We start from the raw sequence: 57,671 nt of genomic DNA, 5'->3' as shown, positions 1-57,671 counted from the left end.
TGCTTTGGATCTTCGTAGCCTGCACGGTGCGTTCGCTGTACAGGGATGTGGAAACGCTCAGCCCGCGCAAGTCGCGGGCTCATCGCCGTAAGGAGCGTCGCGCACGCAAGGCCGTCGAAGCGCCAGCGCCCGTGGCCGCCCTCGCGCCGGTGGTCAGCGCCACGTCAAGCGCCAAACCTACCTTGCTGGTCATCATCGATGGCCCTCTTGCCGGCAGTTCCGTCCCCCTGACCGGCAACACCATCACGCTTGGCCGTTCCGCATCGAACACCGTGGTCTTGGATGACGAATTCGTCTCGTCCCACCATGCGCGCGTCTACACGGATCCCGCCACCGGCAAATGGGCCGTCGAAGATCTGGGTTCCACCAACGGCACTGTGGTCAACCAGCAGCGTCTGAACGCGCCGATGATCCTCGGAACGCGCATTCCCGTACGCATTGGCGCAACCACCTTCGAATTGAGGTGACCCGTTTGCCGACTTCCCCCGCTTCACAACCGCTGTTCATGTATTCCACCGTCGTTTCCGACGTGGGTACCGTACGTTCCAACAACCAAGATTCCGCGTTCGCGGGCGAGCATCTGATCGCCATCTGCGACGGCATGGGAGGCCATGCGGGAGGCGACACCGCCTCCACCATCGCCATCCGTTCGCTGGCTCACATCGAGCAAGACAATGTGCAGGGCGATGTCCAGGTTATTGCCCACATGCTGAAAACCTCGGTGATGGCCGCGCATGACGCGATCGTCGGCAAGGCGAAGCGTGAACGTCGTCTCGCAGGCATGGGCACCACCGTCACTTCCGTCGCGCTGGTTGCGGGATATTGGGTTGTGGCGCATATCGGCGATTCCCGCGCGTATCTACTGCATGACGGCCGTTTGATCCGCATGACGTCCGACCACAGCTATGTGCAGCATTTGATTGATACCGGCCGCATCAGCGAGTCCGAGGCGCGCAATCATCCGCAGCGCAATGTCGTGATGCGGGTTTTGGGCGATTTCGATATCGACTCGCGCCCGGACATCGCCGTACGCAAGGCGCATCCGTCTGATCGTTGGCTGCTATGCTCTGACGGCTTGTGCGGCGTGCTTGAGGACTCCACGTTGCAGGAGATGCTATCCACCTGCTCCGATCAGGAAGAATGCGCTCAACAGCTGGTTTCGATGGCGCTTCGTGCCGGCAGCACCGACAATGTCACTGCGGTCATCGCCGACGCGACGCTCGCCCTCGACGCAGACGCGTTCGATCTGCCACATCAGACGCCGCTGGTCGGCGGCGCGGCCAGCGCAAGCCTCGAACCGATCGCCGACATCATCAACGAGCCGGTCGCATCCGCACCCGCACTGCGCGAAGGCAAGAAATCGCCAGCGGCCCGCGCGGCGGCATTGCGCAACGGCAAGAATCCCGACGACAACGACAATCCTCCGGAACAGCGCGTGGCACAACCATCCACGGTACGCGAGGAAAACGGTGACCGCACCAATCCCGATACCGGAGAAATCCCCGTCGTACAAAAGGATGACGGCCGTATTTCCGCCGATCCAAACGATCCGGAAGTCGCCAAGGCCATCCGCAACGAGCATATCGAGCAACGCAAGACGAAGCGATCACGCACCCGACGCAACCGCGTGATCGCCATCATCGTCACCATCGTGATATTGCTGGGACTGGCAGGCGGCGCTTTCGCAACCTACCGCTGGAGCCAAACCAAGTACTATATCGGCGACAATAACGGCGAAGTGTCGATTTTCCAAGGCGTGCCGACCAGTCTGTTCGGCTTCCAGCTATCACATGCCATCACCGACACCAATATGAAGACGAGCGAACTGCCGCCAAGTTGGCAGGAGCAGCTCGCGCAGGGCATTTCCTTCGACACGTACGGCGAGGCGAAAACGCATACGCGCCTGATCAAAAAGCAGCTGAAACAGCAGCAGGACGCCGAAGCGCAGAAGGGGCAGAACAAGACAAACAGCGGATCCGACAGCAAGTCGTCAAGCAAATCCTCTGATACGACTTCCAACAAATCGTCAAGCAAATCAGGTGATTCGGGCAACGCTTCGGCAGACAAGTCAGGCGGTGACCAGTCATGATGGCAACCCGTCTGAAGCAATTCGGCCTACTCTTGTTCAGCATGCTGATTTGCGGCGTCTCATTCTTCCAGATGTTCGAACGTACCACCGGCGGTTTCCCGCATAATTACCTGTGGATGCTCGCATTCGTCGGTGCATTGTTCCTGACTTCCTGGGGATTGCTGCTGCGGTTCCAGCCGTACGCCAACCAGGCGATCATGTGCTGCGTGATGGTGCTGACGGGCACCGGCATCATGATGATCGCCCGCATCGATCAGGATTCGAACACGTCCGTCGCGTTCAAACAGTTGCTTTGGCTGTCGATCGCGCTGGTTGTGGTGAATCTGCTGGTGATTTTCATGAAGGATTACCGTGTGTTGCGGCGGTTCTCGTACGTCAGCATGGTAATCGGTTTGGTGTTACTGCTGTCGCCGATGCTTCCGGTGGTCGGTTCCGAACAGTATGGCGCCCGTATTTGGGTGAGAATTCCCGGTTTAGGATCGTTCCAGCCAAGCGAATTCGCGAAGCTGTTCCTTGCGTTCTTCTTCGCCTCCTACCTATATGACCACCGCGACCAGCTCGCGGTCGGTGGCAAGAAGGTGTTGGGTCTGCAGTTGCCGCGCATCAAGGATCTGGGGCCGATCATCGTGGTGTGGATCGTATCGATGGGCGTGCTGGTCATGCAGCACGATTTGGGCACGTCGCTCATGTTCTTCGCCATGTTCGTGTCCATGCTGTATGTGGCCACAGGGCGTACCAGTTGGATTGTGATTGGTTTCATCGCGTTCGCCGTGGGCGCGTTTGCGGCGGCCAACATTTTCAGCCATGTCGGCGCCCGTGTTGACGCCTGGCTGCATCCGTTCGACTCGACGCAATACAGCAAGGAGTATGGCGGCTCATACCAGCTTGTCACGGGTATTTTCGGCCTGGCATCAGGCGGCTTGATGGGCACTGGCCTTGGGCAAGGTCACCCGTCGCTCACTCCGATCGCCAACTCCGACTACATCTACGCGGCACTTGGCGAAGAGCTGGGCCTCACCGGCCTGATGGCCATTCTGATGCTCTATTTGCTCATCATCGCCGCCGGGATGATCACTGCAATGAAAATCAAGGATGGGTTCGGCAAGCTTCTCGCATCGGGCCTCGTGTTCACCATGGCCTTCCAAGTGTTCACCGTGGTGGGAGGCATCACGTTAGTCATACCGCTTACGGGTTTGACTCTTCCGTACATGGCCGCCGGCGGATCTTCACTCATAGCGAATTACATGTTGGCAGCACTCTTAATGGTGATTTCCAACTCGGCAAACAAACCCGAATCCGATATCGACAGCGACACGTTCCAATACGAGGCGATGCAGGCGCTGAGCGCCCGCAAGCAGAGCCGCGCCCGCAGAAGCGTCTCCTCCGAGCAATCCTCTACGCAATCGCAAGCTGTTTCACCGGCAGCCACGCAAGCCGTTCCGCAAGTCGCCATACCGGCCGCCATGCAGCAATCGCAAGCAACGGAAATCATCTCCACGGCAACGCCGGTCGCAGGCACGCCAATCGTACCCCCTGCTCCCCCATCGAATGGGTTCGGCACATCTGACATGCCGAGCACGCCGAACCCATCGGGCAACACGTCAGAGGGGAGCCAAGCATGAATAAATCACTTCGCCAACTGTTCACCATCGTGGTGGCGCTGTTCGTCATTCTGGGCATGTCCACCACGATCATCACGGCGATCCGCGCGAACCAGCTCAACAGCGACCCGCGCAACACCCGCGCCCTCTACCACGAGTATGGTGCTCCGCGTGGCGCGATTCTCGCGTCGGATGGCTCCGTCATCGCCAAATCCGACCCGTCGAACGACGCTTTCTCCTATCAGCGCTCCTATGCGGCCGGCGCGCTGTATGCGCCGGTCACCGGCTTCTTCTCCATCAGCCAGCGCGGTTGGAGCGGTATCGAAGCCTCGCGCAGCTCGCTGCTGTCGGGCCAATCCGACCAACTGGTGTGGCAGCGGTTCAAATCGCTGTTCACCGGCCAAGAGAACAAGGGCGCGACCATCGAAACGTCCATCGATCCGAAGATCCAGCAGGCCGCCTACAACGGCCTCGCCAACAATGACGGCGCGGCCGTGGCCATCGAGGTGAAGACTGGCCGTATTCTCGCCATGGCGAGCACGCCAAGCTACGATCCGAACCAGCTGGCAAGCCACGACACGTCCGAAGCGAACGGCAACTATTCCGCGCTCTCGCAAAACGAATCGAACCCGATGCTCAACCGCGTCACCTCGCAGCTGTATCCTCCGGGATCCCCGTTCAAGACGGTGGTGGCGGCCGCCGCGTTGGAAACGGGCGAATACCAGACCGACACCGAGATTCCGGCCGGATCGAGCTATACGCTTCCAGGTACGGCCACGCAGTTGACGAACGCAGTGTCGCAGGCCGACGGTTCGGATGGCAAGATCACGTTGGAAGACGCGATGGCGTATTCGTCGAACACCGCATTCGCCCAGCTGGGCGTGGCTTTGGGTGACGAAAAGATCTCATCCATGGCCGAAAAGCTTGGTTTCGACAGTCCAATCGCCGTCGACGGTTCCGAATCCACGGGCACGCCGTGGGTGAGCGTGGCGTCGAATTTCCCAACCGATGCGGCCGACGACAAGCTCGCCTTGGCGTCCATCGGCCAGGGAGACACCGTGGTGACCCCGCTACAGAACGCGCTGGTGGCCGCTGCAGTGGCGAACGGCGGCAAGGTCATGCGGCCGACGTTAGTGGATCGCGTGCGTTCCTCCGATCTGTCGGTCATCTCGCAGACCAAGCCGCAGGTAATGAGCCGCGCGTTCAGTTCGGACACCGCAGGCAAGCTCACGCAGATGATGGAAGCCGTGGTCACCAAGGAAAACCAGAATCTGGCCATTGACGGCGTGCAAGTAGCAGCGAAAACCGGCACCGCGCAGATCGGCAACGGCAACACGTCCATCGACGGCTGGGTGATAGGATTCGCCCCTGCGGACGATCCGAAGATCGCCGTTGCCGTGGTGGTGCACAATGTGGACTTGTATGGCTCATTCGCCGCAGGACCGATTATGAAAGCGATGATGCAGGAGGCGCTGGCAGAGTGAAACTGATTGAAGGACAGCTCATCCACCGACGCTACAGGTTGGATGCCCGTCTGGCCCAAGGTGGCATGGGCGAAGTGTGGAAAGGCTACGACATCCAGCTGGGCCGCCCGGTGGCCATCAAGGCGTTGCGTGGCGATTTAGGGGTCACGCAGGAGGCCAAACTGCTTCGTTTGCGTGCGGAAGCGCATAATTCCGCCAATCTTGCACACCCGAACATCGCCGCTTTGTTCGAATATTACGAGCATGACGGCATAGGCTTCCTCGTTATGGAGTATGTGCCCAGCAAGTCGTTGGCCGACCTGTTCCACGAGCAGAACGGTCCGATGGAGCCGACCCGCTTGCTGCCGATTCTCATCCAGACCGCACGTGGCCTGTTCGTCGCTCATTCACATGGCGTAATCCACCGCGATGTGAAGCCGGCGAATATCATGGTGTCCGATTCCGGCGAGGTGAAGATCACCGATTTCGGCGTCTCCTACTCCACTAATCAGGAGCAGATCACGCAGGACGGCATGGTGGTGGGCACCGCGCAGTACATTTCCCCGGAGCAGGCGCAGGGCCAGCATGCCACGCCTCAATCCGATATCTATTCGCTTGGCGTCGTCGCCTACGAGGGCCTGTGCGGGCATCGTCCGTTCACGGGCGCCACGCCGGTTGACATCGCCGCAGCCCATGTCAACAATCCGGTTCCGCCGCTGCCCGACTCCGTCGATGTGCAGCTGCGTGAATTCGTCATGTCAATGCTGGCCAAGGATCCCCTTGACCGTCCAAAGGACGCGTTGACGGTGTCGCGCACATTGTCCCGCATCGAACGCCGTCTGCTCGACCAGCAGACACAATTGGCTGACACGATGGTGGTGCCTACAGGTGGAAGGCTTCCGCGCCGCGTAGTCAGCAGACCTCATATCTCCTTGATCACTGATGGGAAGGAACAGGGATGAACATCAACATGCCTACCTCTTTGGCTGGTGAACGTTACCAGCTCGGCCAACTGGTCGGCCGTGGCGGCATGGCCGAAGTGCACGTGGCGCTCGATACGCGTCTTGGGCGTACCGTCGCGGTCAAGATCATGCGCGCCGACTTCGCCAACGACAAGATCTTCCTTGAGCGTTTCCGTCGCGAAGCCCATTCCGTGGCACAAATGAACAATCCCAACATCGTGAACATCTACGATTCGGGCGAGGAAGTCGTCACCACCGAAACCGGCCAGACCGAGCATCTGCCGTATCTGGTGATGGAGTATGTCAAGGGCCAGACCCTGCGCGACATTCTCAAAGTGAACGGCGCTTTGAGCCAGCGCGACGCCGAACAGGTGATGATGGGCGTGCTCAACGCGCTCGAGTATTCGCACCGCATGGGCATCATCCACCGCGACATCAAGCCCGGCAACATCATGATTTCCGAGCAGGGCGTGGTCAAGGTCATGGACTTCGGCATCGCCCGCGCGCTCGACGATTCCGCCGCCACGATGACGCAGTCGCAGGGCGTGGTCGGCACCGCGCAGTATCTGTCTCCCGAACAGGCGCGCGGCGAAAGCGTCGACATGCGTTCCGACCTGTATTCCGCAGGTTGTGTGCTGTATGAAATGCTTACTGGAAGGCCGCCGTTTACCGGCGATTCCGCAGTGGCGATCGCCTACCAGCATGTTTCAGAGGTCGCCACTCCCCCAAGTTCGGTTGTTCCAGGATTGCCGAAGATGTGGGATTCGATTTGTGCGAAAGCGATGGCGAAGGATCGTCAGAACCGTTACGCCACGGCTTCCGAATTCAAGAACGATCTGCTGACGTTCATGAACGGCGGTGTGCCGATGGCTGCCGCGTTCAATCCGTTGACCGATCTGACCAATATGAAGGCCCGCAAGCAGGCCGAAATGACCGCGAATACCGTGGCCATGACCCCTACCGGTGAAACGGCCGCAACGCAGGCGTTCAATCCCGTCACAGGCCAGTTTGAGGCCGTGCCGAACCCGCAGAACGGCGTTGCCACGAAAACCCGTGCGGAACAGCGTGCGGAGGCCGCGAAGGCACGCAAGAAGAAGCAGATCATTATCGGCTCTGTCGTGGGCGGTCTGGTGGCTTTGCTGGTCATTCTGGGCGTGTTCTTCATGCTGAACAAGAGCGACTCCGCAGCTGACATGGTGGAAGTGCCTGATTTCACCGCCACGGCGAATATTTCCGAGGCGCGCGTCGAAGAGCAGCTCGCAGCCAAAGGCCTGAAGCTCGACGCCCGCGAGGATTCCGATTCGAGCAAGCCGAAGGGCACAATCACCAAGCAGAATCCAAAGGGCGGCAAGAAGGTCGCCAAGGGCTCCACGGTTTCCGTATGGTTCTCCACCGGCCCGCAGTCGGTCGCGGTGCCGGATGTGTCGAACAAGAGCCAGGACGATGCGAAGTCCATTCTTGAGGCCGCCGGCTTCAAAGTGGGCAACGTGCGCACGGTAGACAACGTATCCATCGAAAAAGACAAGGTGGTAAGCACCGATCCTGCCGCCAATTCGAAGCAAACCGAGGGCACGATCATCACGCTGTACATTTCGTCCGGCATGACCAAGATTCCCGACAATCTGATAGGACAGCCGAAGGATTCGGCCATTGAGCAGCTCAAGCAGGCCGGTCTGACACAAATCACCATCGAAAGCGAGTATTCCGATTCCATCGCTTCCGGCGCTGTGACCCGCGTCGATCCAGGTGTCGGAAGCACGGTCGAGGCTGGTACCACGGTCACGATTTGGGTGTCCACCGGCAAGCAGCAGATCAGCGTGCCCAGCGTGATCGGCATGAGCTATGCGAATGCCAAGAGCCTGCTGGAAAGCTACGGCTTCCAGGTCACGGTTTCCGGTCCGGAGGATGGCACCGTCACGGGCATGTCTCCAACCGCCGGTACCCAGTCCGATAGCGGAGCCACGATCACGTTGACCACCAAATCCTCCAGCACCGATAATGCAGGCAACGGCGGAGGCAACAACAGCAATAGCGGCAATAACAACAACGGCAACAACGGCGGCAACAACACCACTCCCGGCGAAGGCAACTGATCGATCGTCACAACCGCGATAGCCGCCATAATTCACAATGAAGGCCCGACTGGAAATCCCCAGCCGGGCCTTCATGCTTACGATTGCGTTTTACGAAACTCACGTTTTCCTGAGATTCGTTCCCGAAATTTTCGCGCGATTCACGTATTCCGTGATTCCCTGCAGTCCTTACGTTTCGCGTGTTTCCGCATTTTCACGTGTTTTCGTGCCTTCAGGCCGCGACCTTCGGCTGCAATCCGGCGGAACGCTCCACCGCGTTCTCCTGCCCGCACACCTTCAGCCAGTTCGCAAGCAATCGGTAGCCGTCCTGAGTCATCACGGATTCGGGGTGGAACTGCACCGCGTACATCGGCTTGCTGCGGTGCTTAATGCCCTGCACGATGTGGTCGCTCTGCGTCCACGCGGTCACCACCAGCTCTTCCGGCACGGAATCAGGCTCCACGGCCAACGAATGGTAGCGAGTGGCGGTCATAGGATTGGCCACTCCTTCGAAGATCTCGTCGTCGATGTGCTCCACCAAACTGGTTTTGCCATGCATGATGGTAGGCGCATGGCTTACGGTGGCGCCGAACACTTCGGCCAGTGCCTGCATGCCCAAGCAAACGCCGAACATGGGCTTGGACTGCTCCGCGCATAGGCGGATCATATCTTCGCTGGCGCCGGATTCCGCCGGAGCGCCAGGCCCTGGGGAGATCAGCACGCCGTCATATTCGTCGATCACACCGTCCTCGCTCGGGTCGATCGCATCGTTGCGCACCACCGTCACCGTGGCACCCAACGTCTTCAAATATCCGACGATCGTGTACACGAACGAATCGTAATTATCCACGACCAGAATGCGTGCGGAATCGGTCATCATGCTCCTATCGACGTTGGAATGCCGGCATCCGAATATTTCGAATCGTTCGAATGCCTCAAATCCTTCGAATATTCCGAATGCTTGCGTTGTGCGAATACTTGCGTTTGAACAGCAGTCTACGTGCGCAACATGTCATGACATGACGCGCGTCTCACGCAGCAACCGCAGCAACCGCAAAAAGCGCCTTATACGGCCGTGTAATTCGACATTTCCTGCAATGCCGGAATATTCGTCGCAGCCCACGGGAACAGCCACTCAAAGCACGATGCGGCCGCCGCGAAAATCAACAACGCCATCAGCACGAGTCGAATCGGAAGTACGCCCGGCTGTAATCGCATCAATCCTCCGTACAAGCTGAATTCCGGCTTTTCGCAACGTCCCGCGCGCACGTCGGCGAGGTACGGCCAACGCCATGCCACGAGCGCGGAAAGGAAGATGATCACGTATGCGGCAAGCGCGCCGAAAATCCACGGTTCAAGCGAGCTGACGGATGCGACGATCGACGATTTTTCGTTGTTGACGAATTTGACTTTACCGTTGGAGTCGGTGGATGCGAGCTCCTGGGGGATGCCGTCGGACACTTTCGCCCAGTATGAGAATTCCGCGTAGCTGATCCAGCGGTGTGTCGGCGTGGAATATTTCGGTTCGCACGTAGTCATGGTCAGCATGCGTTTGGTCGGCGTAGCGCCGGGATTTTCGGGGTTGGCGGCGACCACTTCGATGTCGGTCGGCAGCACGATTTTGTGGCTCGTGTAGTGATACACATACCAGTAATCCTGCGTGCGGATGATAATCGGGTCGCCTTCCTGCAGTTTGTCGACATCGCCAAGTGGCTGTCCGTAGCCGTTGCGGTGGCCTGCGAAAGCGAAGTTGCCGACTTGGCCGGGCATTTGCGAGTCTTTGTAGTGGCCGAGGCCATGTTTGTTGAGTTCGTTGAGGGAAGTTCCCTCAACGAGGTTGCGTTGCCATTGGCTGCCGAATCGCGGAACGTAGACTTGGGCGATCAGCTCGCCTTCCTGCGCGCTTTGCGGTTGCGTTGGCGGGTCGCCTTCCTGCACCTGCGCGATGGTGACGTTGTCAGATTGGCCCGGGTCGGACCATGATACGGATTGGCGCGTTTCGATTTGGTTGTGTTCGGCTTGCACGCCCGTCCACCACATTTGCCATGCGATGTAAAGCGCGCAGATGGCCGCTGCGGTCAGCATGAGTTCGGCGAGTATGCCAAGTATCGTCCATACCACGCTTTTGCGGCGTTGTTTATGTGCCACGTGCTTCATCGTTTACTTCCCCTCTTGCGATTCCTGCACATCTTGTAATTGCTGCGTTTCGTCCGTTTACTGCGTTTCTCCTGTTCCGTCGCTCATCGCCTGCGCGTATTGCAGCGGCTGCTGCAGAGCGTCGGTCGCCTCGAAATGCAGTTTCTCTTTTTCTTCGACCTGCCAGCCTAAGCCGAACGCACTGACGTACTGCCGGTATATGGTCACGTCCTGTGAATCGTCGAGCGCTTTTTTCATATTGTCGACCGGCCCGATCGCGGAAATAGTGAATGGCGGCGAATACTTTTTGCCCTGCAGGAGCAACACGTTGCCGGAGCAGCGCACCGCGGAGTTGAAAAGCACGCGCTGGTCCATGATCATCATGGATTCCGCGCCGCCCGCCCACAGCGCGTTCACCACGGCTTCGACGTCTTGCTGGTGCACCACGTAGTCGTTGATGTTGGATGTCGATCCGCTGGAGTCGATCATGTTTTCCCAGAGTGGCGAATCGTCGAGCGTCACCACGAGTCCGGGACCTTCCACCGCAGGCAGCATGGTACCGTTGCCTGCGCTTTCGCTGTCTTGCGGGTCGGTGTCGCCTTGGCTGCTCAGTGTTTTGCTCAAATCGTTCACGCGGGAGCTGAGCGCGTCGACTTCCGCCTGCAGGGAGTTGACTTTTTTCACGCGTTGTTCCACAAGTTCGGCGGTATCGTTGGTCACCACGACGGAACGGTTCACGCGCAGGTTTGTGGCAAGCAGGAATCCGGAGAACATGAGCACGAGGACTGCCGCCGCTCCGGCCGCTTTCGACCGTTTCGCGGTGTGCTTTCCGGTGTGCTTCGCCATGCGGACCTTCCTGATTCCTATTAAGCATTTGCTCTGATCGAGAACAGTTTTTGCGCTGTGAGTTCGCCGCTTTCGAGTCTACCCACTATTATGACTTTTAGCCTATTAAAGGAGACTATGCTGATGGCTGACGAAGAGCTGCACGAAACCACCGCGGACAATCAGAACGATCTGCAGTCCACGGACGACACCGCTGCCGTTGAAGAGGGCAACGAAACCGTTCAGAATGCCGCTGAGGAGACCACCGTCGAATCCGCTTCCGCTGATTCCGATGACGATGACGATCTCGACATTCCGATGGACCGCGTCGAAGCGGTACTGAATGCCACTGTCGATAAGGATTCCCTGAGCCCGCAGATGCAGCGCATGATGAACCGTCAGGCGGAAAACACCCGTCGCGTGGAGGAGACTATCAAGGGCACCAAGTCCAATCCACGCTGGTTCGTGCCTCTGTTCTGCGCGCTGATGATCATCGGCCTGGTTTGGGCCGTGGTCTACTACCTGACCTCCAACTACCCGATTCCGAACATCGGCGCATGGAATCTGGCCATCGCGTTCGCGATCATCATGGTCGGATTCATCATGACCATGTGGTGGCGCTGACCCACCGTTTCACGTTTATCGTTTAGGCAGCTTCGGTAGCACGTTTGAAGTAGGGGCGTCTGTACTCTTCGCACGGTCAGACGCCCTTTTCGCATACCCTTTTATGATTCTTTCGCAATCGTCTTGCTATTCCTGCGACTCGCCTATCACTTGTCTCGTGCTTTTCTTAATTTCCGGTTCGCTTGTTCAGATTTTCGACGTACGCAGCAGCACATGATCGCCGCCTTGCATGGTGGTACCAAACAGGTAGACCGTCCCACCGTCGGCAAGCTTCAATTTCTTGCGTAACTGCGGTGCCGTAAGCGGGAAATTACGTACCGCGATATTCGCTTGTTTCACACCGTTCAGCAATCGTTTTGTATCTTTTTTGTTCATGCTTCCGACTGCTTCAATCGCAAATCCTCGTCCCGGAAAATCGGCGATTTGCTGTTCCGACACGAACAGATGGCTGCTCGGGCCGATCTGCGTCACACCGAATCGTTCCTCGACCAGATCGAAACAGCCGGCCTTCATAATCGACGCATTCGGCTCATACAAGTAGTTTTTCACCTCCGGCAGCGGTTTGCCGCCAATGCGCAGGCCTTGCGTATATGCGGCAGAATCATAGTCGATCCGCTGATCGTCGTTCACGCAGAACATGTGCGGCGCGGCATACCGGCCATCATGCGATGCGGCTGCGGTACGTTCGGCTTTCGATTCACCGTCAAACGAGTCCACCGTGCCTGCCGAATCCATGCCGCCATTCATCTGCTCCACGCGCGTGCGTGCCAACGGCGTCTTGTCGTTGTCCGTCCGTCTCGTCCACATATCCATCTGCCCCATGCGTGCGCGCGCCGCAGGACGCCGGTGCGAACCCGCGCCATCCACGCCGTCGCGCGCATCCGCCTGCGCCGGCCGTCCCAGTACCAGCAGCAGTTCCTTGCATTCGTTGCCGGTGGCCACAATATGCACTTCGCGTACGGCCCCGTCGAAATCGGCGACCGCCTTGCGCCAGTCCAGCATGGGAGACAGTTTGACCAGCGTGCACTGCGATTTGGCAAGCAACAGGTCACGCAATTCGAGTACGTTCGGCGTGCAATCCTCGATCGCGTAGGTGCGCGCGCCATGCTCGTCGCGGCGGGCCGGATCAAGGTAGATAAAGTCCACCGGATCCATCTGCCTGAGGTATTCCACACCGTCGCCACACACGATACGCGCTTGGTCGAGCCCCAGTGCGGCCATGTTGTGCTCGGCCAGATCGCACAGGTGCCGCCGTCGTTCCACATAAGTGGCTTGGCTGAATCCGCGCGCCAGATATGAGAAGTCCACACCGAACCCGCCCGTCAGATCCACCATCGCCCTTTTCGCCACCAATGTGTCCGATTCTGCAGAATCGGACACTCTGGCGCGCACGGTTGCGGCCGACGCAAGCAGGGTTTGTGCGATTTCGGACTTGTATTGGGCTGTGAACTGCGAAGAGCACTGTTCCATGGAAATGTGCGGAGGGTATACGATTCCCTCGCAGGAGGCCCATTGAGGCAGTTTCTTGCTTGCAATCTGCCATCCGGCGATCTGGTCGAGCGCCAACGGCAGGTCGAGTCCGTCCACACGCCTGGCTTTCAACGCCAGTTCGCGCACGTCCTCGTCGCGATGCATCGCCACGAATTCGCGCGTCTCATCATTCATGATTGTCATTAGTGACGTACCTGATTTCGTTTTGTTGATCCGTCGTCATTCTGGGGATTTTCTAGTTTCACACGATGTGGATAAGTCGTGGATTATTGTGGACGGATGTGGATAGCATCTATATCTTGTGGACAGTTTTACGACCGCCCACAAGATATAGGGCGGTATTTTCCCCATTTTTTCGCTATGCACAGGCGAGTTATCCACATTTTCCACCGTTGAAAAGCCGGGGAATTCGCCGTTTTGTGAATATCCTTGTGGATAATGCACCAAGTTATCCCCGACTTACCCACAGCTTGCCTCCAACTTATCCACAAACTTATCCACAAATGTGGATAAGTGCATATTCGCAATTCCCCAAACCTTCTTTTTCTCCTACCTACCACCTAAAAGAACAAGCCAAGAAGGGGGTTTACACGAAGTGGATTGCTCATATTACACGCGACGACAATCGCAATAATCACGCCCAACATAATTACGCCGTAAATCAGTGTGCGCTGCTGCAGGCTTTTGCCGCGCAACGCATGCAGGCCGGAAACTAGCAGCCAGGCGAACACTCCTCCGACGATGAATCCGCCGACATGCGCCTGCCATGCGATGTTCGGCGTGATGATCGGCATCAGGAAGTTGATGAGCATCCAGATCAGCATGGATCGAATGTCTATGCCAATACGCTGGTATACCACCAGAATTGCCGCGAACAGGCCGAATAACGCGCCGGAAGCGCCGTATGCGGATGTCAGCCAACCGTTTTGCGAGAACAGTGCCCAGACCATCATGCCGGCGCTTCCGCCAAGTCCTGACAGCACGTATAACGCGAGGTATGGCAGATGCCCCATCATGCGTTCCAATACAGGCCCGACGCACCACAAGGTCATCATGTTGAAGAGAATATGCCAAAGGGAGGCCGGCTGGTGCAGGAACATTGACGTAATGAAGGTCCATGGGCGGTGGGTCGCCAGCGCGGGCATGAATACGCCTGTGCCGACGAACGCGTTGCAGCCGGCCGGCCAGGCGATTTTCAATAGTGTTTCGACAATCCAGACCGCGACGCATATCACCATGATCGCGACGGTGATCACGGGATCGCCGTTACGCCAGCGGTATCGCATGGAACGTGCAGAGCAGAGGTCTTTGAATGACGGGGAATCGGGAAACAGACTGAAACGTTGATAAGCCATGTTTCAACCCTACTGGAACGTGCGAATCCGCGAATCTGCAAAATCATTGCAAATGATTGCATTCTTGTGAATCCTCGGCGCGTAAATCCACCCAATCAACACATTCAAGGAATTAAGATAGTGAACAGAGTTGGCTTGAACGAGCAGGTCAGCCAATGTTCGCCGATATTTGGGAAAGGAGCCGTCATGGAGAACAAGTCTTCTAACGGTTGGAAGTTCTTCGCACTGCTCTTCGGAGCTTTGCTTGCCGGTGTCGTCGGTCTGTATGTGTACAAGCAGCAGAATCCGGATTACGATCCGTGGGAGGAGCCGTGGGAGAACAGCTCGTCTCCTGTCGATCTTGGTCTGACCAAGGATGCCGAAGAAGCCAAGGAAGCCGACACTGAGGCCGCCGCCGCTCCCGAAGCCGCCTGATTCCTACTTCTTTTCAAAGCCCTGCCGTCCTTTCGCGCAGGGCTTTTTGTTATCTAGACATAAAAAGGGACGATTCCAAAGAATCGTCCCTTCGTCATCACTCTTTATCTAGCGCTATCAGGCGAGCGGAGCGAGTGGACTGACGCGTGCGGTATCAAGGCGTGGAAGGCGAAGGCGTACGAAGGTACGTCGAGCCTTCCACAACGCAGATAACGCTCCGTCAGTCTGCGAGCGGACCCGTCTTCCAGATGCGCTCGAGGTAATCCTCCATCGAACGATCGGAGCTGAAGTAGCCCGAGTTCGCCACGTTGATGAGGGCCTTGCGGTTCCATTCGAGCGGCTGGGCGTAGAGAGCCTCGATTTCCGACTGGATGGCGGTGTAGGCGCCGAAGTCGGCGAGGGTCATGAACCAGTCCTTGGTGAGCCAATCGTGGACGAGGTCTTCATACACGGTCTTGTCGCCGTTGGAGAAGGTGCCGTCTGCGACCATGTCGATGGCGGCCTTGAGGCGCGGATCGGCCTCGTAGTACTTCTTCGGCTCGTAGCCTTCGGCGTAGAGAGCGTCCACCTCGTCGACGGTCATGCCGAAGAGGAAGAAGTTCTCAGCGCCGACGCGCTCACGGATTTCGACGTTGGCACCGTCGAGGGTGCCGACGGTCATGGCACCGTTGAGAGCGAACTTCATATTGCCGGTACCGGAGGCTTCCTTGCCGGCCTGGGAGATCTGCTCGTCAAGGTCGGTGGCCGGGATGAGGTGCTGTGCGAGGCGAATGTTGTAGTTCCACGGGAAGTAGACGTTCAGCTTGCCCTTGACGTCCGGATCATTGTTGATGACACGGGCGACGTTGTTGATCAGCTGGATGGTCTGCTTGGCCAGGTAGTAGCCCGGAGCGGCCTTGGCGCCGAATACGATGGTGCGCGGCATGACGTCGTCGGCGGAGATCTTGCCGGACTTGATGTCGGCGTAGCGTGCGATCACGGCGAGGATCTTCAGTGCCTGACGCTTGTATTCGTGCAGACGCTTGACCATGGTGTTGATCATGGTGTTCGGGTCGATGTCGAAGCCGTATTCGCGCTTGGCGTAGTTGGCGAAGTCAACCTTGTTGGCCTGCTTGACGGCAGCGAACTTCTTGACGAATTCGTCGTCCGCGGCAAGCGGTTCGAGGCCTTTGAGCAGTTCGAGGTCGCTCACCCACTTGTCGGTGCCGAGGCCTTCGGTGATGAGGTCGGACAGGCGCGGGTTGGCGAGCTTGACGAAGCGGCGAGGGGTCACGCCGTTGGTCACGTTGGTGAACTTGTCGGGATACACGTCAGAGAAGTTCTTCAGGGTGACGTCCTTGAGCAGCTGGGAGTGCAGCTCGGCAACGCCGTTGACGTGGGAGCCGCCGTAGGTGGCCAAGTAGGCCATGCGCACGGAGTCACCGGTGTAAATGGCCATGTCCTTGATAGTGGCTTCGTCGACGCCCTTGGTCTTGAGCTCAGCTGCGAACTGGTCCTGGATCTTCTCGATGATTTCGAGGTGACGCGGCAGAAGTTCACCGATGAGCTTGGATGGCCACACTTCCAGGGCTTCCGGAAGCAGGGTGTGGCAGGTGTAGTTGAAGGTCTTGTTGGTGACGGTCCAGGCGGTGTCCCAATCGTAGCCGTACTCGTCCATGAGGACGCGCATGAGCTCCGGGATGCCGATGACCGGGTGGGTGTCGTTAAGCTGGAAGGTGATCTTGTCTGCGAAGGTGGTCAGATCCGGCTTGTCCTGGCCCGGGTAGAAGACGCGGATGGCGTCATGGATGGAGGCGGACACGAAGAAGTACTGCTGCTCGAGGCGCAACGCCTTGCCCTGCGGGGTAGAATCCTCCGGATACAGGATCTTGGAGATGTTTTCCGCTTCGACCTGCGGCTTGACGGCGTCAAGGTACTCGGACTTGTTGAAGGTGAGCAGGTCGAACTCGTCGTAGCTCTTGGCGGTCCACAGGCGAAGGGTGTTCACACGGCCGGAAGCATAGCCTGGAACCATGTAGTCGACCGGGACTGCACGCACGGACCAAGCCGGCTTCCAAACCTTCTTGCCGTTCTCTTCGACGACTTCGCCGCCGAAGGAGACCTTCTGGTCGCGGTTGTAGTCGATGTGGCCCCACGGCTCTTCGTTGGTCAGCCAGTAGTCCGGGGTTTCGATCTGCTTGCCGTTTTCGTCAAACTTCTGCTCGAAGATGCCGTACTTGTACTGGATGCCATAACCGAATGCCGGCACTCCCAGCGAAGCGAGCGAATCGATGAAGCAGGCGGCCAGACGGCCGAGACCACCGTTGCCGAGGCCCGGCTCGTGCTCGGCGTTGACGACGTCCTGCACGGAGAAGCCGAGTTCCTTGACCGCGGCATTGAACTGCTCGGTTAGACCGGCGTTGAGCAGAGCGTTGCGCAGCTGCTTGCCCATGAGGAATTCTGCGGACAGGTAGCCGACTGCCTTGGTGTTGCCATTGACCATGTCAGCCTGGGTCTTGAACCAGGAATCCATGAGGTGGCGGCGCACCGCGGCGGACGCGGCGACATACACGTCGGCCGGCTTGGCCTGTTCGACGGTGACGCCCTGGGTGTACTTCAGCTGCTCGCGGATCTCGTCTGCGAACTGCTCCGCGGTGACCGCGGACTTCGGTGCGGTAATTTCAGTCATTAATCGACTCCCTTTGACGGATTACTCTCCAGAAACATTATGCCTTGCTCCAGCGTCCTCGCATTAGCGGCTACATGAACACTAAGTAACATCATGCATACGTTCTCATACACAGCATACTACATAATCAGAAAAAAGACGAAATTTCAAGCGATTACAAGTCAGCATTCGTTTGCAAAAATAATGCAAGTCGACTGCCGAAACGTTGTGAACAACATGCAAACGACATGCAATAAAACTGCGAACGCTGTCAGCAATCGCAAATAATTTTCTTCTCTTCACACCCCTATTCAGTTGTGACTACGCTGTCTGCAACACCCCATCATAGTCGCTTGCAAGCGACAAAATAACACGTATGACTGTTATTAGAGAACAAGATCTGCATAAGGGACATGACGCATTTGCGCAATGGCTGCAAACGTCTCATCGCATGATCGCCGACAGTATTCCCACGAATACCGACGCGGCACGCGATTTCCGTCTGGAATTCTCTCCACGATTGCCACGCCAGCTGTGGGCGATGGCGGTGCGCTACTCGCTGCATCTGCTGGAGAAAAAAGCGCCCGGAGAGGGCGTGGAAGTGCGTGTCGCACCGTGGGGCGCCATCAAGATTCTCGACGGACCGGCATCCGATCCGCATAATCTCACACCGCCGGACGTGATCGAACTGGAGCCGGACGTGTGGATGCGGCTCGCCACCGGCATCACCAGCTGGCAGGAGGAAAAAGATGCCGGCCGCATCACCGCCGTCGGCGAACGTGACGATTTGAGCGATCTACTGCCGTTGGTGTGACAGGCTGCGAGAAGACCGTCACAGGCACAAAGACGCATAGCAAAACCGCGATGCGGATACACCTAGCAGGCATATCCGCATCGCGGTTTCACAAAGTACCTGATATGCCGATCAGTCCTGCTTCTTCGGCTTCAGCACGCTGGGCATCGGCATCGGGATGGGCTTGTGTGGCTTCGGTGCGGCGGACTTGGCTGCCGGGAACTCTCCGCTCGTGGCCTTCGCCGCCGCCTCCGCGGCCCACTTCGCGTACTCGTCGAGGTCATCCTCGGCGTCGCCCTGCGTGGACTCCTGAACATCTTCCGGAATCTCATCTTCAGCGTCCGCATCGTGAGAATATTTTGCTTCGATATCGGCGAAAGGATCAAAAGAACCCGAACCAGGCTCCTGGGCACCGAGCTCCTTGGCGAGCTCATCGTAATCGGTGTCGGTGGTCAGGTACTTGAGCTTTCGGGCTATTTTCTGCTGTTTGGCTTTCTGACGTCCGCGGCCCATCTGACCCCCTGAGGATTACTGTGCTATCAATTCATCAAACAAGAGAGTACCACTTGTTGTGCCATATTTCGTTGTCGGCTCAGACTTTTACGATAAAATCGCTGATTTTCTTAAGAAAAGGACACGTATGACGGACGAAACCCAGGAGCAGCAGATCACCGCTGTCGGCAATGAAATGAGCGCGAGCTTCCTCGCCGCGAAGAAGCGTTCCGACGCAACGCTCGCCGCAATCGAACAGAATCCGGGCAAGTTCACCATGCTTACCGGCGACCGTCCGACCGGACGCCTGCATCTCGGCCATTATTTTGGTTCGATTCGTGAGCGCGTCGCCATGCAGAATCGCGGCGTGAATTCGAATATCATCATCGCCGATTATCAGGTGATCACCGATCGTGACACAACCGAGCATATCGAAGACAATGTGCTCAATTTGGTACTTGATTACATGGCTGCCGGCATCGATCCGGAAAAGACCATGATTTTTACGCATTCCGCCGTTCCTGCGGAGAACCAGCTGATGCTGCCGTTCCTGTCGTTGGTGACTGAGGCCGAGCTGCATCGCAATCCTACGGTGAAGTCGGAAATGGAAGCTTCCGGCCATGCATTGACCGGTCTGCTGCTGACTTATCCGGTGCATCAGGCATGCGACATTCTGTTCTGCAAGGCTAATGTGGTGCCGATCGGCAAGGATAATCTGCCGCATGTCGAGATCACGCGTACCATCGCGCGTCGTTTCAACGAACGTTACGCCAAGAAGCATCCGGTGTTCCCCGAGCCGGCCGCGATTCTGTCTGAAGCGCCGGAGATTCCAGGCTTGGATGGCCGCAAGATGAGCAAGTCGTACGGCAATTCCATCATGTTGGGCGCCACCGCGCAGGAGACCGCTAAGCTTATCAAGAAGAGTCCGACCGATTCCGAACGTCGCATCACGTTCGATCCGATCGCACGTCCGCAGGTTTCCGCACTGCTGACGACCGCCGGTTTGGTCACCGGTCGTGATCCGAAGGAAATCGCCGAGGAGATCGGCGATTCCGGTGCGGGCGCGCTGAAGGCGTATGTGATCGAATCGGTGAACAGCTTCCTTGAGCCGCATCGTGCCCGCCGCGAGGAACTCGCCAAGGATATGGATTACGTGCGCGACGTGCTCGCCGAAGGCAACAAGAAGGCCAACGCCATCGCCAACGAAACCTTGGAGCAAGTCCGCGAAGCCATGGGCATGCGCTACTAAAGCTCCAGAAACGCCATAATCATGCTTTAAACAGCGTTTCAGCATCAACAAAGGTCGGATTGCGTATTGTGCAATCCGGCCTTTTAAAAACTTATCAAGCAAGATCAGGAGCGTACGCGATAAACAAGTCGGCAAGCTGCTGCTTTGTACCGAGAAGCCACAATGGCTTAGCAACAGTACGGTTAACCCGCGATGCAGGCAAAAAACGACTCATCTCATGAACGAATTTATCCGAATCGAATGCATTCGCGATCTTCTCCTGCACAAGCGGATAACGTTCCATGTATTTGCTTATCTCGCCATAGTCCGAAGCCTTCTGTTTTCTGAGGTCCTGAACTTTGTTCTGCTGAACACCCGGCTGCTTGGACAGCCACGCGAGATCCCATAAATCTCGGTATCTCACATGATCCGAGCAGACGAAAGATTCGATCTTATCCGCAAGAATCTCCTCTTTGCTTTCCACGGCCAGCATGATGTCGGAATAGTCACCCAGCCCCTCATAATTCACCTTCAAAGGACGGATGACCGGATCGTGCGCCTCGATCGACGCTACCTCGATTTTGATACGCTGCCGCGGAACGTCCTTGTACTTGGGAGTCGTGTCCACAATGACGGTCCACGCACTGACCAGAGATTTCACCTGACGAGGTTCCTTCACACTGATGGAGACGTGATAGCGATCACCCACCGCATGCTCAACGCAATCCTTAAGCGTGTCTAATCCTTTTCTGTCAAAGTCACGACCGCCAGAAAAATCGAGATCCTCGCTATAGCGTTCTGCGCCATAGCACAGACGGAGGCTCGTGCCGCCCTGAAATACGAGACGGTCAAGCAATCCACCTTCGTCCATCGCATTGAGGATTTCGTAATGCAGAAGCTCCTTTTCAATGGTCATGATCATGCCGGAACTATTCTGTTCCTGCGCGAGGCGAATCGCGTACTGGTGCAACTCGTCAATGTCACTCATAGGTTTCCTCCATTAGCTCATAATCCACGAGATCAAGATTGCGATGGGTGGCTTTGAGATCGCGGAGCGCGAGCTGCTTCGACGCCAGCGGAACGCCACGCCCTTCAGGGTGCAACAGTTCGGGAATGGTCTGCGTAATTGGCCGCGCCGTATGCGTAAATTCGATTGCACCGTACGGAGTCTGATATTCGCCAGAACGACCTGTGGTCATGTAAGTACGTCGATCCACTGGAATTTGACTGATCACACCATAAGCGCTGAGCATACTTTCCAAAGACTCGTAAGTAGCGTATCCGCGTCGAAGATTGCGCGCAATCAGATCGACAGTGGCATCACTGAAATTGCGGGTCAGCCCGTACACATACACGCCGCGCGCCGCCCGTACGAGGATTTCCGACTTGACCAGTCGAGACAACGAATCATCGAACGTTTCCTTGGGCTCGTCGCGGAACAGTTTACGCAAATCTCGTTTGAGATACACATATCTGCCATGCAGATCCCACTGGTTCAATACTTTGATTGCCTCACTTTGCTTCATACTTTATAAGTATACGTGAATAGTGTGTAAAGTCACTATTCACGTACAGTAAGGTCTTGCAATGACACTGAGAATTCAGCATCAGCAAAGGCCGGATTGCATAATACGCAATCCGGCCTTTGCTGATGGCTGAATGGCATGTGCCACATTATGTTTGATTAGATTTGCGCGCGCTTTTCGCCGGAAGCGATTTCCGCTGCGACCAAATCGTCATCCACCTTGCGGTCATCGGGATCATCAAGATAATGATCGAACTCGTGCAGCACTTCAGCATCGGGAGCCGGAGTCAGCAGCGACACCACCACAATGAACAGCAGTGAGATAATGAACGCCGGAAGCAGCTCGTAAATAGCGAAGACACCACCAAGCGGCTTGATGAGATTATGCCAGATCAGCACGGTCGCAGTACCGGAAAGCATGCCCGCAATCGCACCGAATTTGTTGGTGCGGCGCCAATACAGCGAGCAGAGCATCAGCGGACCGAACGAAGCGCCCAAACCAGCCCATGCATACGACACAACCTGGAAAATCGACGAATTCTGATCGAACGCAACCACAATGCCGAAAATGAACATAACCAGCAATGTGATGCGCGCAACCATCATCACCTGACGATCAGTGGCCTTGCGATAGAGCAATCCGCGGAAAATATTCTCACCGACCGCGGAAGCGCCGATAATCAGGTACGACGACGAGGAGCTCATGGACGCGGCGAAAATGCCCGACACCACGATGCCACACATGAAGCTCGGCAGCAGCACCTGCGAAACCACAATGAAAATATTCTCCGCAGCGGACTGCGTGACGAACTGCGTCGGCATCATCGCACGGCCAACCAAGCCAATGCACACGCCGCACGCAAGCGACACCACACACCATGTGGTGGCGATGATACGGGACTTTTTGATCTCTTCGGAACTGCGGATCGACAGGAATCGCACGAGCACCTGCGGCATACCGAAATAGCCAAGGCCCCACGCAAGCATGGAAATCATGGTGATCACGCCGTATTCGGTAGGAGCGCCGAACATGGCCTGACCAGCCTTGATAATCTGCTCACCGGCATCGTTCAAAATCGGCGTGGCCATTTGCGTGCCGTCGAGGAAGCCTGGAATGCCTTTGAGGAAGGCGACGGTGTTGTCTATGCCGCCGACGGATGCGATGGAACCGATGAACACCACGGCCAGCGCGAAAAACATGAGCAAGCCTTGGATGAAGTCGGTCACGACCACGGAAAGATAGCCTCCGATCAGGGTGTAGGCGAACACGATGGCAGCGCCGATCACCATGGTCAGATGGTAGTCCCAGCCAAACAGGGTCGAGAAAAGTTTGCCGACCGTCACGAAACAGCTACCGACATACACACAGAAAAATACGAGGATGATCAGCGCCGCGATGGTGGAGACGATGTTGCGTTTGTCATGGAATCGTTTGGAGAAGAAGTCCGGAATGGTGATCGCGTCACCTGCCACCACGGAGTAGCGGCGCAAACGACGTGCGACGAGCTTCCAGTTGAGGTAGGTGCCGAGAGCAAGGCCAAGGGCCGTCCACAGCGGGTCGGCGGCACCGGTGAAGTAGGCGACGCCCGGCAGGCCCATGAGCAGCCAGCCGCTCATATCGGAGGCTTCGGCGCTTAAAGCCGTCAGCCACGGACCAACGCCTCGACCACCCGCGAAATACTGGCGAGTGGAGGAATTGGATCGCTTGGAGTAGATGAAGCCGATGGTGAGCATGGCCACAAAATAGATGACCATCGCCAGCAGCACCCAAAAATCTTTGGTAACCATGAATTCTCTCTTCTTAGATTTCTAGCCGAATTTCTTTCGAATCTCTTTCTTCAAATCCCTGTCGAAACGAATTTCTTTCGAATCTCTTCTGAAAAAATGCGATTGTCCCAATGTACCGGTCGAACATTGCGACAATCGCATTTATCTCATTTACGTGCCCAAATCCCGAAACTCTGCGAGTTGTTATGTACCGTTCGGAATCCTAGGGGAACATTTGGCAATGTGTGCGGTGTCAAGGCATACCAAAGGAAGGCGTACGAAGGTACACCGACTGAGGATCAACGCAGATAACGCTCCATTGCCAAACTTTTAGATGTCGTATCTCCAAGACTTATCGGTGATAACGCGGGCCATGGCTAGACCGATCGGCAGGCAGATAATCACCATGAAGGCGCGGAAAGCCCAGTCGAGGGCGTTCAAGGTATCGAATTGGCCGAGGTGGAACATGGCTTGATACATGTACAAACCGGGAACCATGATCACGATGGACGGCACGGTCAGGCAGATGCGCGGGTAGCCGAGATGCGGGGCGAGCCAGCTGCGATGAACCGCAGAACGCCATGCGGAGGCGAGCAGGCCTGCGAGCAGTGCGCCAATGAATGCGCCGGCTTCGGCGGGAACGCCCATGTCAACGATTTCCAAACGCAAGGTGTCAGTAATGGCGCCAATGGTGGCGGCCACAAGGCACATGCGCTGCGGGGAATTGAACATAGTGGAGAAGCCCCAGACACCAATGAATGCGAACACGAAACGCAACAGGCAATTGACAACCGGATTGAGTCCCAACGGCTCGAATCCTTCCGGATTCAAATGCACGATTGAAGCGACCATCCACCCTGCGAGCGTCGCCATCAAAATAATGCACAATACGTACGCAACGCGCTGAATGCCTGACGGAAAATCAATTTTCGCCATATCAAGTCCGCCTGTAATCAGCGGGAATCCAGGAATCACAAACAGCATGGCACCGATGTAAGCCGTGTCATGCTGCAATGCGACGGGCTCGAAAATACCAATCAATCGCAGGGTGCCCGTGCAGGCGAGCGCCGCGACGGCCACGCATACGAACGTCACGAAGAACTGGTTGAGATGGTGGGCGAACAGGCGGCGACGCAGCCAGTGGCCAAGTCCTGCGCCAATGAACGCGCCGATCATGTCGAAGGGGCCGCCGCCAAGCAGGAACACGAAGGATGCGCAGGCGCAGGCCGAGGCGAATCCCGCGAATGCCGGCGAATACAGGGGCTTGCGCCGTTCGATCATGTTGAGTCGTTCGTGCGCTTGACGAACGGTGATGCCTTGCGTTTGGTTCTTTTCTTTGCCGACATGGTCGAAATGTTCGGCGTATTGGCCTTTTGGCGGCTTGTGATTGCGATTTTTGCGCGTTTTTTTCGTGGTCGGTTCGCTTGCCACAACGTTGGCCGTACCGGCAGTTTCACGCTTGGTTTCACATTCGGCTTCACGTTCACTGCGATTATGCTGCTCGCTTGCCGCTTCGATGTCGCGCAAGTGCAACGGCTGAGCGGTGGTATCGGTCGCTTCAGCGCGTTCCGTCACCATTTCAAGCGCGTCGAGCACGGGATCGTCAGATCCCTCCTGATTCTGTTCGGCTTTCTGACGTTCGCGAAGACGCTTCGACAGGTCAGCCGACACCTGCGACGCATCACGCTTGTCGAGATGCTGCATAAGCCCTTCGGACACGTCGGATTGGCTGTGGTACATCGATCCTTTGCCGAGGTTCACGTTGAACCAGTCAGCGAAGTGTTCGAGCAGCCAAATGCGTTCCGTATTGACGCCGGTGGTTGGCAGGTCGATGACTTCGGTGATGCGGTCTTTGCCGTCGGTGCAGGAGGCTTCGATGTCGGTGAGGTTCACGTCAGCGCGTACGTGCACGCCAAGCGGATAGGCGATGCGGTGCATCATTTCGCGGACGCGGAAGCTTCCGGTGCCCGCGCCGAGATCGAGCATGCCGACGCGTACGATCACGCTAGCTTTCGCTGCGATTCCCGCTTCAGCGACCGGCTTGTCCCAATCCCGTTCGATATCTTCCATATCGAGCGGAATGGAGTGTGTATGGAATTTGCTGACGGCCGAAGCGCTTTTTTCCGCGCTATCGAAATTCGTCTCATGTTCATGTTCGTATTGTGCGCTCACAAGTTCAGGTCTAACGTGTGGGCTGGTCGGAGGATTTTCGGAATTTCCGTCGATTTCACTTTGTGGACACCGTCGGACCACGATGCGGACATTTCCGGTATTTCCGTAACCAAACTGTCGATTTGCCGAGCATACAATGGGTACGCATTTACCCACCAGACTTAGGGCTGTGGGCTCGCAACAGACGGCCAAAACAATCGCGGAGGTGCCGCGAAGGACCGACAGACCGGGCAACCCGATGGTTTGGAGAAGGAGGTCTGATGACAGTAGAAAACGAACAGATCACGCCTGCCGACGCAGCTATCGTCTCGTCCGGCACCGGCACCAAAGGCCCCGAGGAGCGTGATCTTCCCGCTTCCCTCAAAGAGGAAATGGATCTGTGTTTGCAGATTCTTCGCGAGGTGCTCGGCGAATTCGATGAAAAGCTGCTGGCCAAATTCGATGAAGTGCGCGAACACGCACTGAACGCTAGCGACGAACGTTTCTCCGGCATTCTGACGGATACGAATCCAGATCAGGATGACCTGCAGAAGGTCGTCGACATCATCGATAAAACGGATGTGCGTGAGGCACAACTGCTGGCCCGCGCCTTCACCACCTACTTCCATCTGGCCAACCTTTGCGAGGAGAACTACCGCGTCTCCGTGCTACACAGCCGTGAGGCCGCCGTAGATGAAACCCAAGCCGTCGACCCCGTGAACGAAATGACCTGCGCCTACCACCAGCTCATTAACGAAATGGGTCCGGCCAAAGCCAAGGAACTGCTCGACCAGCTCGAGTTCCATCCGGTGTTCACCGCGCATCCGACTGAAGCCCGCCGCAAGGCCGTGGAAGGCAAAATCCGCCGCATCTCCCAGCTGCTCGCAACGCACAAGCTGCTTGGCGGTTCAGACAAGAAAGAAAACTCCCGTCGACTCTTCAACGAGATCGACGCGCTGTTCCGCACCTCTCCAATCGCACTGAAGAAGCCGACTCCGGTTGAGGAAGCGGACACCATCCTCGATATTTTCGACAATACGTTGTTCTATACCATTCCACAGGTGTACCGTCGTTTCGACGATTGGGTCCTCGGAGACAAGGCTGGCCTCGTGCCGCCGGTATGCCCGTCGTTCTTTCACCCGGGAAGCTGGATCGGCTCCGACCGTGACGGCAACCCGAATGTCACCGCCAAGGTGAGCCGTCAGGTGGCCCGCAAGTTCAGCGACCACGTGCTGGGCGCGTTGCAAATCGAGACCCGCCGCGTTGGCAAGAACCTGACGATGGAAGCTGAGACCACCCCGCCGAGTGCCGAGCTCAAGAGCCTGTGGAACCACCAGAAGGAAATGAGCGAGCGCCTGACCGACAAGGCCGCGCTGATCTCCACCAAGGAGTTGCACCGTGCCGTCATGCTGGTCATGGCCGATCGTCTGAAGGCCACCATCGACCGCGATGCTGATCTCATGTACCACTCCTGCGGGGATTACATCGCCGACCTGAAGGTCGTGCAGCGCTCCCTCGCCGAAGCCAACGCCAAGCGTTCCGCCTACGGCCCGTTGCAGGACCTCATCTGGCAGGCAGAGACCTTTGGCTTCCATATGGTCGAGATGGAGTTCCGCCAGCACTCCGTCGTGCATTCCCGAGCGCTGGAGGATATCCGCGAACATGGTCTGCACGGTGAGCGTGGCGAACTGCAGCCGATGACCCACGAGGTGCTTGACACCTTCCGCGCCCTCGGTTCCATCCAGAAGCGCAACGGTATCAAGGCCGCCCGTCGTTACATCATCTCCTTCACCAAGAGCGCCCAAAACATCAAGGACGTGTACGAGCTGAACCGTCTGGCGTTCTCCCATCCCGAGGATGTTCCAACCATCGACGTGATCCCGCTGTTCGAACAGCTTGAGGATCTGCAGAACTCGGTGGACGTACTCGAGGAAATGATCAAGATTCCGGAGGTCCAGGCTCGTCTGAAAGCCACCGGCGGCAAGATGGAAGTCATGCTCGGCTACTCCGACTCCTCGAAGGACGCCGGCCCGACCTCCGCAACCCTGGCCCTGCATTCCGCACAGGAACGCATCGCCAAGTGGGCGGAATCGCATGACATCGATCTGACCCTGTTCCATGGCCGCGGCGGCGCCGTCGGCCGCGGCGGCGGCCCGGCTAACCGTGCCGTGCTCGCACAGCCGGTCGGCTCCGTGAAGTGCCGCTTCAAGCTCACCGAGCAGGGCGAGGTCATCTTCGCACGCTACGGCAACCCGGCACTGGCCATCCGCCACGTCGAGTCCGTTGCGGCTGCAACGCTGCTGCAGTCCGCTCCGAGCGTGGAGAAGCGCAATACGGACATGACCGCCAAGTACGCCGACATGGCCAGCAAGCTCGACGAGGCCGCGCATAACCGCTTCCTCGACCTGTTGAACACCGACGGCTTCGCACCGTGGTTCTCCACCGTCACGCCGCTGACCGAAATCGGCCTGCTGCCGATCGGCTCCCGTCCGGCCAAACGTGGCCTTGGAGCCAAGTCCCTCGACGATCTGCGTACCATTCCGTGGATCTTCTCCTGGGCGCAGGCACGCATCAATCTGGCCGCATGGTACGGCCTGGGCACCGCGTGCGAGCAGTTCGGCGATTTGGACACCTTGCGTCAAGCATATGAGGAATGGCCTCTGTTCTCCACGTTCATCGACAACATCGAAATGTCGCTGGCCAAGACTGACGAGCGCATCGCCAAGATGTACCTTGCTCTCGGAGACCGTGAGGACCTCAACAAGAAGGTCCTCGACGAGATGGAGCTCACCCGCAAGTGGGTGCTCGAGATCGTAGGCGACAAGTGGCCGCTGCAGCACCGCCACGTGCTCGGCCAGGCCATCCGCATCCGCTCGCCGTACGTGGATGCGCTGTCCGCCACCCAGGTGCTCGCCCTCGGCTCGCTACGCAAGCGCGTGGACAAGGAAGAGCTCACGCACGGACAGAAGGCGAACTACACCTACCTGATCCTGTGCACCGTGTCCGGTGTCGCAGCAGGCCTGCAGAACACGGGCTGATTGTTCGGCTGACCGCCTGACAAAAGCGAGCGGGGAGGTTCCGTGCCGATAAATGGCGCGGGCCTCCCCGCTCGCATTATCCGGCCCTAGATTGGTCGGCGGTCCCCCGTGCGCGCGAAACGGATTCCATATCGCAACGTTGCGTAAAATGCAAAACCAAAGTAGCGTAAAATGTAAGATGCAATCAGCGTAAAATGTAAGATGGTGACCGGATATCGGCAGTAAATAGCGGAAGGAACGACTTGCAACCACATGGCTATATTCCAAGACTCATTGATGAGCAAATTGAGACGTTACTGCAAATATTCGGTGCCGTGCAAATCGACGGACCGAAATGGTGTGGAAAAACGTGGTCCGGCCAGGCGCATGCCAACAGCATGACTAGCTTGGATGACCAGAATGTACTCCCTTTGGCCGAAGCAGATCCGACTATCGCGCTTATCGGCGAACAGCCACACCTTATTGACGAATGGCAAACCGCACCCAAAGTACGTGACGCCGTCCGGCATGACATCGACAGCCATTCCAACCGACCAGGACAATACATTCTCACCGGTTCCAGCGCACCACCAACCGAAGCTTACGAGCATAGCGGTGCCGGCCGTATCGCGCACCTGCGTATGTGGCCCATGAGTCTTGTTGAACTTGGAAAATCTTCCGGGGTTGTTTCCCTTCAAGGTCTTTTTGCCAGCAACTGCCCACAGGCCGCCTCATCCTCTTCGCTGACTGACATTGCGGAATGGGTTTGCCGTGGCGGCTGGCCCGCATCGAAGGATCGTTCCCTGCAGGCAGCGTTATACATTCCACGGCAATACCTGGACGCCGTCATAGAAGACAACGCGCCCAGAATGGGCAAAAACCCTGCCATGACGCGCCGTACCATCATGTCGCTCGCCCGCAATAATGCCACAGCAGCAACGATGAAGACCTTGATCCGCGACCTCTACGCGGACGACCAGGCGCAAGATGAGGAACCCGCGCGGTCGACCGTCTCCAGTTACATCCAAATGCTGCAGCGTGAATATCTTATTGAGGAGCTGCCCTGCTGGGATGCACCCATCAAAGCGAAAAACCGGATGCGGGTCAAACCGAAGCGGTATTTCACCGACCCCTCGCTGGCCGCGGCCGCACTGGGTCTGACTCCGACACGTTTGCTCACCGAAGGCCAGATTCTCGGCGACCTGTTCGAGAATCTGGCAATTCGAGATCTGCGCATCTACGCTTCGGCATGGAACGGCCCGGACAAGCCATCGCTATCGTTCTATCGAGACGAAAAAGGTCTGGAAGCGGACATCATCCTTGAATTGCCTGATGGACGGTGGGCTGCCATTGAAATCAAGCTTGGCGAAAACAAAGTACCAGAAGCGGTAGAGTCCTTACTACAGGTAAAGAAAAAGGTCACAGCGAACCCTTATGCGCGTCAAAGAGACCCCTCGTTCCTCATGGTACTGGTAGGTAACGGCGCATATTCCTACACCACTGCCGAGGGCATCCGTGTGGTGCCGCTATCCCTGCTCGGAGCCTAAACGGAACAATCCCTTCCCACCACTGGATGTCGCTATTAGACCATGGTGAGAAGGCTACACCTGTCTCATCCTGTGCACCGTCTTCAGTGTCGCCGCAGGCCTGCAGAAGCACGGCTGATTGTTCGGCTGACCGCCTGACAAAAGCGAGCGGGGAGGTTCCGTGCCGGTAAATGGCACGGGCCTCCCCGCTCGCGTTCCCGGATTCAACTTGTAAGCGCAACGCCTTCTTAAATTAGAAACTGAACACTTCCAAACCTAGACAAGGCGTTGCACGTCTATTTAGAACCCGGGGCAGTCGCTCGGTTGGATGAGTCCGGCACGATACCGTCAGAGCCAAGGAATAGCTACGTGATTATCTACAAAAAACGTCCGCAGACCCTGCCTTAGATGGCGATTCAATCGAAACAACTTCAGAAACACCGTTTATGATGAACCATAGCCTGTGATGAAATGACAAAGAGGTGGAATCAATGACGGACGAAACATTTGTGAACCAGAACGACGTGGAAGGCACCGCAAGCGGCGTGTGGAGCCGTATGCTGGCCGGTAACCGTAGGTTCGCGGAAGGCAAGCTGGAGCATCCTAACCGCAGTGTGGAAGCGCGCGAGGCGGTTATCGACACGCATGAGCCGGATGCGGCGATATTGAGCTGCTCTGATGCGCGTGTCAGCCCCGATATTATTTTCGACGCAGGCATCGGCGATCTGTTCACCGTGCGCACGGCAGGGCAGGTCATAGACGATGCTGTGATCGCCTCTTTGGAATACGCGGTGGATGTGCTCGGCGTGCGCCTTTTGGTGGTGCTCGGCCATCAGAATTGCGGCGCGATTAAGCAGGCATGCAAGGAATACGAGGCGTTGTTGCACGAGTTGACCGCCGACGCGGAGGATTCGCTGATGGCCGCTGACAGCGTTGCCGACCTTGACGAACGTATTCTGAACGCGAAATCGCTGATGCTGCGCACCGTCGGTTTTTCGATTTGGCAGGCGCACGAGTCGGAACTGGAATCGACGGAGGATTTCGAGCGCGTGCACATCGCACGCACCATCGAGCAACTGGTGGAACAGTCCGAGGTGATTCAGCGCGCACTGGCGGAGGACCGGCTGGTGATCACCGGAGCACGCTACCAGCTCGACACCGGAAAAGTCGAAGTATTGAGCTTCTGATTTTCTATACGATTCATGACAGACGTCGATCTGCTGTTGTGTGTGCAAGCACAGCCACCGCATACAACGGTAGATCCTGTATGTCACCATCCTTGCGCGGAGGCAACGGCGAGAACCGCACAGCATGCTCAAAGCCGAATCGTTTGATGGCGGCCTTCAGACTTTTCGCATGAAGATTGATGCCGGCCTTCACTTCAATCGGTATAACATACCGATCGTTCTGCGCAAGAAAATCAAGTTCGTTCGTCGAATTGGCATTCGTCCAATAGCGGGGCTCAAATCCGTACGAAACAAGTTCCTGACATACCAATTGCTCGGCAAAAGCGCCTTTCGCTGAACCAAATACCGAATCGCCATCCAAAATACTCTCCGGACTCGCGCCATTCATGGTACGCAACAAACCGACATCGGACGTATAAAGCTTGAACGCATCGACATCATCGAATGACTTGAGCGGATATTCCGGAGCGGTGACCCGCGCGACCTTCAATGCGATCGATGAATCAAGCAACCGCTGAATCGCTAGTTCAAAATCTTTGCCACGTCCACCGGAACGCACCGCACCATAAAGAAACTTCTTATTCTCACGCGCAAGCTGGGAGGGAATTGAATCCCAAACCTGTGCAAGGCGCAAGGAAAATCCCCTCGGCATCGCATCGTCATACTTCGAAAAATCACCGCGATATCCCTGCAGGATGTCTTCCTGCACCTGCATTATCCGATTGAAATCAGCACCAGGATATGTTTCGGCGAAAATCTCGACGGCTTCCGGCATGCCACCTACCACCATGTAGTATTTCAGCCATTCCATGAGCTGCTCGTGGAATACCGACATCATGTCCAAATCCGCGTTTTCGATGATTTCCGTAAGATTATGGCAGCCAACGGCGTCCAGAAATTCCAGAAAATTCATCGGATATAGGCGGTAGCGATCCACCTTCCCCACGGGATAGGAAGTGCCTGGATGCACGGTGATGCCCAACGATGATCCGGTTGCGATCAGCGCGTATTCGCAAGCTTCCTCTGCGAAATATTTCAACGCCTCGACGGCTCTGGGAATCGCCTGCACCTCATCAAGCACAATCAAAGTCTTCCCGGGTTCAAGGCGCGTTCGCGAAGCCAAAGCGATACCTGCGATCAACCGTTCAGGACGCAGAGAACCGGAAAAAAGTTGATCCATAGCCTCATTGTTCTCCAGTGAGACATATGCCATCGATTCAAACTGAGTGCGCCCGAGCTCTTTAACCAACCAGCTTTTACCTGTCTGTCGGGCACCGTCCAGAATCAAAGGCTTGCGATGCGCATCGTTCTTCCATGCGATAAGCCGTTTCATCATCCAACGTTTCATAGATGCACCTCGCTCGATCAACTGTCCCAATACACCATTTGCTGTCGGAATGGCGAATTGACGGGAATAGTCGCTTTAAACAAAGCTACCATTTTCTAGGGGATAATCACCAGCTTAAGCTACATTTTCTAGGGGAAATCAAAAGTTTACACATACATAATCTCCATATCAACATCATATCGACGTCATGTTGCCCCACTGGACTAGGAGCAACCGAATACCGACAAGGACCGGCTGATGATCACCGGAGCACGCTACCAGCTCGACACCGGAAAAGTCGAAGTATTGAGCTTCTGACGTTTTTCCGGAAAAGACGGCTTCCAAGTCCGTTGCGTCGCGCTGTTTTGACATGCCGTTGCTTTAGATTGGAACCATGTCACTCGGTTTGAATATCCTCCTAATCTTCATCTTCCTGCTGCTCGGTTCCGTGTTCGCCGGCACCGAACTGGCGTTGGTCAGCCTGCGCGGATCGCAGATCGACCAAATGGAACAGGAGGATGCCCGCGGCAAGCGCGTCGCACAAATCGCACGCGATCCGAACACGTTTCTGTCGACTGTGCAGATTGGCGTGACATTGAGCGGTTTTCTTTCCGCATCGTTCGGCGAATCGTCGATTTCTCCATACATTGTGCCGATTGTTGAAAGTTGGGGCGTGCCAACGAGCGTGGCCGCTCCCCTAACCACCATTGTGCTGACGTTGATCATTTCGTACTGTTCGATCGTGATTTCGGAGTTGGTGCCGAAGCGTATCGCGATGCAGCGCAACGAGCAGATCGCGCGTGCCGTGGTGCCTGCGATTCACGTGTTTGCGAAGGTGTGCAAGCCGATTATTTGGCTGATTGGCAAGAATACGAACATTATTGTGCGCTTGCTTGGTTTTGACCCGAACGAAACCGACAGCGAAGTGTCCGACGAGGAGCTACGCGTGCTCGTCAACACCAATACGAACTTAAGCAAGGACGAGCGTACGATTCTCGATGACGTGTTCGACGCGTCTGAAACGATTGTGGCGGAAGTGATGCGTCCACGCGCCGACGTGGTATTTCTGGATGGTGCCATGCCGATCGGGGATGCGGCCGCGTACGTGCGCGAAATGCCGTACTCCCGTTATCCGGTGACAGGCAAGGATTTCGATGACGTGCTCGGCTTTGTGCACGTGCGCGATTTGCTCGACATTCGCGATCCCGAGGCGAAGACGGTCGCCGACGTGACGCGCGAAGGCATTTCGCTGCCGGGCACGTCGAAGCTGCTGCCAAGCCTTGAATTGCTGCGTAAGCGTGGCATTCATCTGGCGGTGGTCATCGACGAATATGGCGGTACTGACGGCATCGTCACGTTGGAGGATATGACGGAGGAGCTGGTCGGCGATATTCGCGACGAATACGATCTGCCAGAGGAAAAGGGCGGCGAGCGTACGGAGCGTACCGCGTTCGTCAATGGCGTCGCCACTATCGAAGGTGGTATGACGATTGAGGATTTCGCTGATTTGACCGGTATTGAGCTTGAGGATGGCCCGTATGAGACGGTTGCCGGCTATTTCCTGGCACACACTGGCAAGATGGGCGAAGTCGGCGATACGTTGCCTTCCGACGACGGTTACGACATGACTGTCACGCAAGTGGACGGCCGTCGTATCGAAACGTTGGAAATCCGCAAGCACATGGTTGATGGCGATAATGCGAAATCCGCGAAGACTGCAAAATGATCTGAAATGAATCGAAATAAAAACAGACTTGCGATTATGTAAATGCTGATTTTTGTACGATAAATATCAACATCAGCAATCGCAAGTCTGTTCATTACATTTGTCATGGTATTAAATCTGTTGATTTACTGCAGATTCAGCCGCAGTAAATCATAGATTCAGCTACGCAGTGTGGGATGGCATTCGTCGTTCCACCATGCAAGCTGCGCGATATTGGCGCGGATATGCTCGCAGGACGCATGGAATTTGGCCTGTTCGCTTTCGGTGAGTGTGGGACTGAGGACTTCTTCAACGCCGTTCGCTCCGATGATGCACGGCAGGCTGGCGTAATTGCCGCTTTCGCCTTGTTCGCCGGTAAGCAGCGTGGAGCAGGCGGTCGCATAGTGTTCATCGCAGAGCACAGCCTGCGTAAGGCGTGCCGCAGTGGCTGCAATAGCGTATTCCGTGCACTCTTTGCCGGCGTACACGCGGTATCCGCCTCGACGGGCGTCCTGCTCGGTTTCGTCCTTGTCGAGGGCGAATCGTTGCGGATCGTCTTGTGCGAGTTGATCAAGCGGCTTGCCTGCGATGTTCACGTTCGACCAATAGGCGAACTGCGAATTGCCATGCTCCCCCAGCATGTATGCGCCGATTGATTTCTGATCCACGTTGACGCGTTTCGCGATGGCGTTGCGCAGTCGTGCGGAATCCAACGCGGTTCCGGTGCCGATTATTTTGCGCGGATCATAGCCGGTGATGTGCCAGATTTCGGTTGCGACCACATCGCACGGATTTGAGATGGTGATGATCACACCGTGGAAGCCTGCATTGAACAGTCGGGAGATCCAGGTGCGTGCAATGTCGGTGGTGACGAACAGTTCGCCGTCACGATCTTTGGCGCTGGTTTTCACGTCGCCGGCAGCGTTGATTACCACGTCGCAGTCGGCTAGCTGCTCGTATTGCGTGCCGTAGTTGCCGATCACACAGTTATGCGGATAGAAACCCAACGTGTCACTTAAATCCTGACATTCGCTGACTACTTTTTGCTCGTTGATGTCGCACAGCTTCAGTTCTTCGGCCAGCCCTGCGGAAAGCACGGCATTTGCGACATGCGCGCCCACGTGTCCGATGCCGATAATGCCGACTTTTCTCAATACAGTCACAATCGACCCCTCCCTCACTTATTCGATCTTTCTGCGTGGACTGTTTGCACGCAAACGTTTCAGTCGTCACGATTGTAGGCTTGCAAATCGCGGATGTTAAGCGTTCTGTACATCTTATGAACAAAAAGCTATACGAATCACCTATACGTCGTTATCAAACGTGCGTAAGCCGTGGCTAGTCATTGCAATCCGCGCAATGTGACGGCAGTGGCGTGATATCGCAAGTATTTCAACATCACAGGCAACGCAACAGCATCGCGAGCGTCATAGTACAACGTGACGGTTCAACTCACGCCGCAATTGCCTCCATTGCGGCAAATATGCGCTCATACGCCGCTGAAAGCCCTCTCCGTGCCCGTTTTCCCACAGGTGCGTCATTTCGTGCACAAGCACGTATTCCAGGAATTTGGGATCCATAAGACCAAGCTGTAGGTTGAGGCGGATGCGGCCGGTTTTCGGCGTGCATGACCCCCATCGCGACGTCATGATGCGTAACGTGATATGCGTAGGCTTCCGCCCGATGACTGGCGCCCATTTCCCAAGCAGCACCGGCAGTTGCGCATTGATAGTCTGCACCGCTCGCCTTCTGGTTGCGTCGTTCCACACGAAAGCGCGCGGATTATTCAAGCTATTGGGATCGCCTGGATTGTTTCGATCGCCCACGCCGCCCGTTTTTTTCAGACCATTCAGATTTTCCGGACCATTCGAACCATTCACACCGTCCAAACCATTGAAATCGCTTTGACGGATCTGTTCATCCCTGACTTGCAGCATGGTGTGTTGCGCTTGTTCGATCCATGGTTTGCGTTCCGTCACGAATCGTGCAATTGCCGCTTGTGACATGCGAGAAGGTGCGGAAATGACGATTTGCGCATTCGGTGGCTTGATGCGCAGATACATGTTTTTGATGGGCTTACGCATGATGGTCACCGTCATTCCAGCGATTCGCACAGTTTCTTCCGATAGCGTGCGATTGCGATTGCGCGCTCCACTGCTGGCTTTCCCACTGTTGTTACGCTGGCTACGATGATTGTTCGGCATGTCTGCATTATGTCACGACACGCCGAAGACACACTGATTTTGACTTTCGCTGATTATCACGTATTATTTCAACTCGTTGTGCTTAACAGTACAGCAGGAACGGGCCCGTAGCTCAGGTGGTTAGAGCGCATCCCTGATAAGGATGAGGTCGGAGGTTCAAGTCCTCCCGGGCCCACAGTGATTAAGAGCGGCGCGGCCGCTTTTTTTCAACTATGGGGCTATAGCGCAGCTGGTAGCGCATCTGCTTTGCAAGCAGAGGGTCGCCGGTTCGAACCCGGCTAGCTCCACGGGGCTATGGCGCAGCTGGTAGCGCATCTCCATGGCATGGAGAGGGTCAGGGGTTCGAATCCCCTTAGCTCCACAATCAGGGTTTTCAGAGGAATCTGGAAGCCCTTTTTTCATGCGAAAACGGCGGAATTCCAACGATTTCAAGGCATTCGGCGCAAACAAAGAATGTACGGAAAAGTACACGAATGTCAACGAAATGGGTACCCACGGAGGTACCCGAAATGAGCACCCATAACGTCATACTGGACTCATGCACAAATTCGGAAGCGTCGTGTATCGTGCCGACCGCAAATCCTACAGAGCGAAATACACGTATCACGGCGAGGTCATAACCAAGACCTTCAAAGACCGATTATCAGCACAAGCATGGCTAAACAGCGAAAGAAGCCGTGTAGAAGCCGACAAAGCCGGTATACAACAGTGGAGTAGCCCAGCCGAACGTAAACGCGAGGAAACCGCCATAGAACGCCGCAGAACACTATTCTGCGATTACGTGATGGACGAATTCGCGCCAACGTGGCTCAACTATGCCGCAGACGGAAGCGAACTAGCGACGGGAAGCAAACGGAAGCACCGAGAATACCTTTCTCACCTCTCCCAAGCGTTCTTCTGGAAGTATCCGCTGACCGGCATCACCACCGAAGACATAAACAGGTGGCTAGCCGATTTGGACAACTTCGGGGGAGCGACGCCAAGAAAGAAGACGTTCCAACTCTTGAAAGCCGTCTACGCCAAAGCCGTGGCCGAAGGAGCCGTACCCAAATCACCCGTCACCATGAAGGCCCCAGCCGTACCCAAAAGCCGTCAAGCACAAATCCCGCCAGCCACGGCGGAAGAGCTGCAAAACATATATGCGGCAATGCCCAAAACAACACGAATAGCCGTGTGGCTAGGAGCCATCCTTGACCTACGCATAGGCGAGGTGGTCAGCCTCCAAGTCCAAGACTGGAATTCAAAAACGCAGACCCTGAGAGTCTGCCATTCCGCCGACGCAAACGGCGGGATGAAAGACACCAAAACGGCGACGAGCAATACGACGCAACCGGTTCCACCCCAGCTCGGAAAACTCATAGACGAAGCGTGCAACGGCAAGCAACCGACCGACTTCATAGTAACCTGCGCAGACGGCACACACATCACGCCCAACCGATTGCGCGACCACTTCAACGAAGCCAAAATCAACGCCGGAAGACCCGACCTGCACTTCCACACTCTCCGCGCGACCTCAATCACCGCCGCCGTCAACACCGGCGCGACCCTCAGGGACACCATGCAATGGGGAAGGCACGCAGACGCCCAAACATCCATCGAACGGTATCAACGTGCCAGCGGCAGTGAGAGAATGCGCGAAATCGCCAACGGCATCGAAGACACCCTCATGGGACACGAGCCAACCGTGGCCGAACTGGAAGCCGAAATCGCGGCAACAAAAAAGCGCCTAGCCGACCTCGAAAGCCAGCTAGACGCCTTGCGTCACCAAAACAAATGAGCGAGGGAATCCGCGTCGATGTAACGGCGACGCCCAATTTTGTACGTCTTAATTCTCCCCGCCGCAAGCAGGTCATAGACATGTTGCCGCGAACACTGCAAGTACGCCATCGTGTCCGCGATGGTCATCAACGGGGGTAACTCAGTCTTCCTCATAATCACCCCCCATCGCCTCCGCCGCGTCCAACAAGGCCGACGCAACGTCCGACGGAATCCAAGCCGAAACGCCCCTATACGGCGAAACATCCCTCCGGCCACACCGTAGGCTTCGACGAGCCTGCACGATAGCCTGACGGCGACGGTCGGCATCCTTGATGCCCCGTGCCTCAGCCAGACGCCAACGACGCACCAGACGGCGGAAACGGTGAAAAGTCGGATAATCCGTCTCCACATCCTGCTGAGCACAGAGCGGAAGCCCCCGGTCATGACCCCACACCCTGCCTGAGCGATACTTCCAATCCTCCGGCATGTTCTCGATTTGCCGTTGGTAATGCGCGACACCCCTCGCCGCGTGCTTCGCGAGATACATCAGGACACGTTCAGGATGCGCCGGAACCGGCTTCCCGTCAACGGTAATCACGCCACCCACGTCAATGGATTCCCAGATTTGACCTTGCAACCTCGCGCCCACGCCGGACTTATTGAGCATGTTCACCCACGAACGAAGAGCCTTGAACTGCTCCAACGCGTCCCAGTCATGGTCGAGCCAGACCAAAACGTGCAGATGGGGGTTGCCACTCGCTTGAAATTCGAGAATCCAGTAATAGTGCTGGAGCCCATGCCGTTTCATAAATTGAAGCCAACGCTTCAACCAGCCGTGAAAATCCGCCGCCGACACGTCACCCATCTGCCCCGACGGCATCGTCAACGTCACGAACGCCGGAAAGCCGTCCACCGCGTCGAAGTCAATCTGTTGGAGTCGCTGTTCGTTCCGACGCGCCACGTTCGGCGTCCATCCGCGCGTCGCTGTTCGTTCCGGCTGGTTGAATGCCGTTAGCTTCACTATCTCGCCGGTCACGGGGTTCACGACCGTCTGGTTCCTACTAGCACTGACACCGTGCTGCCTGATTGAAATTGTAGGCATTCTGATACCTCCTTCCGAGGTTCGGGGAACCTTCCCCGTTTGTTCGATTCAGAAAAAATGAAGAAAATATAGAGCGTGTTATTAAAAGAAGGAGAAGCAGTTAACCACCGCTCGATTCCTGCTCATTCAGGAACCCACTCGGCTCTCTCGGTACTGAGCCGTGGACGTCGGAACCCCAGCGTCCTCGGGCTTCCGAGCTTCGCGTCGCTCTCCACGCCGTTCGCTTTCCGTCGCCGTCCGTTCCGGCGCTTCGCTAGGGCTACGCGCCGTCGCTACCGGCGACCCGCTACCGGCTGTTCGCTCTGCTCTGCTCTCCGCCCTCGTTTGGCTGGCGAATTCCGAAGTCCCCGGTGCGTGCTGCCGCACGCCAAGCGCACCTAACTTGTGCGGGAGTCTGCACGGCTCTGCAATCTCTTTCACAGGCGATACCCCCACGTGTCCGAATACGAAAAAAGGGAGGCGTTGCCGCCTCCCTTAGGGGATATCAAACTGCTACTCTTCCAACCCGGCCACAACGGCGTCGAGCGTGGACGAATCCAAAGCACGCGCCGCTTCCGTAACAGGCAAGTAGGCAAAGCGCACGGATTGCGTATGGCCGTCCTCGCCCTGAACCACCGCGCCACCGCGCCGTGTAGACGGAATCTCGGTCGGACGGGGGTCGCCGTCCGGAATGGAGCCAAGCACGGCTTCAGCAGCTTCACGCGTGGTCACGCGAAGGGCAAAACGAACAACGCAGTTATCCCTGATATTCGTCGGAATCGAATCGGCAGTAGGTTTTTGAGTCAAAAGCATGACGCACCAGCCAGCAGACCTACCCTTGCGGACGATTGTCGCAACAGCACGCTTGCAGCGTTCCACCAGAGCCTTGTCTTCCTTCGACCTGCCGGTGGTGTCAAACAACGTTTGGCATTCGTCGATAACGACGAGATGGAAGGGGTGCAGGGCGGAAGCTCCTGCATGCCAAAAGTCCGGGTCGGAATCCGACCACGGGTGAGCCTTAAGGTCATCCACGCACCGTTGGGCGAGCGATTCCAACTGCTCCGTCGCCGTGGGAAGGTCAAGGTCGCAATCATTGTTATAGAGCGACGCGGCACGTTCAGCCCAATGCCAATCCATGCCACCTTTTCCGTCGAAAATCGCTACGGAAGCCTTCGGAGAAGCCAACAGGGGGAGCGTCAACAACGTGGCACCGGCACTCTTACCGGCACCCGGGACACCGCCAACGACAATGCCCGAGGTCTGAGCGTAGGAAAGTCTGGCAGGTTCACCGGCCTCGGTCAAGCCGTAAACCACGGTTTTTCCATCCCACTCGGCAAGGTCACTGGCCTTGATTTCGATGGAATCGTCGAGCGGATTCTTCGGCTCCGTCTTCCAGAAATGCAAGAGCCAATGTCCTGGCCCGAGGTGTTCGACCTTATATGCTTCGGCACCCATAGCGCCGAGACCTTCCTTGGCTTTCTTTTCGACGAATTCGTCCGTGACCCCCGAAATACCGCAGGAAAACTCAAGCATAGCCTCGCCGGAATCATCGTAGACGGAATACGCCGCAACGTAATCACGCACGCCCTTGAAGTCGGTGTTGGCGTCCTCGATGGGACGCAAGCCAAGGACTCGTTCGACGATGAAGACAGGAGAGTCACCTTTAATGCGATGACGCAAGGCCAACGCCCAACGCCAGAACGGAAGCAGATTCCTCAAAGATGGGTGACGAACAGAAAGTAGAAGCAGGGCAACCCAAACCACCGCGCAAGCGATGATGGCACCCGGTACGAACACCAGCAGGGCAACCCAAGCCGTAGTCGCAACAGCCGAAACAACGAACCGGGCGTACCAGCTATCGTCATCCCACGCGGTGACATTCGCAAGCGGCAGAAACATCAGTGTGAACATGCCCACCACCGCCGCAATTTTCAAAATCAGATATAAGATATCCATTGTTGATTCCTTTCAAAAAAAAACGGGGCAAGGGCGGCAACCCTCACCCCGTCGGATGAAACAAAAGAGCTGGTCAGGCGTCTAACACGGCGCTTGACCTATTATTTTTAGGAGCGTTTGGAGCTTGTAACCCCGCGTCCGAAGCCCGACGCCACGTATTAACTGACTGGCAGACTGTTGCGTCGGTGGGGCATTGGGCCGGGTCAGTGGAATACACCGTGGCCGAGCTGGAAGCCGCAACCACCCCAATCGTGAAACCGACCAACAGCGCCGCTGTCACAGCGGCCACCGCGAGAAAAATTTTCATTTTCTCAGACATCAAACGGGAAAGCCTCTTCAACGGGAAGCTGGGCTTCCGTCAAACGACGAACCGCCGCCGACCACGAAATATCGTAGGTTTTCGCGTAAGTATCTATCCGCCGGTAAAGGTCTATCGGCATTAATACCGTGCGGGACACCATCGGCTGTTTCATGACGTCAGTCCTGCCGGAAGCCGGACGCGGAAAAACTCAGACCAGAATTGATTTTTCCGTGCTTGTTCGTCAGCCACGGCCGCATCGCGAAATCGGTGAAAGTAATCGGAGCGTCTTCCTTCACGACCGGACGAGCCTTCGCCCAAACCTTGACATTAATAATGTCAGCGAGCGTTTCCGTATCGCCTACGAGGGGCTTCGCGTACACACGAAGGTTCCATTGATGCTCACCCTTTTCGTTCACCCTCTCACTGTGAACCTTGGTGTCTTCATCATAATTCTCCACCGGGTCCGCATCAACGCCGACCGCGAGCATCTTGCTCGAAATCGCCGTTTGCGCGAGCGGAATTCTGCGGAAATCGGCAAACTTGCTGGCAAATGCCATTTTGATTCCTCCTTGGAATCTCTGCTATCACTATTTAGTTTTCAATCCACGCCGTGATAGTCACGAGGCGTTTTCCGTGTCACCCTCTGGACGGTTTTACCCGTTCCGTCGGGGAACACTTACCATGATAGCAGTGGCACACCTATAGAATTCGCTTTTGTTATTATATCACATATCGTGTTATACTGGAACCGTCCACACAAAACAGCTCAGAAACGTTGAAAACAAGCCAAAACCACGGCGTGTCGCAAACGTCGAAAACCGAGCAAAAAAATCCAAAAAACCTCAAAACCACGGCGTGTCGCGGGTAAAAACATGAATGTGACGGAAATGTAAAAAATCTAAAAAAAGAAAAAAGAATGTAAAAAAGACGTGAAAAAGGAAGAGAAAAGCGGACGTGGCCACCGCTCCGCCCAGTGGCCTGCCGCACGCAGGGAAAGCCCTGCGTAGGGCGGGGTCCCCTACCCCCGCCTGAGAAGAGCATCGAGGACAATGGAAAAGGCGGCTTCGACTCCCGTCATCCGCTCCATTCGAAACCCTTGATGTGGCTACTATATGTAGCTATCTGACTTAGGAATAGAATATAAGGGGTAGAAAAGGGAGATTATATGGCCGAAGAAGAAAATACTCCGGATGCGAGCGAAAAAAGTGGCAAGAAGTGCATTATCGCCGCCGTTGCTGCGGTAGTCGTGGCCATTGCAGGTGTTGGTGGCTACGCGTATGCGTCGAACAGTGCGTATGATTCCTACGCGTCCCGGGTTGAGTCGGCCAAGGAGTCTGATTCGAAGCTTGTGAAGAAGATTGCGGAAGCGCAATCCCTTGTCAAGGCCACGAAGGAGTCGGACGTGCTCGACAAGACCGTGTTGGACTCGTTGAACAAGAGCGTCAAGACCAGTGAAACCCGGAAGGGCATTCCGGACGTCGGAAACGTCGCCAAGTGGAATCTGTGGAGCATATCCAAGGCCAAAACCATCATCTCCAACGACATGACCGAAGCCAACGATTCCATCAACGCCATCGGCAAGGCCATAGGCAAGGTGGAGTCGTCCAAGACCGCCAAGCAGGTCAAGGACGCGAAGGATACTCTCGACAAGACCATTACCGACGCGGAAAACCTGTACAAGGATTCCGAAGGTAAAGTGCAGGACAACAAGACCCGTGAAAGCCTGAAAACCACCATCGACAACGCCAAGAAGACCAGTAGCGACAAGAAGGCTGACGTGAAATCGTTGACCGCCGCCAATGACACGCTCTCCAAGGCCGTAAAAGCCGTGAACGATTCCAAGAACGCCAAGGCTCAGGCCGACGCGCAGAAGCAAGCTCAGGAACAGGCGCAACAGGCTCAGGCTCAGGCCCAGTCTGTAGGCACCCCGTCAGGCGGTTATTCCGGTTACGCATATCCGAACGTAGGCGGCTCGTATTCCGGAAGGGCAAGCCAGTCCGCCCCATCGTATTCGAACACTGGCTCACCTTCAGGAGGCTCCGTCAGCGGTGGAACATCCAATGGTGGCACTTGGGATTGGAAGAATGCTAAGGATTCTATGGGAGGGGGTTTCGCTCCCATCACCAAGGACAACATCAACCCAGATGGGTCCGTTACTATAGGAGGAGATTCCCATGGGAATGGATGGTGATAGTCATTTAGTTCTCCTTTAAGAACTTCTTTAAAAGCAGCGAGAAAAAAGCCACGTAAGGTACCCGAGTTGGTACCCACAGTTGCGAAACGCCGAAGAAACGGCGGAATACCAACATACGGCGGGAGTCCCCTTAGCTCCACAGTCAGGGTTTCCGGTGATTTCCGGAAACCCTTTTTTCATACCCGCATCCGCATCCCAATTCCTCCACCCGCTGGAGAAAACCGGACGCAGCCAAGCACCTCACAGTCCAAAAACCTCCACCGAGTGGAAGAATCCTCCCACCAACAAGCCTCCCAGCATCCCAAAACCTCCAGCCACTGGAGAAAACTAGACGCAACAAGACATCCCACAGTCCAGATTCCCCCAGTCACTGGAACAAATGACACGCTGAGGCACCTTCCAGAGTCCGTATTATTCCAGCGCATGGAAGAATCACCCCGCTGAAAGACCATTGCAAAAGGCCGTCTCAGGCAGGACTTGCGTCACCGCTTGAGACAGCCTTGGATTATTGATTATTGATTATTTCGATTGCTGACGATACTTTCGATTGCTTGCGATGACTACTGCGCTGTGCCCATGCCGGCAACAGGGCCAGAATCATTCGGCACGTTCCGTACATCCTGTGGCATTCTGCTTGACAAGTTCGTCACGGATCCGCTGCAACAGCAGGATCGTCTGCTCTTCGGTGGAGATTTCCGTCTCTTCGGTGACCTCCTCCTCGGCTTTGCTCCGTTCTTCCGCAAGCTTGGTTTTGGCGAGTAACGCCTCGGTCATGTCACGGAATTTGTTGATCGGCACGAGAATGCAGAAATATACGGCCGCCGCGATAATCAGAAAATTCAATATCGCGCCAAGTACCGCGCCGAACGAAACCGTCGCATTATTGAATGTGATTGCCAGCAGACCAGCCATATTCGGTTTGCCGAAAATCATGGCGATGAACGGATTAATCACATTGTTGACGATCGAATTAACCACTGTGGTGACGGCACCGCCCATGACAACACCGACCGCCATGTCGATCATGTTGCCGCGTGCAATGAATTTCTTGAATCCTTCAATCATGATGATTCTCCCATTATGTGAGACTGTGAGATGCTGTTGCGAACGTGCTCCCTCCCACGCTTTCCGCATTTCCATCCTATAGTCAACGCAAGGCATGGCAATCCCGTAAAAAGAAGCAAGGTCGGAACCAGCGCTCGCAAGAAGCATCTCCAAATCCTGAACAAGGTCTTGTGCCGTCCATATTCGTGCACATAGAATGAGACCGTCTATTGATAACCAACTATCCCGAAGGGGAAGAATATGCTCACTGATGAGTACGTCAAGCGCGTGTACGCGCAGGTGGAAAAGCGCGACGGCGACCAGCCGGAGTTCCTGCAGGCTGTTCGCGAGGTTTTCGAAAGCCTCGAACCGGTGGTCGCGAAGCATCCGGAATATGAGAAGGCGGGCGTGCTCGAACGCATCGTCGAGCCGGAACGCGTGGTGAAGTTCCGCGTCGCATGGACCGACGATGAGGGCAAGGTGCAGGTCAACCGCGGTTACCGCATCCAGTTCAACTCCGCAATCGGCCCGTACAAGGGCGGTCTGCGCTTCCACCCGAGCGTGAACGAGGGCGTCATCAAGTTCCTCGGCTTTGAGCAGATTCTGAAGAACTCCTTGACCAGCCTGCCGATGGGTGGCGGCAAGGGCGGCTCCGACTTCGACCCGAAAGGCAAGTCCGACGCCGAAGTCATGCGTTTCTGCCAGGCCTTTATGACGGAACTGTGCCGTCATATCGGCCAGTTCACCGACGTTCCGGCCGGCGACATCAACGTGGGCGGTCGCGAGATCGGCTACCTGTTCGGCCAGTACAAGCGCATTCGTGACGAGTATTCCGGCGTACTGACCGGCAAGGGCCTCGAGTTCGGCGGTTCCCTGGCTCGCACCGAGGCCACCGGTTACGGCCTGTGCTACTACACCGCCGAGGCAATGCGCGTGCTGCGCAATGACTCCTTCGAAGGCAAGACCGTGGTCATTTCCGGCTCCGGCAACGTGGCCATCTTCGCCACCGAGAAGGCTCAGGCCCTCGGCGCGAAGGTCGTGACCGCCTCCGATTCCAACGGCTACATCTACGATCCGAACGGCATTCAGCTTGACGTGGTCAAGGACATCAAGCTGGGCCATCGCGGCCGCATCAAGGAATATGCGGAGCGTGTGCCGGGCTCCGAGTACCACGAGGGCTGCAAGGGCGTGTGGACGGTTCCGTGCGACATCGCCCTGCCGTGCGCCACCCAGAACGAGATCGATGAGGAGTCCGCCAAGGCTCTCGTCGCCAACGGCTGCACTGTGGTGTGCGAAGGCGCCAACATGCCGTCCACTCCGGAGGCAATCGCCGTCTACCAGTCCAACAACGTGCTCTACGGCCCCGCTAAGGCCGCGAACGCGGGTGGTGTGGCAGTTTCCGGCCTTGAGATGAGCCAGAACTCCTACCGCCTTTCCTGGACTTTTGAAGAGGTTGACGGCAAGCTCAAGTCCATCATGGAGAACATCGTCGCCAACTCCCTGGAAGCCGCCAAGGAATACGGCCACGAGGGTGATCTGATGCTCGGCGCCAACGCAGCCGGCTTCGTGAAGGTCGCCAACGCCATGGTCGCCCAGGGCGTGCTCTGATCTAGCCGATTTAGCCAATCTAGCCAATACGGCTGGCTCATCGAAATACATTGAGGGTCTGTCTGGTTTCATTCCAGACAGACCCTCTTTTCGTATTTCAACACGTACTTCAGCGCAACTCCGCTATCTCGCTTATATATGGCAGATAGGGGTTGGCATACGGTAAGAGACAGACTGGTCTAGAAAATACGAAGGCGGTCTGTATCGTGATTGGAATCACGATACAGACCGCCTTGTTGTGTTTGAGTTCGCCGTCACTGCCGCTGACAGCGCACTGCGCTATTCCAGCATTACATGCGACGCTCGCGCGACAACTTATCGCTACTCGCTGCTATTAACAGCCCACAGGGCCGTTAATCATCTCCAAGCGTGACGTGGATGCCGCCGACGAGGGTGCTTACCACGTTGTACAGCAGCGTAAGAATCACCACGAGCACGGTGATCAGCACCACTTCCACAATGGAGAAAATGGTGGTGGCGCTCAACACGGTGCCCAGCGAGAACACGTTCGTCAGGTCGAATCCACCGGCATCCAAGCCCGTGGAAGACACGATCTGCGTAACCTGGTCGAACACGCCAACCACGTTCAGCATGCCCCACAGAACAGCTACCGCAACGATCTGAATAATTCCCCCCGCGATGGAAAGCATGAACGCCACCTTAGCGGCCGACCATGCGTCGATACGCGTCAAAGACAGGCTCATACGGCGCGCGCGCGGAGCGCCGCCACGACGCTTCTCGCGAACCTTCACGCCGCCGGAAGCGGGGGAGGAGGCACCCTCATGTGCCTGAACCTGATCCTCACCAATCAGCGGCTGACTGGAAGCGGAACGTGCCACGCGCGGTGCATGCCCATCCTCCGGCATTTGCTGTCCTTCGTTGTTCTCGCTCATCGTTGCTCCTTGCAAGATTGTGCCCAGTTCTTAGCTGAGACTACCAGTTTTCACAGACGATTGCCCGCACTGCGGTCAGGCCTCTACATTCTCGCCATCGCCGGATTCGGCGTTGGTTTCAGCAGGGGCTTCAACGGCGGATTCAGGCGATTGTGCAGTATCCTCGTTCGCAGTTGCGCCCACGGTCGCATTTTCCGCGTTTTCCGCGGATTCGTCATCGTCCTTCTCCTCGTTACGCGCGATGGAGATGATCTCGTCGTTCTTGTCGGGCTTGGCGAACGTCACGCCCTGGGTGGTACGTCCAGTGCGCTTGACCTCGTCGACGTTGGAACGGATGACCTTGCCGGACTTCATGATGGCCATGATCTGGTCATCTTCCTCAACGATCACCGCTCCCACGAGGGAACCACGGCCTTCGGCGAGCTGTACGGCCTTGACACCGAAGCCATTACGGCCCTGCAGGCGGTATTCGCTGATGGCGGTGCGCTTGGCGAAGCCTTCGTTGGTGACCACGAACAGATCCTTGTCGGAATCACCCCAAACCACGTCCATGTCCAGCAGTTCGTCGCCTTCACGGAACTTCATACCCTGCACGCCGGCAGTCTGGCGTCCCATCGGGCGCAGTTGCTCGTCGTTGGCCTGGAACTTCAAGCTCATGCCCAGTTTCGACACGAGAATGATGTCATCCTCGGCATTGCACAGTGCGGCACCGATCAGCTCGTCGGCATTCTCGCCGTTTTCGTCGGCCATGAGACGCACTGCGATAAGGCCGCCCTGACGCGGGGAATCGTATTCGGCGAGCGCGGTCTTCTTGACCTTGCCGGAACGAGTGGCGAGCACCAAGTACTTGGCCACTTCGTAGTTCGGAATCGACAGCACGGTCTGGATTGTCTCGTCGGGGCCGAACTGCAGTAGGTTGGCCACATGCTGTCCCTTGGAATCGCGCGATCCTTCCGGCAGCTCGTAAGCCTTCAAACGGTACACGCGTCCCTTGTTGGTGAAGAACAGCAGCCAGTTGTGCGTGCTTGTCAGGAAGAAGTGGTCGACCACGTCGTCCTCACGCAACTTGGCGCCCTTGATGCCCTTGCCGCCACGGTGCTGCGCACGGTATTCGTCGGCCTTAGTGCGCTTGATGAAGCCGGAGTGAGTGACGGTCACGACCACGTTTTCTTCCGCAATCAGATCTTCGACGTTCATTTCACCGGAGTATGGCAAGATCTTGGTTCGACGTTCGTCGCCATACTTGGCCACGATTTCGTCAAGCTCGTCGCCCACGATCTTGCGTTGACGCTCCGGCTTGGCGAGAATGTCGTTGTAGTCTGCGATACGACGCATCAGCTCGTTGTGTTCGTCGAGAATCTTCTGGCGTTCCAATGCGGCCAGTCGGCGCAGCTGCATGGCCAGAATGGCGTCGGCCTGCACTTCGTCCACGTCTAGCAGGTCCATAAGGCCAGTACGTGCGACTTCCGCGGATTCGGACGCACGAATAAGTGCGATGACCTCGTCGATCATGTCGAGGGCCTTCAGGTAGCCCTGAAGAATGTGGTCTCGTTCTTCCGCCTCACGCTTGAGGTAGGCGGTACGGCGTGCGATGACTTCCAGCTGGTGGCCCACCCAATGGCGGATGAACGCGTCCAGAGACAGCGTGCGTGGCACGCCATCGACCAGTGCCAGCATGTTGGCACCGAAAGTCTGCTGCAGCTGGGAATGCTTGTACAGGTTGTTGAGCACAACCTTCGGCACGGCGTCGCGCTTGAGCACGAGCACGAGACGCTGTCCGGTACGGCCGGAAGTTTCGTCACGCATGTCTGCGATGCCCTGGATCTTGCCATCACGCACCGCTTCGCGGATGGAAACGACCAGTCGGTCCGGGTTCACCTGATACGGCAGTTCGGTGATCACGAGGCACATACGGCCCTTGATCTCTTCGGTGTTCACCACCGCGCGCATGGTGATCAAACCACGACCGGTACGGTAGGCCTGTTCAATGCCCTTATGTCCGAGAATCGTTGCGCCAGTAGGGAAGTCCGGTCCCTTGATGATGCGGATCAGGTTTTCGAGCAGCTCTTCACGGCTTGCGTTCGGGTGGTCAAGCGCCCAATGCACGCCTTCGGCCACTTCGCGCATGTTGTGCGGAGGAATGTTGGTGGCCATACCCACGGCGATGCCAGACGAACCATTGCACAACAGGTTCGGGAATCGTGCCGGAAGCACGGTCGGCTCCTGCGTCTTGCCATCGTAGTTCGGCAGGAAATCGACGGTGTCTTTGTCGATGTCGCGTACCATTTCCATGGCGAGCGGAGCCATACGGCATTCGGTGTAACGCATTGCTGCGGCCGGATCGTCGCCGGGGGAGCCGAAGTTGCCTTGGCCGTCGACCAGCGTGTAACGCATCGACCACGACTGTGCCATACGCACCAACGTGTCGTAGATCGCGGAATCACTGTGCGGATGGTACTTACCCATGACCTCGCCGACCACGCGGGCGCACTTGGAGTAGCCGCGGTCGGGGCGGTAGCCGCCGTCGTACATCGCGTAGATCACACGGCGATGCACCGGTTTCATGCCGTCGCGCACGTCCGGGAGCGCACGGTCCACGATCACGGACATGGCGTATGCCAAGTAGGAATCGCGCATTTCCTGCTGCAGATCCTTCTTCTGGATGCGTTCGCCCACCATCAGGCCGTAATCGGTGTTGTCGGCCTCCTGCGGGCTCAACGGCTCCATGGAGCCGTCAGGCACGAACTGGCCGTCTTCGTTGCTGTTGTTTTCGTCTGCCAACTTCTAAGTCCTTCTAAATCCTTATGAAACCTTGCCTGAAGTCCTTGAAATCCTTACGCGTCGATCCAGCTGACGTTGCGTGCGTTGCGCTGGATGAACAGACGGCGAGGTTCGACTTCGTCGCCCATGAGCATGGAGAAGGTTTCGTCGGCTGCGGCCGCGTCTTCGATCTGCACCTGCTTCAGAATGCGGTGGTCAGGATCCATGGTGGTTTCCCACAGTTCCTGGTAGCTCATTTCACCCAGACCCTTGTAACGCTGGATGCCTTCGCCCTTCGGCAACTGACGGCCGGCGGCCTTGCCTTCGGCGAGCACGCGGTCACGTTCGGCGTCGGTGTACACGAAGTCGTGCGTGCCTTTGGTCCACTTGAGTCGGTACAGCGGCGGCATGGCCACATACACGTAACCAGCGGTGATCATCGGGCGCATGTAGCGGAAGAACAGCGTCAGATTCAGGGTTGCGATATGCGCGCCGTCCACATCGGCATCGGCCATAATGATGACCTTGTGGTAGCGGACTTTGTTCAGGTCGAAATCCTCGCCGTAACCGCCGCCGACCGCGGTGATCAGCGATTCGATGGTTTCGGACTTCATCATGCGGTCAAGGCTTGCACGCTCGGTGTTGAGGATTTTGCCTCGCAGCGGCAGAATGGCCTGCGTGATCGGGTTGCGTCCCTGAATTGCGGAGCCGCCTGCGGAGTCACCCTCCACGATGAACAGTTCGCATTCTTCAGGATTGTTGGACTGGCAATCCTTCAGTTTGTCTGGCATGCCCGCGGATTCGAAGATTGACTTGCGGCGGGTGTTCTCACGTGCCTTCTTGGCTGCAAGACGCGCACGGGAGGCTTCAATGGCCTTCTGGATGATGTTCTTGGCTTCGCTAGGATGCGAATCGAACCAGTCGCCGAGCTTGTCAGTCATCACGCGCTGCACGAAGGTTTTCGCTTCGGAATTGCCGAGCTTGGTCTTGGTCTGGCCTTCGAACTGCGGGGTGGTGAGCTTCACCGAAACCACTGCGGTCAGACCTTCGCGCACATCGTCGCCGGAGAGGTTCTCGTCCTTGTCTTTGAGGATGTTCTTCTCGCGTGCGTAACGATTGACGAGCGAAGTCAGAGCCGCACGGAAGCCTTCTTCGTGGGTGCCGCCTTCGGTGGTGGAGATGGTGTTGGCGAAGGTGTGCACCGCTTCGGAGTATGCAGTGGTCCACTGCATGGCGATTTCCGCGGAAATGCCGATTTTCAGATCTTCCGCTTCGAAATCGATGACATCCGGTTCGACCGGGGTTGCCTTGCGGGACTTCACCAAGTAATCGACGTAATCCTTGATGCCGTCGTTGTACTGGTAGGTGACTGTCTGATGCTTCTCGGCATTGTCGTCACCGTTGCCTGCAACTTCGTCTCCTGCCTGGTCCGGCTCGCGCAGATCAGTTAGGGACAGCTTCAGTCCCTTGTTCAGGAATGCCATCTGCTGGAAACGGTTACGCAGAATCTCGAAATCGTAGGTGGTGGTTTCAAAGATCGCGCCGTCGGCCCAGAAGGTCACGGAAGTGCCGGTGGACTCGTCTTCGCCCATCGGTTCGCCCTTGAGCAGACGCGTGGTCGGCTTCTGGTTGATGTAGGTCTGGGTCCAATGGAAACCCTGACGGCGCACTTCGATGTCGACGCGGGTCGACAATGCGTTCACCACAGAAATACCCACGCCGTGCAAACCGCCGGAGACCGCGTAGCCGCCGCCACCGAACTTGCCGCCTGCGTGCAGCTTGGTCATCACAGTTTCCACACCGGAAACACCTTCGCCCGGAACTTCGTCAACCGGAATGCCTCGGCCATCATCGACCACGCGCACGCCGCCGTCCGGCAGAATCGTCACTTCGATATGCGAGGCATAGCCCGCCAGCGCTTCGTCGACGGAGTTGTCGACGATCTCATACACCAGGTGGTGCAGGCCACGGGGGCCGGTGGAGCCGATGTACATGCCTGGGCGGATTCGCACCGCTTCGAGGCCTTCCAACACTCTCAGATCGGACGCGTCGTAATGCTCCGGAGCCAAGGTGTCGTCGAGCTGCGCATCTTCGAGCTGATCGTTTTGGATCTGATCTTCCTGCGTGTTTTCAGCTGATTCGTTCAGCGAATCCGCATCAAGGTCTGCCACAGAGATTCCTTCCTGCATTTTTCCCGCCAATGAGGGTCATTCACGCAGGTGATACCACCTAGAACGCAAATAAAGGCCCCTTCTAGGCGTTTACATACACTACTTGATATTCTACTCATGCAGGGGGACAGCACGCCAGAGGCATTTATCCTTGAAATTCAGCCGTTTACTCCTGTTTTTCACATTCGAAAACGTATTTTCCAGCCTCCGCAAAGGTCATTTCCGGGAACATATTCGACGTACGTCCGATCGCAGACCAACTATCGCACCGATATATCGCGTGATATTTCGCTAATACCGGGTCCTTCTGGTCATTCGTCCTCGGCTGAATCCCTGTTGCTGGGGGCCGGTGACGCGCACTTCGTTGATGGTCAGCCCCTCAAGTCTCCTGCGAATGGTGTCGGTCAGCAACGGAATCATGTACGTCATGGTGGTGGTCCATGCGGGGCTGTCACATCGGATCGTCAGAATGCCGTCGCGCAGGTCGACGGGGTAGGAGTGGCGCGCGTTTTCGTCACCGACCACCTGGTCCCAATGATTCTGCATCTGCGCGATTTTCAAATGCGGCGTCCACGAACCTTGCGTAGCGATCACGTTGAATATATTGCCGACCGTCTGCGGGTCGCGTCCGGGTTTGCCAAAATTCTCCCATGCCTGCCGCGCACATTCCTCACGTTCCTTGTAGCGTCCGGCGCGTTTGCTGATGCGTTCGAACACTTCGGCGGGCAACTTGCGTTGGTCAAGATGCAATGTTTCGCAGATTGGAGGATTAGGCATCAGCGGTCCGTCTCCCTTCCTGCCGCAAGCTGCGCCATCATCGCCGCCAAATCGTCATCGCCGCCATCTTGCGATTGCCGACGCAACGCGGCCACGTCAATCACATGCGCGTGCACGGCGTCCGTTTGTGGAATGTCGCTTGCCGCGGCGACGGTGATCAGCACTTGATCCTGCCGCATCGCAAAATCGAGGATCTGCCCACGACGGGATTCGTCAAGCTGCGCGAACACATCATCGAGAATCACGATCGGCTTGCTTTCGAATTGCGAGGAAACCGCTTCATATAGCGCCATTTTCAGCGCCAAAGCCATGGTCCACATCTCACCGTTGGACGCGAATTCACGGGCGGGCATGTCGTTGAGCAGCAAGGTCAGATCGTCGCGATGCGGGCCGATCAGATTCTGCCCGCGTGCCACTTCGCCCGGGTAGATGCGCTGGAAATGACGGCTGATTTCCGCGCTCGGATCGTCGAACAGCATCACTTCGTCGAAGGACGGCTCATATGAAAGCGCCGCCCGCTCGTCGTCGCCTGCCAAAGACGCGTAGATTCGCGCGAAAGGCTCCCCCAGACGTTCGATGACATCGTTGCGTTCCCGCGTCAGTCTCATGCCGAGATCGATGAATTGTCCCGTCCAGATTTCCAGTCCGCTTAAAACCGTCTGCTGGCTGTATTGCGGATCGAGATTCGTGCCGTCGCCGAGTTGTTTGAGCAGTGCCGTACGTTGTTTCGCCACGTGCGTGAATTGTTGCAGCAGCTGCGCGTAGTGGGGGAGTAGCAGGGAAGCGGCCTGGTTGATGAAGTTGCGTCGGGTTGCTGGATCGCCTGCCACCAGACGCTGATCTTCGGGGGTGAAGGAGACGGAGGGCGTGCGTCCGATGAGATCGCGCATGTATTGTGATTTTCCGCCATCGATTCGCGCCCGATTCGCGCCTCGTGCCACGATGGTCGCTTCGTAGGTGTGTTGCGTTTCATCGTCTTCCACATTGGCTCGGATGGTAGCCGAAGTGCACCCTTTTTCGATTAGTGGCAATGATGACGACGTGCGATGGCTTGATCCCGTGGAAAGCACTTCGACGGCTTCCACAATATTGGTTTTGCCGAGTCCGTTGGCTCCTTGCAGAATGTTGATTCCCGGTTCGAAGTCGAGCACGCAATGTTCCCAGGAACGGTAGTGGTCGAGTGCTAGGCGGGAAATATACATTCACAATCCTTGAGAATCAAGCAAATTTCTTACGTGGATAATCGCAATTATTAACGAATATGATTGTTTATGAATATTCATGCAAACGGGCTGAACCGGCAGTAATAGCCATGTTCAGCCCTATTTTTGCGATGCATCCACGTTTTGTGTGGATCGGCTTATGTTCAGCTGTTGAAACGCATGGGCACAAGCAGGTAGCGATAGTCCATGGACTCCTCGGAATCCGACTCCTGCTGGCCGTTGAATTCCACAGGCTTGACAGCGGTGGTCATCTTCATGCGCACGAATGGTTCCGCGATGGCGCTCAGTCCTTCGATCAGGTAGGTCGGGTTGAAGGCCACGGTGATGTCTTCTCCATCCATGTCGATGTCGAGGATTTCCTTGGCTTGGGCTTCGTCCGCGGTTCCCGCAGTCAATGTGAGCTCCTGGCTGGTGAATGCCATGCGGATCGGTGCGTTGCGCTCGGCAACGAGGGAGACACGCTTGATGGCGCTGATGAGATCCTGCTTGTTGATGACCGCGTGAATAGGGTATTCGTCGGCATACAGGCGGTCGACCGCGGGGAATTCGCCGTCGATCAGCTGTGAGGTAGACACGCGTCCGGCGTTCTCGAAGCCCAGCAGCGACGGATTCTCCGTGTCGAAGTCCACAACGATGTTCTGATGCTCATCTAGGGAGCGCGCCACGTCGCGCAGCAGTGCGCCGCGAACGAGCGCGGTAGTGTTGGTGTCCGGGTTTTCCGGCGTCCACGTAAAGCTTGCACGAGACAGGCGGAAACGGTCGGTAGAGCTCATGATCACCTTGTCGCCTTGGAACTGCACTCGGATGCCGGTGAGTACGGGACGATTCTCCTCGCGGGAAACGGCAACGGATGCCTGGGTGACGGCCTGAGTGAAGGTTTGCGCGTCCACTTGGCCCAGTTTGGTCGGAATTACCGGAAGATCCGGATATTCGGCATCCGGCATGAGCTGCATGGTGAATGTGGATTTGCCGGAGGTGATGGTCATGGTCGATCCATCGGTGGAAAGATAGGTTTTCGCAGCAGGAAGTGACTTGGTGATATCCGCCAGCAGCTTACCGAGCACCAAAACGGATCCGGCTTCGTCAACGCCTGCTTCAATGTGGTGACGGGCGGAAATGGCGTAATTAAAGGCGGAAAGCTGGAGAGTGCCGTCGATGGCCTCCAAACGGACGCCTGCCAAAATGGGGGATGCAGGGCGAGCGTCGATCACGCGGGTGGTCCAGGCTACTGCGTCTGCCAGCGCTTGGGAATTGACTTCAACTTTCATGGCTAGTTTCCTCGTTTCGTTCGGTCCATAAGTCATTCTAGCGAGCTGCCAGCGTTTTGACGAAGCGTGGGGAATTCCCCACTTACGGTGACGATGATGATTTTCTTATAACAATCTACATTCGTCATAATAAGGCCTGTGGATAATGTGGGTAAGTGCTCAGACCCCACGTTTTGCAAGGGCTCAGTTCACCTCACTACCTGTGGATAACTTTTGAATGGAGTGTGGACAAATCAGCGGGTTATCCACAGGCTCGACAATGAGAAAAAGTTATCCACAAAAGCCTGTGTATAGTCCACAAGTCATCCACCGCCGATTTTTGCGTTTCCAACGGCTTTTCCACCGAGAAATCCTTGATTTGTGCACAACTATGTGGACAACTTCAATAAAAATTTTCCACAAGCCGGCGTGTCAGAATGGTCGGTAAATCAGCTGGTAAAGAATTTACTAATACTCATACTTGGCTGTCGAGAATCGCCTGAGCAAGACAGAAAACGGCAAAATCGTTTTTTTTGAGACGTACGGAAACACATGTAAACGTGCGAAGTCGAGCAAAAACGTTATTTTTCGCCGGAACGCTGTTTGAGTTGCAGCGTCAGCTCCGTCACATAGTTGTAGATTTCCTGCTTTTCCTGCATTTCATCGCTAATACGGGTGTAGGCGTGCATCACTGTGGTATGGTCTTTGCCGCCAAACACCTGGCCGATGTCATTCAGGCTCATGCTGGTGAGTTCACGCACCAAATACATGGCAATCTGGCGGGCCAGCGCGATTTTCTTCGTGCGAGAACGGCCGACGATGTCGTCGAACGTGATGTAGAAGTACTTTGCCACCTGGGTGATGATGTCGGTGGGCTTGATCTCCACATCGGTCGCGAAAAAGTCCTGCAGCGTATGCTCCGCCAGCGCGCGAGTCACCGGCTGTCCGCTCAGGGAAGCCATGGCAGTCACGCGGTTCAGTGCGCCTTCCAGCTCGCGGATGTTCTCGGTGAAACGTTCCGCAATAAGGTTGAGCACGTCGTCTTGAACGTTGGATTCATGGGCGATCATGCGCAGAATGGCGATTCGCGTCTCCAGATCCGGCGGCTTGACGTCAACGGTCAGGCCGGATTCGAAGCGGGAGATCAGGCGTTCGTTGAAGCCCTGCAGATCCTTCGGAGGCACATCGGAAGCGATTACAATGCGCTTGTTTGCCTGATGCAGGGTGTTGAACGTATGGAAGAACTGTTCGAGCGTCGCATCCTTGCCGCTGAGGAATTGGATATCATCGATCAGCAGCACGTCGACTTCACGGTAGCGACGATTGAATTCCTTGATTTGGCCGGAATTCTGGTTGGTGTCGCCCAATGCTTCGATGAATTCGTTGGTGAATTCCTCGCTGGTTACGTAACGGACCTTCAGTGAGGGATCCTTGACCAGCGCGTAGTTGCCGATGGCGTTCAGTAAGTGGGTTTTGCCCAGGCCGGAGCCGCCGTAGATACACAGTGGGTTGAAATCATGACCGGAACCTTCCGCGACGGCCAATGCGACGGTGCGCGCGAAACGGTTGGAATCGCCAGGGACAAAGGTGTCGAAGGTGGCGTTTTTGTTCAGATGGGTCTTAGGATCCAGCAAAGGCCTGTTCTGGCCTCGTTGGAAAGTGTTGGGGCGTTCCGGAGGCATGACGACCGGAATGGGAAGCTGTCCCTGCGTGGTTTCTTTGACATGCGGCTCGGGGGCAAAATGAGGGTATTCCTCGACGGCCGGTTGGGCAGGTTCCTTCTTTTCTACGATCTTGAATGCGGGGAAAATATCCTGCTCGGCGGCCTCTCGCAACGCCTTCAGCAAGGGCTGGCTCAATTCGTTCTGCAACGTCTGCTGCGCGGCCGCGCTGGGCACGCATAACACGATGGTGGGACCCCACATGCCTTCCGGAAAAACATTTTCCAGCCAGCTTTTGTCACGTACGGAAAGCGCGGGATTCTGGTGCAGCAACGCCAGCGCGTCGGACCATACCCCGCGAGCCTGATCGAGAGGATCGGTTGTCGTATCGGCCAC

Annotated in this window: 44 protein-coding genes, 3 tRNA genes and 1 pseudogene (1 of these 48 running past the window's edge); 22 read left to right on the top strand and 26 right to left on the bottom strand. The window is 56.5% G+C overall.

From position 1 onward, the window contains the following. The 6 genes in view from BBKW_RS00230 to pknB are tightly spaced (at most 5 nt apart) and all read left to right on the top strand, a layout consistent with a single transcriptional unit that may run on beyond the window. Window positions 1-467, top strand: the 3' portion of a protein-coding gene (locus BBKW_RS00230) for an FHA domain-containing protein FhaB/FipA (protein ID WP_033501548.1). The gene continues 49 nt to the left of window position 1, outside the view; 467 of the gene's 516 nt are visible here — the last part of the coding sequence; its start codon lies off the left edge, out of view; the stop codon is at window positions 465-467. Between the two features lie 5 nt (window positions 468-472). Continuing rightward, window positions 473-2,089 (top strand): PP2C family protein-serine/threonine phosphatase, encoded by a 1,617-nt coding sequence (locus BBKW_RS00225; protein WP_033501603.1) that lies wholly within the window; start codon window positions 473-475, stop codon window positions 2,087-2,089. Beyond that, a complete protein-coding gene (locus tag BBKW_RS00220; protein WP_033501549.1) occupies window positions 2,086-3,711 on the top strand; it encodes an FtsW/RodA/SpoVE family cell cycle protein in 1,626 nt (541 codons plus the stop codon). The genes BBKW_RS00225 and BBKW_RS00220 overlap by 4 nt, the downstream gene beginning before the upstream one ends. Further along, window positions 3,708-5,174 carry a peptidoglycan D,D-transpeptidase FtsI family protein gene (locus tag BBKW_RS00215; RefSeq protein ID WP_033501550.1) on the top strand — a complete coding sequence of 489 codons (1,467 nt, stop codon included), beginning with the start codon at window positions 3,708-3,710 and terminating at the stop codon, window positions 5,172-5,174. Before BBKW_RS00220 ends, BBKW_RS00215 begins: the two co-directional genes overlap by 4 nt. Then, window positions 5,171-6,115 carry a serine/threonine-protein kinase gene (locus BBKW_RS00210; protein ID WP_033501551.1) on the top strand — a complete coding sequence of 315 codons (945 nt, stop codon included), beginning with the start codon at window positions 5,171-5,173 and terminating at the stop codon, window positions 6,113-6,115. The genes BBKW_RS00215 and BBKW_RS00210 overlap by 4 nt, the downstream gene beginning before the upstream one ends. After that, a complete protein-coding gene (gene pknB, locus BBKW_RS00205; protein WP_033501552.1) occupies window positions 6,112-8,208 on the top strand; it encodes a Stk1 family PASTA domain-containing Ser/Thr kinase in 2,097 nt (698 codons plus the stop codon). Before BBKW_RS00210 ends, pknB begins: the two co-directional genes overlap by 4 nt. 211 nt (window positions 8,209-8,419) lie before the next feature. Here pknB and BBKW_RS00200 read toward each other — a convergent pair whose 3' ends face one another. From BBKW_RS00200 to BBKW_RS00190, 3 genes are all read right to left on the bottom strand, one after another. After that, window positions 8,420-9,064, bottom strand: coding sequence for an anthranilate synthase component II (locus BBKW_RS00200; protein ID WP_033501553.1), 645 nt, complete (start codon window positions 9,062-9,064; stop codon window positions 8,420-8,422). Window positions 9,065-9,252: 188 nt separating this feature from the next. After that, window positions 9,253-10,344 (bottom strand): class E sortase, encoded by a 1,092-nt coding sequence (locus tag BBKW_RS00195; protein WP_033501554.1) that lies wholly within the window; start codon window positions 10,342-10,344, stop codon window positions 9,253-9,255. A gap of 57 nt (window positions 10,345-10,401) precedes the next feature. Beyond that, window positions 10,402-11,169, bottom strand: a complete 768-nt coding sequence (locus BBKW_RS00190) for a DUF881 domain-containing protein (protein ID WP_033501555.1) — start codon at window positions 11,167-11,169, stop codon at window positions 10,402-10,404. A gap of 123 nt (window positions 11,170-11,292) precedes the next feature. Here BBKW_RS00190 and crgA point away from each other — a divergent pair, with 123 nt between their 5' ends. Next, a complete protein-coding gene (gene crgA / locus BBKW_RS00185; protein WP_033501604.1) occupies window positions 11,293-11,772 on the top strand; it encodes a cell division protein CrgA in 480 nt (159 codons plus the stop codon). A 186-nt stretch (window positions 11,773-11,958) separates the two neighbouring features. Here crgA and BBKW_RS00180 read toward each other — a convergent pair whose 3' ends face one another. After that, a complete protein-coding gene (locus tag BBKW_RS00180) occupies window positions 11,959-13,446 on the bottom strand; it encodes a class I SAM-dependent methyltransferase (RefSeq protein WP_033501556.1) in 1,488 nt (495 codons plus the stop codon). Between the two features lie 377 nt (window positions 13,447-13,823). After that, the gene (locus BBKW_RS00175; protein ID WP_033501557.1) at window positions 13,824-14,618 is read right to left on the bottom strand and encodes a rhomboid family intramembrane serine protease; all 795 of its coding nucleotides are present in this window, start codon (window positions 14,616-14,618) and stop codon (window positions 13,824-13,826) included. A 186-nt stretch (window positions 14,619-14,804) separates the two neighbouring features. Between BBKW_RS00175 and BBKW_RS00170 the strand changes: the two genes are divergently transcribed. Beyond that, complete coding sequence (locus BBKW_RS00170; RefSeq protein ID WP_033501558.1) at window positions 14,805-15,032, top strand: hypothetical protein; 228 nt, start codon at window positions 14,805-14,807, stop codon at window positions 15,030-15,032. Window positions 15,033-15,252: 220 nt separating this feature from the next. Here BBKW_RS00170 and BBKW_RS00165 read toward each other — a convergent pair whose 3' ends face one another. After that, window positions 15,253-17,700 (bottom strand): glycogen/starch/alpha-glucan phosphorylase, encoded by a 2,448-nt coding sequence (locus tag BBKW_RS00165; RefSeq protein WP_033501559.1) that lies wholly within the window; start codon window positions 17,698-17,700, stop codon window positions 15,253-15,255. Between the two features lie 355 nt (window positions 17,701-18,055). Here BBKW_RS00165 and BBKW_RS00160 point away from each other — a divergent pair, with 355 nt between their 5' ends. After that, window positions 18,056-18,493 (top strand): sterol carrier family protein, encoded by a 438-nt coding sequence (locus BBKW_RS00160; RefSeq protein ID WP_033501560.1) that lies wholly within the window; start codon window positions 18,056-18,058, stop codon window positions 18,491-18,493. A gap of 111 nt (window positions 18,494-18,604) precedes the next feature. Here BBKW_RS00160 and BBKW_RS00155 read toward each other — a convergent pair whose 3' ends face one another. Continuing rightward, a complete protein-coding gene (locus BBKW_RS00155) occupies window positions 18,605-18,985 on the bottom strand; it encodes a DUF3073 domain-containing protein (protein ID WP_033501561.1) in 381 nt (126 codons plus the stop codon). 127 nt (window positions 18,986-19,112) lie between these two features. On the opposite strand from BBKW_RS00155, the gene trpS reads away from it, so the two are divergent. Further along, window positions 19,113-20,213, top strand: coding sequence for a tryptophan--tRNA ligase (trpS, locus tag BBKW_RS00150; protein WP_033501562.1), 1,101 nt, complete (start codon window positions 19,113-19,115; stop codon window positions 20,211-20,213). A gap of 94 nt (window positions 20,214-20,307) precedes the next feature. On the opposite strand, the gene BBKW_RS00145 is transcribed toward trpS, so the two are convergent. The 4 genes from BBKW_RS00145 to BBKW_RS00130 form a co-directional block, all read right to left on the bottom strand. Next, complete coding sequence (locus BBKW_RS00145; protein WP_157872352.1) at window positions 20,308-21,114, bottom strand: nucleotidyl transferase AbiEii/AbiGii toxin family protein; 807 nt, start codon at window positions 21,112-21,114, stop codon at window positions 20,308-20,310. 58 nt (window positions 21,115-21,172) lie between these two features. After that, the gene (abiEi, locus tag BBKW_RS00140; RefSeq protein WP_033501564.1) at window positions 21,173-21,718 is read right to left on the bottom strand and encodes a type IV toxin-antitoxin system AbiEi family antitoxin; all 546 of its coding nucleotides are present in this window, start codon (window positions 21,716-21,718) and stop codon (window positions 21,173-21,175) included. Window positions 21,719-21,876: 158 nt separating this feature from the next. After that, a complete protein-coding gene (locus BBKW_RS00135) occupies window positions 21,877-23,505 on the bottom strand; it encodes a sodium/proline symporter (RefSeq protein ID WP_033501565.1) in 1,629 nt (542 codons plus the stop codon). 309 nt (window positions 23,506-23,814) lie between these two features. Next, complete coding sequence (locus tag BBKW_RS00130; protein WP_228429112.1) at window positions 23,815-25,554, bottom strand: threonine/serine exporter family protein; 1,740 nt, start codon at window positions 25,552-25,554, stop codon at window positions 23,815-23,817. A gap of 362 nt (window positions 25,555-25,916) precedes the next feature. Between BBKW_RS00130 and BBKW_RS00125 the strand changes: the two genes are divergently transcribed. The 3 genes from BBKW_RS00125 to BBKW_RS00115 all read left to right on the top strand — a co-directional run bounded on the left by BBKW_RS00125 (window position 25,917) and on the right by BBKW_RS00115 (window position 31,365). Continuing rightward, a complete protein-coding gene (locus BBKW_RS00125) occupies window positions 25,917-28,673 on the top strand; it encodes a phosphoenolpyruvate carboxylase (RefSeq protein ID WP_033501567.1) in 2,757 nt (918 codons plus the stop codon). Between the two features lie 314 nt (window positions 28,674-28,987). Further along, a complete protein-coding gene (locus BBKW_RS00120; protein ID WP_158332859.1) occupies window positions 28,988-30,199 on the top strand; it encodes an ATP-binding protein in 1,212 nt (403 codons plus the stop codon). 470 nt (window positions 30,200-30,669) lie between these two features. Further along, window positions 30,670-31,365, top strand: coding sequence for a carbonic anhydrase (locus BBKW_RS00115; protein WP_033501569.1), 696 nt, complete (start codon window positions 30,670-30,672; stop codon window positions 31,363-31,365). A gap of 13 nt (window positions 31,366-31,378) precedes the next feature. Here the strand turns inward: BBKW_RS00115 and BBKW_RS00110 are convergent, their stop codons facing one another. Next, window positions 31,379-32,713: an ATP-binding protein gene (locus tag BBKW_RS00110; protein WP_033501570.1), complete on the bottom strand. Its 1,335-nt coding sequence runs from the start codon at window positions 32,711-32,713 to the stop codon at window positions 31,379-31,381. A 228-nt stretch (window positions 32,714-32,941) separates the two neighbouring features. Here BBKW_RS00110 and BBKW_RS11225 point away from each other — a divergent pair. After that, window positions 32,942-33,010: pseudogene (locus tag BBKW_RS11225) on the top strand (carbonic anhydrase); the annotation flags it as partial. Between the two features lie 76 nt (window positions 33,011-33,086). Further along, complete coding sequence (locus BBKW_RS00105) at window positions 33,087-34,418, top strand: hemolysin family protein (RefSeq protein WP_033501571.1); 1,332 nt, start codon at window positions 33,087-33,089, stop codon at window positions 34,416-34,418. Between the two features lie 158 nt (window positions 34,419-34,576). Here BBKW_RS00105 and BBKW_RS00100 read toward each other — a convergent pair whose 3' ends face one another. Continuing rightward, the gene (locus BBKW_RS00100; protein WP_033501572.1) at window positions 34,577-35,560 is read right to left on the bottom strand and encodes an L-lactate dehydrogenase; all 984 of its coding nucleotides are present in this window, start codon (window positions 35,558-35,560) and stop codon (window positions 34,577-34,579) included. Window positions 35,561-35,824: 264 nt separating this feature from the next. Beyond that, window positions 35,825-36,601 carry a M48 family metallopeptidase gene (locus BBKW_RS00095; protein WP_414835667.1) on the bottom strand — a complete coding sequence of 259 codons (777 nt, stop codon included), beginning with the start codon at window positions 36,599-36,601 and terminating at the stop codon, window positions 35,825-35,827. 101 nt (window positions 36,602-36,702) lie between these two features. Here BBKW_RS00095 and BBKW_RS00090 point away from each other — a divergent pair. The 4 genes from BBKW_RS00090 to BBKW_RS00075 all read left to right on the top strand — a co-directional run bounded on the left by BBKW_RS00090 (window position 36,703) and on the right by BBKW_RS00075 (window position 38,378). After that, window positions 36,703-36,776, top strand: a tRNA-Ile gene (locus tag BBKW_RS00090). Between the two features lie 39 nt (window positions 36,777-36,815). Beyond that, window positions 36,816-36,888 (top strand) — tRNA-Ala (locus BBKW_RS00085). 1 nt (window position 36,889) lies between these two features. Continuing rightward, a tRNA-Ala gene (locus BBKW_RS00080) sits at window positions 36,890-36,962 on the top strand. 177 nt (window positions 36,963-37,139) lie between these two features. Next, window positions 37,140-38,378, top strand: a complete 1,239-nt coding sequence (locus BBKW_RS00075) for a tyrosine-type recombinase/integrase (protein ID WP_033501574.1) — start codon at window positions 37,140-37,142, stop codon at window positions 38,376-38,378. Here BBKW_RS00075 and BBKW_RS11220 read toward each other — a convergent pair. From BBKW_RS11220 to BBKW_RS00065, 3 genes are all read right to left on the bottom strand, one after another. Continuing rightward, window positions 38,363-38,488: a helix-turn-helix domain-containing protein gene (locus BBKW_RS11220; RefSeq protein ID WP_414835673.1), complete on the bottom strand. Its 126-nt coding sequence runs from the start codon at window positions 38,486-38,488 to the stop codon at window positions 38,363-38,365. The two genes, BBKW_RS00075 and BBKW_RS11220, sit on opposite strands and share 16 nt — an antisense overlap. A gap of 31 nt (window positions 38,489-38,519) precedes the next feature. After that, window positions 38,520-39,461 carry a rolling circle replication-associated protein gene (locus BBKW_RS10390; RefSeq protein WP_051920330.1) on the bottom strand — a complete coding sequence of 314 codons (942 nt, stop codon included), beginning with the start codon at window positions 39,459-39,461 and terminating at the stop codon, window positions 38,520-38,522. Between the two features lie 492 nt (window positions 39,462-39,953). Beyond that, window positions 39,954-41,396, bottom strand: a complete 1,443-nt coding sequence (locus BBKW_RS00065; protein WP_033501575.1) for a zonular occludens toxin domain-containing protein — start codon at window positions 41,394-41,396, stop codon at window positions 39,954-39,956. Between the two features lie 218 nt (window positions 41,397-41,614). On the opposite strand from BBKW_RS00065, the gene BBKW_RS10880 reads away from it, so the two are divergent. Then, window positions 41,615-41,839, top strand: coding sequence for a hypothetical protein (locus tag BBKW_RS10880; RefSeq protein WP_128832429.1), 225 nt, complete (start codon window positions 41,615-41,617; stop codon window positions 41,837-41,839). Window positions 41,840-41,873: 34 nt separating this feature from the next. Here the strand turns inward: BBKW_RS10880 and BBKW_RS00055 are convergent, their stop codons facing one another. Beyond that, complete coding sequence (locus BBKW_RS00055) at window positions 41,874-42,254, bottom strand: hypothetical protein (RefSeq protein WP_033501577.1); 381 nt, start codon at window positions 42,252-42,254, stop codon at window positions 41,874-41,876. 608 nt (window positions 42,255-42,862) lie between these two features. Between BBKW_RS00055 and BBKW_RS00050 the strand changes: the two genes are divergently transcribed. Next, a complete protein-coding gene (locus BBKW_RS00050) occupies window positions 42,863-43,888 on the top strand; it encodes a hypothetical protein (RefSeq protein WP_052118771.1) in 1,026 nt (341 codons plus the stop codon). A gap of 600 nt (window positions 43,889-44,488) precedes the next feature. On the opposite strand, the gene mscL is transcribed toward BBKW_RS00050, so the two are convergent. Beyond that, entirely contained in the window at window positions 44,489-44,956 is a 468-nt protein-coding gene (gene mscL, locus BBKW_RS00045) for a large conductance mechanosensitive channel protein MscL (RefSeq protein WP_033501578.1), read from the bottom strand. Between the two features lie 240 nt (window positions 44,957-45,196). On the opposite strand from mscL, the gene gdhA reads away from it, so the two are divergent. Beyond that, a complete protein-coding gene (gdhA, locus tag BBKW_RS00040; RefSeq protein ID WP_003833554.1) occupies window positions 45,197-46,543 on the top strand; it encodes an NADP-specific glutamate dehydrogenase in 1,347 nt (448 codons plus the stop codon). Between the two features lie 353 nt (window positions 46,544-46,896). Here the strand turns inward: gdhA and BBKW_RS00035 are convergent, their stop codons facing one another. From BBKW_RS00035 to dnaA, 7 genes are all read right to left on the bottom strand, one after another. Next, window positions 46,897-47,436 (bottom strand): DUF3566 domain-containing protein, encoded by a 540-nt coding sequence (locus BBKW_RS00035; RefSeq protein WP_033501579.1) that lies wholly within the window; start codon window positions 47,434-47,436, stop codon window positions 46,897-46,899. A 75-nt stretch (window positions 47,437-47,511) separates the two neighbouring features. Beyond that, a complete protein-coding gene (gene gyrA / locus BBKW_RS00030) occupies window positions 47,512-50,217 on the bottom strand; it encodes a DNA gyrase subunit A (protein ID WP_033501580.1) in 2,706 nt (901 codons plus the stop codon). A 53-nt stretch (window positions 50,218-50,270) separates the two neighbouring features. Continuing rightward, the gene (gyrB, locus tag BBKW_RS00025; protein ID WP_033501581.1) at window positions 50,271-52,385 is read right to left on the bottom strand and encodes a DNA topoisomerase (ATP-hydrolyzing) subunit B; all 2,115 of its coding nucleotides are present in this window, start codon (window positions 52,383-52,385) and stop codon (window positions 50,271-50,273) included. 273 nt (window positions 52,386-52,658) lie between these two features. Continuing rightward, window positions 52,659-53,144 (bottom strand): DciA family protein, encoded by a 486-nt coding sequence (locus tag BBKW_RS00020; RefSeq protein ID WP_033501582.1) that lies wholly within the window; start codon window positions 53,142-53,144, stop codon window positions 52,659-52,661. Further along, the gene (recF, locus tag BBKW_RS00015; protein ID WP_033501583.1) at window positions 53,144-54,346 is read right to left on the bottom strand and encodes a DNA replication/repair protein RecF; all 1,203 of its coding nucleotides are present in this window, start codon (window positions 54,344-54,346) and stop codon (window positions 53,144-53,146) included. Before recF ends, BBKW_RS00020 begins: the two co-directional genes overlap by 1 nt. Before the next feature lie 164 nt (window positions 54,347-54,510). Further along, window positions 54,511-55,635 carry a DNA polymerase III subunit beta gene (dnaN, locus tag BBKW_RS00010; protein ID WP_033501584.1) on the bottom strand — a complete coding sequence of 375 codons (1,125 nt, stop codon included), beginning with the start codon at window positions 55,633-55,635 and terminating at the stop codon, window positions 54,511-54,513. Between the two features lie 560 nt (window positions 55,636-56,195). Continuing rightward, window positions 56,196-57,671 carry a chromosomal replication initiator protein DnaA gene (gene dnaA / locus BBKW_RS00005; RefSeq protein WP_033501585.1) on the bottom strand — a complete coding sequence of 492 codons (1,476 nt, stop codon included), beginning with the start codon at window positions 57,669-57,671 and terminating at the stop codon, window positions 56,196-56,198.

Origin of the sequence: Bifidobacterium catenulatum subsp. kashiwanohense JCM 15439 = DSM 21854, assembly GCF_001042615.1 — a bacterium.
GTDB classification, from domain to species: Bacteria; Actinomycetota; Actinomycetes; order Actinomycetales; family Bifidobacteriaceae; genus Bifidobacterium; species Bifidobacterium catenulatum.
This window is presented reverse-complemented; position numbering and strand designations above follow the sequence as displayed.

What these genes read in the sequence shown, in the direction of transcription:
- BBKW_RS00165 (WP_033501559.1), bottom strand. Translation starts at nt 17,700, where the DNA reads ATGACTGAAATTACCGCACCGAAGTCCGCGGTCACCGCGGAGCAGTTC.
- gyrB (WP_033501581.1), bottom strand. Translation starts at nt 52,385, where the DNA reads ATGCAGGAAGGAATCTCTGTGGCAGACCTTGATGCGGATTCGCTGAAC.
- BBKW_RS00180 (WP_033501556.1), bottom strand. Translation starts at nt 13,446, where the DNA reads ATGACAATCATGAATGATGAGACGCGCGAATTCGTGGCGATGCATCGC.
- abiEi (WP_033501564.1), bottom strand. Translation starts at nt 21,718, where the DNA reads ATGAAGCAAAGTGAGGCAATCAAAGTATTGAACCAGTGGGATCTGCAT.
- BBKW_RS00050 (WP_052118771.1), top strand. Translation starts at nt 42,863, where the DNA reads ATGGCCGAAGAAGAAAATACTCCGGATGCGAGCGAAAAAAGTGGCAAG.
- dnaN (WP_033501584.1), bottom strand. Translation starts at nt 55,635, where the DNA reads ATGAAAGTTGAAGTCAATTCCCAAGCGCTGGCAGACGCAGTAGCCTGG.
- BBKW_RS00175 (WP_033501557.1), bottom strand. Translation starts at nt 14,618, where the DNA reads ATGGCTTATCAACGTTTCAGTCTGTTTCCCGATTCCCCGTCATTCAAA.
- BBKW_RS00220 (WP_033501549.1), top strand. Translation starts at nt 2,086, where the DNA reads ATGATGGCAACCCGTCTGAAGCAATTCGGCCTACTCTTGTTCAGCATG.
- BBKW_RS00190 (WP_033501555.1), bottom strand. Translation starts at nt 11,169, where the DNA reads ATGGCGAAGCACACCGGAAAGCACACCGCGAAACGGTCGAAAGCGGCC.
- BBKW_RS00200 (WP_033501553.1), bottom strand. Translation starts at nt 9,064, where the DNA reads ATGACCGATTCCGCACGCATTCTGGTCGTGGATAATTACGATTCGTTC.
- BBKW_RS00035 (WP_033501579.1), bottom strand. Translation starts at nt 47,436, where the DNA reads ATGAGCGAGAACAACGAAGGACAGCAAATGCCGGAGGATGGGCATGCA.
- BBKW_RS00145 (WP_157872352.1), bottom strand. Translation starts at nt 21,114, where the DNA reads ATGATCATGACCATTGAAAAGGAGCTTCTGCATTACGAAATCCTCAAT.
- BBKW_RS00135 (WP_033501565.1), bottom strand. Translation starts at nt 23,505, where the DNA reads ATGGTTACCAAAGATTTTTGGGTGCTGCTGGCGATGGTCATCTATTTT.
- BBKW_RS10390 (WP_051920330.1), bottom strand. Translation starts at nt 39,461, where the DNA reads ATGCCTACAATTTCAATCAGGCAGCACGGTGTCAGTGCTAGTAGGAAC.
- BBKW_RS00195 (WP_033501554.1), bottom strand. Translation starts at nt 10,344, where the DNA reads ATGAAGCACGTGGCACATAAACAACGCCGCAAAAGCGTGGTATGGACG.
- BBKW_RS00055 (WP_033501577.1), bottom strand. Translation starts at nt 42,254, where the DNA reads ATGGCATTTGCCAGCAAGTTTGCCGATTTCCGCAGAATTCCGCTCGCG.
- BBKW_RS11220 (WP_414835673.1), bottom strand. Translation starts at nt 38,488, where the DNA reads ATGGCGTACTTGCAGTGTTCGCGGCAACATGTCTATGACCTGCTTGCG.
- BBKW_RS00020 (WP_033501582.1), bottom strand. Translation starts at nt 53,144, where the DNA reads ATGCCTAATCCTCCAATCTGCGAAACATTGCATCTTGACCAACGCAAG.
- crgA (WP_033501604.1), top strand. Translation starts at nt 11,293, where the DNA reads ATGGCTGACGAAGAGCTGCACGAAACCACCGCGGACAATCAGAACGAT.
- BBKW_RS00115 (WP_033501569.1), top strand. Translation starts at nt 30,670, where the DNA reads ATGACGGACGAAACATTTGTGAACCAGAACGACGTGGAAGGCACCGCA.
- BBKW_RS00110 (WP_033501570.1), bottom strand. Translation starts at nt 32,713, where the DNA reads ATGAAACGTTGGATGATGAAACGGCTTATCGCATGGAAGAACGATGCG.
- BBKW_RS00075 (WP_033501574.1), top strand. Translation starts at nt 37,140, where the DNA reads ATGCACAAATTCGGAAGCGTCGTGTATCGTGCCGACCGCAAATCCTAC.
- BBKW_RS00095 (WP_414835667.1), bottom strand. Translation starts at nt 36,601, where the DNA reads ATGCCGAACAATCATCGTAGCCAGCGTAACAACAGTGGGAAAGCCAGC.
- BBKW_RS00130 (WP_228429112.1), bottom strand. Translation starts at nt 25,554, where the DNA reads ATGGAAGATATCGAACGGGATTGGGACAAGCCGGTCGCTGAAGCGGGA.
- trpS (WP_033501562.1), top strand. Translation starts at nt 19,113, where the DNA reads ATGACGGACGAAACCCAGGAGCAGCAGATCACCGCTGTCGGCAATGAA.
- BBKW_RS00125 (WP_033501567.1), top strand. Translation starts at nt 25,917, where the DNA reads ATGACAGTAGAAAACGAACAGATCACGCCTGCCGACGCAGCTATCGTC.
- gdhA (WP_003833554.1), top strand. Translation starts at nt 45,197, where the DNA reads ATGCTCACTGATGAGTACGTCAAGCGCGTGTACGCGCAGGTGGAAAAG.
- mscL (WP_033501578.1), bottom strand. Translation starts at nt 44,956, where the DNA reads ATGATTGAAGGATTCAAGAAATTCATTGCACGCGGCAACATGATCGAC.
- BBKW_RS00065 (WP_033501575.1), bottom strand. Translation starts at nt 41,396, where the DNA reads ATGGATATCTTATATCTGATTTTGAAAATTGCGGCGGTGGTGGGCATG.
- BBKW_RS00215 (WP_033501550.1), top strand. Translation starts at nt 3,708, where the DNA reads ATGAATAAATCACTTCGCCAACTGTTCACCATCGTGGTGGCGCTGTTC.
- recF (WP_033501583.1), bottom strand. Translation starts at nt 54,346, where the DNA reads ATGTATATTTCCCGCCTAGCACTCGACCACTACCGTTCCTGGGAACAT.
- BBKW_RS00170 (WP_033501558.1), top strand. Translation starts at nt 14,805, where the DNA reads ATGGAGAACAAGTCTTCTAACGGTTGGAAGTTCTTCGCACTGCTCTTC.
- BBKW_RS00155 (WP_033501561.1), bottom strand. Translation starts at nt 18,985, where the DNA reads ATGGGCCGCGGACGTCAGAAAGCCAAACAGCAGAAAATAGCCCGAAAG.
- BBKW_RS00160 (WP_033501560.1), top strand. Translation starts at nt 18,056, where the DNA reads ATGACTGTTATTAGAGAACAAGATCTGCATAAGGGACATGACGCATTT.
- pknB (WP_033501552.1), top strand. Translation starts at nt 6,112, where the DNA reads ATGAACATCAACATGCCTACCTCTTTGGCTGGTGAACGTTACCAGCTC.
- BBKW_RS00105 (WP_033501571.1), top strand. Translation starts at nt 33,087, where the DNA reads ATGTCACTCGGTTTGAATATCCTCCTAATCTTCATCTTCCTGCTGCTC.